47 protein-coding genes and 2 tRNA genes (1 of these 49 only partly in view) are annotated in these 57,671 nt (G+C 57.4%); 30 read left to right on the top strand and 19 right to left on the bottom strand.

Going from position 1 to position 57,671, the window contains the following annotated elements; all coding sequences use genetic code 11:
* The first annotated feature begins 76 nt into the window (after nt 1-76).
* The 8 genes from J5W70_RS08910 (at nt 77) to J5W70_RS08875 (ending at nt 9,464) form a co-directional block, all read left to right on the top strand.
* A complete protein-coding gene (locus J5W70_RS08910; RefSeq protein WP_022396637.1) occupies nt 77-592 on the top strand; it encodes a YlbF/YmcA family competence regulator in 516 nt (171 codons plus the stop codon).
* Between the two features lie 383 nt (nt 593-975).
* Nucleotides 976-1,986, top strand: a complete 1,011-nt coding sequence (dusB, locus tag J5W70_RS08905; RefSeq protein ID WP_022396636.1) for a tRNA dihydrouridine synthase DusB — start codon at nt 976-978, stop codon at nt 1,984-1,986.
* A gap of 211 nt (nt 1,987-2,197) precedes the next feature.
* On the top strand, nt 2,198-3,844 hold the full coding sequence (locus J5W70_RS08900; RefSeq protein ID WP_022396635.1) for a GspE/PulE family protein: 1,647 nt from the start codon (nt 2,198-2,200) through the stop codon (nt 3,842-3,844).
* A 28-nt stretch (nt 3,845-3,872) separates the two neighbouring features.
* Nucleotides 3,873-5,531: a GspE/PulE family protein gene (locus J5W70_RS08895; protein WP_022396634.1), complete on the top strand. Its 1,659-nt coding sequence runs from the start codon at nt 3,873-3,875 to the stop codon at nt 5,529-5,531.
* A 66-nt stretch (nt 5,532-5,597) separates the two neighbouring features.
* Complete coding sequence (locus tag J5W70_RS08890; protein ID WP_022396633.1) at nt 5,598-6,866, top strand: type II secretion system F family protein; 1,269 nt, start codon at nt 5,598-5,600, stop codon at nt 6,864-6,866.
* Nucleotides 6,867-6,885: 19 nt separating this feature from the next.
* Nucleotides 6,886-7,554 (top strand): prepilin-type N-terminal cleavage/methylation domain-containing protein, encoded by a 669-nt coding sequence (locus tag J5W70_RS08885; protein WP_022396632.1) that lies wholly within the window; start codon nt 6,886-6,888, stop codon nt 7,552-7,554.
* A 135-nt stretch (nt 7,555-7,689) separates the two neighbouring features.
* A complete protein-coding gene (locus J5W70_RS08880) occupies nt 7,690-8,634 on the top strand; it encodes a glycosyltransferase family 2 protein (RefSeq protein ID WP_022396631.1) in 945 nt (314 codons plus the stop codon).
* Between the two features lie 8 nt (nt 8,635-8,642).
* Entirely contained in the window at nt 8,643-9,464 is an 822-nt protein-coding gene (locus J5W70_RS08875) for a glycosyltransferase family 2 protein (RefSeq protein WP_022396630.1), read from the top strand.
* A 162-nt stretch (nt 9,465-9,626) separates the two neighbouring features.
* On the opposite strand, the gene J5W70_RS08870 is transcribed toward J5W70_RS08875, so the two are convergent.
* Complete coding sequence (locus J5W70_RS08870; RefSeq protein WP_022396629.1) at nt 9,627-10,082, bottom strand: nucleoside-diphosphate kinase; 456 nt, start codon at nt 10,080-10,082, stop codon at nt 9,627-9,629.
* Between the two features lie 103 nt (nt 10,083-10,185).
* Nucleotides 10,186-10,962: a hypothetical protein gene (locus J5W70_RS08865; RefSeq protein ID WP_146018134.1), complete on the bottom strand. Its 777-nt coding sequence runs from the start codon at nt 10,960-10,962 to the stop codon at nt 10,186-10,188.
* A gap of 105 nt (nt 10,963-11,067) precedes the next feature.
* Between J5W70_RS08865 and J5W70_RS08860 the strand changes: the two genes are divergently transcribed.
* The 3 genes from J5W70_RS08860 to smpB all read left to right on the top strand — a co-directional run bounded on the left by J5W70_RS08860 (nt 11,068) and on the right by smpB (nt 12,504).
* Nucleotides 11,068-11,634 (top strand): pseudouridine synthase, encoded by a 567-nt coding sequence (locus tag J5W70_RS08860; protein WP_022396627.1) that lies wholly within the window; start codon nt 11,068-11,070, stop codon nt 11,632-11,634.
* Between the two features lie 75 nt (nt 11,635-11,709).
* Nucleotides 11,710-11,931, top strand: coding sequence for a DNA-directed RNA polymerase subunit omega (locus J5W70_RS08855; protein WP_022396626.1), 222 nt, complete (start codon nt 11,710-11,712; stop codon nt 11,929-11,931).
* A gap of 114 nt (nt 11,932-12,045) precedes the next feature.
* Entirely contained in the window at nt 12,046-12,504 is a 459-nt protein-coding gene (gene smpB, locus J5W70_RS08850; RefSeq protein WP_022396625.1) for an SsrA-binding protein SmpB, read from the top strand.
* Between the two features lie 115 nt (nt 12,505-12,619).
* On the opposite strand, the gene J5W70_RS08845 is transcribed toward smpB, so the two are convergent.
* Complete coding sequence (locus tag J5W70_RS08845) at nt 12,620-13,183, bottom strand: ribonuclease H-like domain-containing protein (RefSeq protein WP_022396624.1); 564 nt, start codon at nt 13,181-13,183, stop codon at nt 12,620-12,622.
* Nucleotides 13,184-13,262: 79 nt separating this feature from the next.
* On the opposite strand from J5W70_RS08845, the gene J5W70_RS08840 reads away from it, so the two are divergent.
* Nucleotides 13,263-13,727 (top strand): tRNA (cytidine(34)-2'-O)-methyltransferase, encoded by a 465-nt coding sequence (locus tag J5W70_RS08840; RefSeq protein ID WP_022396623.1) that lies wholly within the window; start codon nt 13,263-13,265, stop codon nt 13,725-13,727.
* A 107-nt stretch (nt 13,728-13,834) separates the two neighbouring features.
* On the opposite strand, the gene J5W70_RS08835 is transcribed toward J5W70_RS08840, so the two are convergent.
* The 3 genes from J5W70_RS08835 to tsaB all read right to left on the bottom strand — a co-directional run bounded on the left by J5W70_RS08835 (nt 13,835) and on the right by tsaB (nt 16,424).
* Complete coding sequence (locus J5W70_RS08835; protein WP_022396622.1) at nt 13,835-14,449, bottom strand: DUF2238 domain-containing protein; 615 nt, start codon at nt 14,447-14,449, stop codon at nt 13,835-13,837.
* An 89-nt stretch (nt 14,450-14,538) separates the two neighbouring features.
* Nucleotides 14,539-15,681, bottom strand: coding sequence for a citrate/2-methylcitrate synthase (locus J5W70_RS08830; protein ID WP_022396621.1), 1,143 nt, complete (start codon nt 15,679-15,681; stop codon nt 14,539-14,541).
* Nucleotides 15,682-15,755: 74 nt separating this feature from the next.
* Nucleotides 15,756-16,424: a tRNA (adenosine(37)-N6)-threonylcarbamoyltransferase complex dimerization subunit type 1 TsaB gene (gene tsaB, locus J5W70_RS08825; protein ID WP_022396620.1), complete on the bottom strand. Its 669-nt coding sequence runs from the start codon at nt 16,422-16,424 to the stop codon at nt 15,756-15,758.
* 125 nt (nt 16,425-16,549) lie between these two features.
* Here tsaB and J5W70_RS08820 point away from each other — a divergent pair, with 125 nt between their 5' ends.
* From J5W70_RS08820 to J5W70_RS08810, 3 genes are all read left to right on the top strand, one after another.
* Nucleotides 16,550-17,458, top strand: a complete 909-nt coding sequence (locus J5W70_RS08820; protein WP_215832722.1) for a hypothetical protein — start codon at nt 16,550-16,552, stop codon at nt 17,456-17,458.
* 80 nt (nt 17,459-17,538) lie between these two features.
* Nucleotides 17,539-18,060, top strand: coding sequence for a hypothetical protein (locus J5W70_RS08815; protein ID WP_022396618.1), 522 nt, complete (start codon nt 17,539-17,541; stop codon nt 18,058-18,060).
* 111 nt (nt 18,061-18,171) lie between these two features.
* On the top strand, nt 18,172-18,624 hold the full coding sequence (locus J5W70_RS08810) for a hypothetical protein (RefSeq protein ID WP_102726967.1): 453 nt from the start codon (nt 18,172-18,174) through the stop codon (nt 18,622-18,624).
* 26 nt (nt 18,625-18,650) lie between these two features.
* Here the strand turns inward: J5W70_RS08810 and J5W70_RS08805 are convergent, their stop codons facing one another.
* Both J5W70_RS08805 and J5W70_RS08800 read right to left on the bottom strand, forming a co-directional pair.
* Nucleotides 18,651-19,577: a hypothetical protein gene (locus tag J5W70_RS08805; protein WP_022396616.1), complete on the bottom strand. Its 927-nt coding sequence runs from the start codon at nt 19,575-19,577 to the stop codon at nt 18,651-18,653.
* Nucleotides 19,578-19,590: 13 nt separating this feature from the next.
* The gene (locus J5W70_RS08800) at nt 19,591-20,250 is read right to left on the bottom strand and encodes a hypothetical protein (RefSeq protein ID WP_146018135.1); all 660 of its coding nucleotides are present in this window, start codon (nt 20,248-20,250) and stop codon (nt 19,591-19,593) included.
* A gap of 519 nt (nt 20,251-20,769) precedes the next feature.
* On the opposite strand from J5W70_RS08800, the gene J5W70_RS08795 reads away from it, so the two are divergent.
* The 3 genes from J5W70_RS08795 to J5W70_RS08785 all read left to right on the top strand — a co-directional run bounded on the left by J5W70_RS08795 (nt 20,770) and on the right by J5W70_RS08785 (nt 22,494).
* Nucleotides 20,770-20,940, top strand: a complete 171-nt coding sequence (locus tag J5W70_RS08795; RefSeq protein WP_156340815.1) for a hypothetical protein — start codon at nt 20,770-20,772, stop codon at nt 20,938-20,940.
* 50 nt (nt 20,941-20,990) lie between these two features.
* Entirely contained in the window at nt 20,991-21,644 is a 654-nt protein-coding gene (locus J5W70_RS08790) for a hypothetical protein (protein ID WP_215832721.1), read from the top strand.
* Between the two features lie 67 nt (nt 21,645-21,711).
* The gene (locus tag J5W70_RS08785) at nt 21,712-22,494 is read left to right on the top strand and encodes a hypothetical protein (protein WP_215832720.1); all 783 of its coding nucleotides are present in this window, start codon (nt 21,712-21,714) and stop codon (nt 22,492-22,494) included.
* A 446-nt stretch (nt 22,495-22,940) separates the two neighbouring features.
* On the opposite strand, the gene J5W70_RS08780 is transcribed toward J5W70_RS08785, so the two are convergent.
* Nucleotides 22,941-23,015: transfer RNA gene (locus J5W70_RS08780), tRNA-Arg, on the bottom strand.
* Between the two features lie 222 nt (nt 23,016-23,237).
* Between J5W70_RS08780 and J5W70_RS08775 the strand changes: the two genes are divergently transcribed.
* The 6 genes from J5W70_RS08775 (at nt 23,238) to J5W70_RS08750 (ending at nt 40,692) form a co-directional block, all read left to right on the top strand.
* Entirely contained in the window at nt 23,238-24,812 is a 1,575-nt protein-coding gene (locus J5W70_RS08775; protein WP_215841909.1) for a hypothetical protein, read from the top strand.
* A gap of 30 nt (nt 24,813-24,842) precedes the next feature.
* The gene (locus tag J5W70_RS08770) at nt 24,843-26,030 is read left to right on the top strand and encodes an iron-containing alcohol dehydrogenase (RefSeq protein WP_022396611.1); all 1,188 of its coding nucleotides are present in this window, start codon (nt 24,843-24,845) and stop codon (nt 26,028-26,030) included.
* A 430-nt stretch (nt 26,031-26,460) separates the two neighbouring features.
* On the top strand, nt 26,461-32,907 hold the full coding sequence (locus J5W70_RS08765; RefSeq protein ID WP_022396610.1) for an alpha-2-macroglobulin family protein: 6,447 nt from the start codon (nt 26,461-26,463) through the stop codon (nt 32,905-32,907).
* Between the two features lie 411 nt (nt 32,908-33,318).
* On the top strand, nt 33,319-34,236 hold the full coding sequence (locus J5W70_RS08760) for a DMT family transporter (RefSeq protein WP_022396609.1): 918 nt from the start codon (nt 33,319-33,321) through the stop codon (nt 34,234-34,236).
* 419 nt (nt 34,237-34,655) lie between these two features.
* Nucleotides 34,656-37,529, top strand: coding sequence for a PD-(D/E)XK nuclease family protein (locus J5W70_RS08755; RefSeq protein ID WP_022396608.1), 2,874 nt, complete (start codon nt 34,656-34,658; stop codon nt 37,527-37,529).
* A gap of 19 nt (nt 37,530-37,548) precedes the next feature.
* A complete protein-coding gene (locus tag J5W70_RS08750; protein ID WP_215841908.1) occupies nt 37,549-40,692 on the top strand; it encodes a UvrD-helicase domain-containing protein in 3,144 nt (1,047 codons plus the stop codon).
* 229 nt (nt 40,693-40,921) lie between these two features.
* On the opposite strand, the gene J5W70_RS08745 is transcribed toward J5W70_RS08750, so the two are convergent.
* From J5W70_RS08745 to rseP, 3 genes are all read right to left on the bottom strand, one after another.
* Nucleotides 40,922-41,713: a PEP-CTERM sorting domain-containing protein gene (locus J5W70_RS08745; RefSeq protein WP_022396606.1), complete on the bottom strand. Its 792-nt coding sequence runs from the start codon at nt 41,711-41,713 to the stop codon at nt 40,922-40,924.
* A gap of 333 nt (nt 41,714-42,046) precedes the next feature.
* Complete coding sequence (locus tag J5W70_RS08740) at nt 42,047-43,432, bottom strand: DUF6056 family protein (RefSeq protein ID WP_022396605.1); 1,386 nt, start codon at nt 43,430-43,432, stop codon at nt 42,047-42,049.
* Between the two features lie 34 nt (nt 43,433-43,466).
* Nucleotides 43,467-44,912 carry an RIP metalloprotease RseP gene (rseP, locus tag J5W70_RS08735; RefSeq protein ID WP_022396604.1) on the bottom strand — a complete coding sequence of 482 codons (1,446 nt, stop codon included), beginning with the start codon at nt 44,910-44,912 and terminating at the stop codon, nt 43,467-43,469.
* A gap of 123 nt (nt 44,913-45,035) precedes the next feature.
* On the opposite strand from rseP, the gene J5W70_RS08730 reads away from it, so the two are divergent.
* Nucleotides 45,036-45,833: a thioredoxin-like domain-containing protein gene (locus J5W70_RS08730; protein WP_022396603.1), complete on the top strand. Its 798-nt coding sequence runs from the start codon at nt 45,036-45,038 to the stop codon at nt 45,831-45,833.
* A 129-nt stretch (nt 45,834-45,962) separates the two neighbouring features.
* Here the strand turns inward: J5W70_RS08730 and rplT are convergent, their stop codons facing one another.
* The 4 genes from rplT to J5W70_RS08710 form a co-directional block, all read right to left on the bottom strand.
* A complete protein-coding gene (rplT, locus tag J5W70_RS08725; RefSeq protein ID WP_022396602.1) occupies nt 45,963-46,346 on the bottom strand; it encodes a 50S ribosomal protein L20 in 384 nt (127 codons plus the stop codon).
* A gap of 149 nt (nt 46,347-46,495) precedes the next feature.
* Nucleotides 46,496-46,705: a 50S ribosomal protein L35 gene (gene rpmI, locus J5W70_RS08720; protein ID WP_012420592.1), complete on the bottom strand. Its 210-nt coding sequence runs from the start codon at nt 46,703-46,705 to the stop codon at nt 46,496-46,498.
* A 124-nt stretch (nt 46,706-46,829) separates the two neighbouring features.
* Entirely contained in the window at nt 46,830-48,392 is a 1,563-nt protein-coding gene (locus J5W70_RS08715; RefSeq protein WP_215832718.1) for a hypothetical protein, read from the bottom strand.
* A gap of 583 nt (nt 48,393-48,975) precedes the next feature.
* The gene (locus J5W70_RS08710; protein ID WP_102726953.1) at nt 48,976-51,129 is read right to left on the bottom strand and encodes an excinuclease ABC subunit UvrB; all 2,154 of its coding nucleotides are present in this window, start codon (nt 51,127-51,129) and stop codon (nt 48,976-48,978) included.
* Between the two features lie 86 nt (nt 51,130-51,215).
* Here J5W70_RS08710 and J5W70_RS08705 point away from each other — a divergent pair, with 86 nt between their 5' ends.
* A complete protein-coding gene (locus J5W70_RS08705) occupies nt 51,216-51,596 on the top strand; it encodes a magnesium transporter CorA family protein (protein WP_022396598.1) in 381 nt (126 codons plus the stop codon).
* A gap of 39 nt (nt 51,597-51,635) precedes the next feature.
* Here the strand turns inward: J5W70_RS08705 and J5W70_RS08700 are convergent, their stop codons facing one another.
* A complete protein-coding gene (locus J5W70_RS08700) occupies nt 51,636-52,088 on the bottom strand; it encodes a hypothetical protein (protein WP_022396597.1) in 453 nt (150 codons plus the stop codon).
* 106 nt (nt 52,089-52,194) lie between these two features.
* Here J5W70_RS08700 and J5W70_RS08695 point away from each other — a divergent pair.
* From J5W70_RS08695 to J5W70_RS08680, 4 genes are all read left to right on the top strand, one after another.
* Nucleotides 52,195-52,279 (top strand) — tRNA-Leu (locus J5W70_RS08695).
* Between the two features lie 248 nt (nt 52,280-52,527).
* Entirely contained in the window at nt 52,528-53,751 is a 1,224-nt protein-coding gene (locus J5W70_RS08690; protein ID WP_215832717.1) for a protein kinase domain-containing protein, read from the top strand.
* A gap of 12 nt (nt 53,752-53,763) precedes the next feature.
* Nucleotides 53,764-54,558: a vWA domain-containing protein gene (locus J5W70_RS08685; protein ID WP_215832716.1), complete on the top strand. Its 795-nt coding sequence runs from the start codon at nt 53,764-53,766 to the stop codon at nt 54,556-54,558.
* Nucleotides 54,559-54,850: 292 nt separating this feature from the next.
* Nucleotides 54,851-55,915 (top strand): virulence RhuM family protein, encoded by a 1,065-nt coding sequence (locus J5W70_RS08680; protein WP_102730913.1) that lies wholly within the window; start codon nt 54,851-54,853, stop codon nt 55,913-55,915.
* Nucleotides 55,916-56,046: 131 nt separating this feature from the next.
* Here J5W70_RS08680 and J5W70_RS08675 read toward each other — a convergent pair whose 3' ends face one another.
* On the bottom strand, nt 56,047-57,645 hold the full coding sequence (locus J5W70_RS08675) for a serine/threonine protein kinase (protein WP_180973739.1): 1,599 nt from the start codon (nt 57,643-57,645) through the stop codon (nt 56,047-56,049).
* Nucleotides 57,638-57,671 carry the 3' portion of a hypothetical protein gene (locus tag J5W70_RS08670; protein ID WP_102730251.1) on the bottom strand. Its footprint extends 323 nt past the window's final position, so 34 of the gene's 357 nt are visible here — the last part of the coding sequence; the start codon falls outside the window, past its right edge — the gene reads right to left on this strand; it ends in the stop codon at nt 57,638-57,640. Before J5W70_RS08670 ends, J5W70_RS08675 begins: the two co-directional genes overlap by 8 nt.

Here is a 57,671-nt window from a genome sequence, read left to right as displayed (position 1 = left end):
CCGTGACACGGAAATGTACGCCATGCCTCGCAACCGGGTTGCCCTGTCCGGAAAGGCATGATTAAATGAACCTTATATGAATACCCCCGTTCTCAATGACAACCTGCGCGCCGCCACGGAAGCCCTTTGCAACCTGCTTGCCAAGGAAGACCAGGTTGTGGCCTCCAAGGCAAAAATCGGCCTCTTTTTCCAGAATCCGGAGGCAACCAAGCTTTTTGAAGAAGTAAACGCCTACGGAGAAGAACTGCGCAACAAGCACCTGGCCGGCATGCCCCCCACGGAAGAGGAAATCTCCAAGTTCGATACCCTGCGTGAAAACGTGGTCAAGAACGATGCCGCCCGCGGCTTCCTGGAAGCCCGCCAGACCATCGATGAACTCCTGAACACCATCAATCATTATCTGGGCATGTCCATCGACCTTGGCCGTGCGCCCACTCCGGAAGAAATCGAGGAAGCCCGGCAGCGCGCCATGAGCGCCCAGACTTCCTGCTCCTGTGGCGGCAGCTGCGACAAGGAAAGCTGCGATTGCGACGGCAATTGCGACCACGACCACGATCACAAGGACGGGGGCTGCGGCTGCGGCAACCACTAAAAAAGCGATCTTTCAACCTTTCGTCAAACGGCTTCACTCCCAGGTGAAGCCGTTTTTCATTGACGGCATGCGTCAACGCCGCCCTTCCAGGACATGTACGTATCCAGTCCGGCACACGCCCTGGCCTGAAAACCGTCAGGGGCTTCACAAGCCTTTGCGGCAACCGGAAAAACTGAGCGCCAGCGAACCAATATCAAAAATTGCGGCCCATGACCGCATATTCTCTCAGATGCCGCAGAAGCCTGCGGCGTTCCATAAAGGCTTTTTCAAAAGAGGGCCGCATTTGCACGCCGCCTGCATTTTCCCCACCCCGCTTTCTTCATCAGGACGGGCAAGACGCTTGAACGGGAGATGGGCCCATGTTAGCCTCATTCTAAGGAATCATGACTTTTTCCAACCGCCCAGCTTCCGCTTCCCTGCCGTTTATCAAAACGGATTTCCCGTTGTTCCTGGCTCCGATGGCCGGAGTAACGGACCCCATTTTCCGCACCATCTGCAAGGAACTGGGGGTTGACGTCATGGTGACGGAGTTCGTCTCTGCGGAAGGCATTCTCCAGGCATGGGAGAGAAACCGGAGGTACACGAAGATAGAAGACGCGCACCGCCCCATAGGCATTCAGCTTTTCGGCGCGGACGGGAACCACATGGGAGAGGCCGCCAGAATAATCCTGGACCATGAGAAACCGGATTTCATCGATATCAACTTCGGCTGTCCGGTCCCCAAAGTGGTGGGCAAAAATGGAGGGTCCTCCCTGCTGAAAGACCTTCCCCTGCTGGCCTCCGTGGCCGGAGGCGTGGTGAAAGCCGTGGGCGACCGCATCCCCGTCACGGCCAAAATACGCATTGGCTGGGATTTCCAGAGCCTGTGCGCCATGGACGCGTGCCGCCTGCTGGAGGATGAGGGAATTTCCATGATTACCATTCACGGGCGTACCCGTTCCCAGCAGTATTCCGGCACGGCCAACTGGGACATCATTGACGAATGCGCACGGACCATGTCCGTGCCGGTCATCGGGAACGGGGATATTTCCACCCCGCAGGCGGTAGCGTACGTGAAGGAAAACACAGCCGTCAGCGGCGTCATGATCGGCCGGGCGGCCATGGAGAATCCATGGATTTTCGGAGACGCCAAATATTATCTGCTGCACGGAGCCATGCCTCCGGCCAGGGATCCGCAGGAAAAGACGGACCTGATCCTGCGTCATGCCCGGATGGCCCTGGAGTCCCGCCATTACGGGGACGAACTCCACACCATGCGCCACATGAGGTCCCGCATTCTGGCTTACACGAAGGGGTTTCCGGGAGCCAAGGAAATGCGCTCCCGCCTAGCTCGCGTCTCCAGCATGGCGGAGCTGGAAGACCTGCTTTCCACCCTTCCCCGCCGGCGCTCCTGAGAGCGGGAAAAATCCCGCCCTCCGGGAGATTCCGCAGGCCCGGCAAGCGGCATGGGAGGAAGGCCGTCTTCCCCTTCCCCCTCCGCACCTGAAAAAAAATGCCCTTTTGAGGGAAGCTAAGTTGACTTTACGCCTCGAACCTGTCAGAAATAGGGGAGTATCCTGCCGTCCCGTTTCGGCAGACTTCCAACCATAGACTCCAGAGATCGACGTGTACTCCAACGAATCATATCTCATCGAACTTCTTACGCAGGCCGGCTATCTGAATGAAGAGATTCTTCAATACGCGCGCAGTCAAAAATCTCCCACCCAGGACCTGGTCGATTTCCTGATCCAGGCCAATTATCTTACAGAAGACGTCATCGCGCAAGTGGCGGCTTCCACATCCCTGCTGCCCGTCGTGGACCTGGGCTCCATGCACATTCCCCAGGAGGTGCGCGAACTCATCACGCCGGAGCTCGCCAGGCGCTTCCGGGCCATCCCCATTTCCGACGACGGCTTTTCCGTCAACATCGCCATTGACGACCCGCTGAATCTGGAAACCATGGACAGCCTGCCCCAACTGATGGGACGCGACGTGATTTTCAGCGTCGCCACCCACAGCGCGGTGGAAAGCCGCCTGAAAGAATTTTACCGTGACCTGACCGTTCCGGCAGACGCCGCCGGCCTGGATGGGGACGACGGAGACGCGCCCATCATCCGCCTGGTGCAGCAGATGCTGACGGACGCCTTCAAGATGCGGGCGTCCGACATTCACATTGAGCCCATGGAAAACCGGCTCCGCATCCGCTACCGCGTGGACGGCAAGCTGGTGGAGGTGGCCACTCATCCCAAGAAGCTGCTCAGCCCCATCATCGCGCGCCTCAAAGTGATGAGCACCACCATGAGCATCGCGGAAAAGCGCATGCCCCAGGACGGCCGAATCCAGATGAACATCGGCGGCAAGCAGATTGACCTCCGCGTGTCTTCCGTGCCCAGCAACCATGGGGAAAGCATCGTCATGCGTATTCTGGACAAGTCAGCCCTGGTGCTGGGCCTCCCCCAGCTCGGGTTCTTCTCGGATGACGAAGCCGTGTTCGACCGCCTCATCACTCTTCCGGACGGCATCATCCTGGTAACGGGCCCCACCGGTTCCGGTAAGACCACCACCCTTTACGCGTGCTTGAACCACATCAACCGCCCGGATAAAAAGATCATCACGGTGGAAGACCCCGTGGAATACGAACTTTCCGGCATCAACCAGGTGATGGTAAAGGCGGACATCGGCATGACCTTTGCCGCCGCCCTGCGCGCCATGCTCCGCCAGGCCCCCAACATCATCATGATCGGGGAAATTCGAGACATGGAGACGGCCAGCATCGCCATCAACGCCTCCCTGACGGGTCACCTGGTATTTTCCACCCTCCACACCAATGACGCCCCCAGCGCCGTGGCCCGTCTGGCGGACATCGGCATCAAACGCTTCCTGATCGCCTCTTCTGTCCGGGCCATCATGGCCCAGCGTCTTGTCCGCAAGCTGTGCGACCGCTGCAAGGTGGACGGCGTGCTGACGGAAAAGCAGGCGCATACGCTGAACATTGACATGTCCCGTCTCACTCCGGGCCAGATCAAGGCCCCCCACGGCTGCGACTTCTGCCGCGGCGGCGGGTTCAAGGGCCGGATGGGCCTGTTTGAAATTTTCGAGATCGACGACGAAGTGCGACGCATGATCAACGAGAACCTGACCTCCCCCCAGCTGCGCCAGCGCGCCCGGGAACTGGGCATGAGAACCCTGAGAGAGGACGGCGTGCGCAAGGTGCTGGCCGGCCTCACCTCTCCGGAAGAAGTGCTGAACGTCACCATGGGAGACGCCAACTGATTTTCCCCCGCAATTCATTCTGATTATTATGGACACCAATCTTACACTGGAACTTTTTATCGGCCGGGGAATGATCGACAAATCCCTGGCGAAGGACATCAAGGAGGAAATGACCGTCTCCGGCAAGGAGCTGCCGGAAGTGCTGGCAGACTTCGGCATCATCGGCAGCAAGGACGATATCTGGCAGATGATCGCCAGCGACCTGGGGACGGAATTCATTACGCTGGACAACTTCCAGCCGGACCCGAACGTGCAGAACATGATGCCGGCCACGCTCGTGCGCCTGCACGGCGCCCTGCCCGTGCGGCACGGCCCGGAAGGCCTGTACGTCTGCCTGGTGGACCCCCTGAATCCGCAGACGGTGGAGGACCTGCGCTTCGCCCTCGGCCAAGACATCCACGTCCTCATCGCTCCGGATTACCAGATTTCCGAACGCATCAACGAACTGTACGGCGGGGAATCCGCCGCCATGACGGACCTGATGCAGGAGCTCAACAACATGCAGGTCAACAATGAAACGGAAGATTCCGCCGCCGCGCCCGTCATTCGCTTTGTGGACCTGGTCATCACGCAGGCCATTAAGGAAAAAGCATCCGACATTCACTTTGAACCCTTTGAAAAGGAATTCAAAATCCGCTACCGCGTGGACGGCTCCCTTTATGAAATGCAGCCGCCGCCCGTTCACCTGTCCGTCCCGGTTATTTCCCGCGTCAAGGTCATGGCGAACATGAACATCGCGGAACGCCGCGTTCCGCAGGACGGCCGAATCGTCAAGCAGATAGGGAACCGGGCGGTGGACATGCGTGTTTCCTCCCTGCCCACCCAGTACGGTGAATCCGTGGTGCTCCGCGTGCTGGACCGCTCTTCCGTCAACCTGAACCTGGACAACCTGGGGCTCCCCCCGCATATTCATGAATATATTCTGGATACGGTCCACAAACCCAACGGCATTTTCATCGTCACCGGTCCCACCGGCGCCGGCAAGACCACCACGCTGTATGCCGCCCTGCGGGAAATCAATACCATTGATTCCAAGGTGCTGACGGCGGAGGACCCCGTGGAATACGACATCGACGGCATTATCCAGATCCCGATCAATGAAGCTATTGGCCTGGATTTCCCGATGGTGCTCCGCGCCTTCCTGCGACAGGACCCGGACCGCATTCTGGTGGGGGAAATGCGAGACATGGCGACCGCCCAGATCGCCATCCAGGCATCCCTGACGGGCCACCTGGTGCTCTCCACCCTGCACACGAACGACTCCGCCGGCGCCATTACGCGACTGGTGGACATGGGCTGCGAACCTTTCCTGGTGGCAGCCTCCCTGGAAGGGGTGCTGGCCCAGCGCCTGGTGCGCACCATCTGCCCGGACTGCCGCACGCCGTATGAACCCTCCTCCACCATCCTCTCCCAGCTTGGCGTGTCTCCCTATGAACTGGGAGACAAGCATTTCTTCACGGGCCGCGGTTGCGACAAATGCTCCAACTCCGGCTACAAGGGCCGCAAGGGGATCTACGAGCTTCTGGATATCAACGATACCCTGCGGGACATGATTACGGACCGCGCGCCCTCCGTGGTGCTGAAGCAGAAGGCCATTGAAATGGGCATGTCCACCCTGCGTGAAGACGGCCTGAGAAACATTTACGACGGCAATACCACCATTGAAGAAGTGCTGAAGTATACTTAATGGACAGCCGGATACCGCACCCACCATTTCAACCACCAAGCAGAAAACACTTAAAACACCACATATATGCCTAAATATCAATATACAGCACTTGACCATAAAGGCGACCAGAAAACGGGTACCCTGGAGGCCAATTCCGAAGCGGAGGCCATGGAATCCATCCGGGCGCATGGCCTGTACCCCACCCAGATCGTAGAAGCGGGAAAAGGCAAGATTCAGCAAACGCCCGCCGCCAAGAAGAAGGCCAAGGGAGGCAAGAAGCAAAAAGGCAGGCTGGGCGGCAGAATCAAGGCCAAGGCCCTGATGATTTTCACCCGCCAGCTCGCCACCCTGATTGACGCAGGGCTTCCCCTGCTCCAGAGCTTGAACGTGCTGGCCAAGCAGGAGGCGAACCCCAACCTGCGCGTGACCATTGAAGCCCTGGGCGATTCCGTGCAGGGCGGCTCCACCTTCTCCGAAGCCCTGGCCCAGCATCCCAAAATCTTTGACCGCCTGTTCGTGAACATGGTGAAGGCCGGTGAACTCGGCGGTGTGCTGGAAGTCGTGCTGAACCGCCTGGCGGAATACCAGGAAAAGGCGCAGAAACTGAAGAGCAAGGTGATCTCCGCCATGGTGTACCCCTCCATCGTGCTGTTCATTGCGGTGGGCATCGTGATCTTCCTGATGCTGGTCATCGTCCCCAAATTCAAGGCGATGTTCGCGGAACAGAACCAGGAGCTTCCCGCCATTTCCGAATTCGTGTTCGGCATCAGTGACTGGTTCATGGCCGCGCCATTATTCGTGCCCAACGCCGTCATTCTGGCCGCCGTCGTCGCCATCCTGTACGCTATCTTCACGGCCATGAGCAAGACGCCCAACGGCCGCCGCAAGATTGACTCCGCCCTGCTGACCATGCCGGTCATCGGCAACGTGCAGAGCAAGAGCGCCATCGCCCGCTTCGCCCGTACCTTCGGCACGCTGGTGACCTCCGGCGTTCCCATCCTCCAGGCGCTTACCATCACCAAGGATACCGCCGGCAACATGATCGTGGGAGACGCCATCGGCCTCATCCATGATTCCGTGAAGGAAGGTGAATCCGTGGTAACGCCCATGTCTTCCTCCAAGCTCTTCCCGCCCATGGTGATCTCCATGGTGGACGTGGGTGAAGAAACCGGCCAGCTTCCGGACATGCTCCTCAAGATCGCGGACGTGTACGATGATGAAGTGGACAATGCCGTGGGAGCCATGACCTCCATGCTGGAACCCATCATGATCGTATTCCTGGCCGTGGTCGTGGGCGGCATCGTGTTCGCCATGTTCCTGCCCCTACTGCAGGTCATTGAAAAAATGGGTTAACCTCCCTACGCAGAACCAGATGAAGATTCGATCCGCATACAGCCGCCTCCGGGCGGCAAAGGGCTTCACCCTCATGGAAATCCTGGTGGTGATGGTCATCATCGTGGTGCTGGCCACGCTGACCATCTCCATCTACACCTGGCTTGAAACCAGAAAGAACGAGCAGGCCACGGAATCCATCGTCCGCAAGATTGAAATGGGGCTGGAAAGCTACCACAGCGACCATGACCGCTACCCCTACGGTACGGAAGCCCCTTTCAACAATCACGGCGTGGCCGTGGCAAACGGTGAGGAATACAGCTCCAACGTCGTTTACATGGCCCTGTTCGGGGACCACAAGAATGAAGGCGTGCCCGGCAGGGATACCACCATTTACAATGACGAACTGAACCCCGCCACCCAGCCCAAGAGCAACCCGACCGTCCGGGAAGTCCACGTGAAAAGCAAGGACGGGAGGCCGGTCACCCTCTACATTCTGGCGGACCCGTGGGGCTCCCCCTACCGCTACCGCCTGGGCAGCGAGCAGGCCATCCCCACCAAATCCGCCAATGCCAAGAACCTGAAAATGGGCAACGGCCTGAATCCGGATTATGATTTCTGGTCCTTCGGCAAGGACGGGGACAGCGATCTCAAAGACCCGCATGCCCCTGAAAACGAGGACGACATCGGCAACCTGCCGAAGTTCTGATCCTTCCTTTTTCTCCGCGAACGGCCCTTTTTTCCGGCAGCCTTCCTCCCTCTCCGGCGGAGGAAGGCTGCTCTGCGTACAGGGCACTATTTGCTGGCATCCGGACAGGTTCTGGCGTATGATCCGGGCATTGCCATGAAACGCATTTCCCTGATTGTTCCCTGCCTGAATGAAGAACAGGCCATTCCGGCGTTCAAGCAAGAAGTAGACCGGGTTTTCAAGGAACACCTGGCGGCCTATGCCCTGGAACTCATCTTCGTGGATGACGGTTCCACGGACCATACCTTGGAAATGGTCAAGAAACTGGCAGAGCATTCCCCGGAGGTGAAATTCATCTCCTTTTCCCGCAACTTCGGGAAGGAAGCCGCCATCTATGCGGGGCTGGAAGCCGCTACGGGAGATTACGCGGCCGTCATGGACGTGGACCTTCAGGATCCTCCCTCCCTGCTTCCGGAGATGGTGAAAGCCATCGAGGAGGAAGGATACGACTGCGCAGGCACGCGCCGCGTCACCAGGCAGGGGGAACCGCTGCTGCGGTCCTTCTTCGCGCGCGCCTTTTACAAGACGATTCACCGGATATCGGACACGCACATCGTGGACGGGGCCCGGGATTACAAGCTGATGACGCGCCCCGTGCTGGAAGCCCTGCTTTCCCTGAAGGAATACAACCGCTTTTCCAAGGGGCTGTACGAATGGGTGGGCTTCCGCACCAAATGGTTTGAATACGAGAACGTGGAACGGGTAGCCGGAGAAACCAAGTGGTCTTTCTTCAAACTGTTCCTGTATTCCATTGAAGGCATCGTGGCCTTTTCCACCGCTCCCCTGGCGCTGGCTTCCATCATGGGGGTGCTCCTCTCCTTCATTTCCTTCCTTTCCATCATTGTACTGACGATCCGTGAATTGATCTGGCCCCATTCCGCCTACGGCTGGACTTCCATGGTGTGCGTCTTCTGCCTGATGGGAGGCATCGTTCTGCTGTGCCTGGGCATCCTGGGCCAGTACCTGGCCAAGACCTATACGGAAGTTAAAAAGCGCCCCATTTACATTGCCAGGGAACGCTCCATCGCTCCTTCCAACTAGCCCTCCCCATGGATACCGAACCGGATTTCAGCATCGTCACGCCCAGCTATAACTACGCCAGGTACGTGCGGGAGTGCATTGAAAGCGTCAAGAACCAGGAAGGGGCCACCTTTGAACACATCATCCAGGATGCGGGCTCCACGGATGGAACGCTGGACATCCTGAATTCCTATCCGCACCTGAAACTCCATGTGGAAAAGGATTCCGGCATGTCGGAAGGCATCAACCGCGGATTCCGCAAGGCACGCGGCAAGTGGGTCATGTGGCTGAATACGGACGACCGGCTGCTGCCGGGCGCTCTGGCTGCGGTCAAGGCTTTTGCGGATTCCCGGCCGGATGCGGACATCGTGCACGGCGCCTGGAACTTCATCGGCCCGGACGGAGCCCTCCAGCGGCCCATGAAAGCCCTTCCCTACAGCCTGAACATGCACATCTGGTACGGAACCTACCTGGCCTCCACCGCACTGTTCCTGCGCCGGAGCACCACGATTGAAGAAGGGTTTCTGCTGGACGAACGGTTCCGCTACGATATGGACGGGGAATATTACGCGCGCCTGGGCCGTGCCGGAAAAAAGTTTGTCCATTACAACAGGCTGCTGGCGGATTTCCGCTGGCACGGCGACAACCTGAGCGCCCCCAATGTGGAACGCCGGGACATGGACGCCGAATTAAAACGCCAGAAGCAGCACAGCGAAGACGCCGCCATCAAGCGCGTTTACGGCTATTCCTTTTCCAAGCAGAGCTGCAACAACATCCTGGACGGCTTCATGCGGGAGGCCTACCGCATGAAAAAGGCCTTCCTTTACCTGACCACTCCCTGGGAAAAGTAATCCGCTGCTCCCTCTCCTTCCCTCCTCCCCGGAGCCTCCGGCCCGTCCTCCCAATCTCCGGCACTCCCTTCCTTTCCATAAAGGCGCTTCCCGGTACGACAGAGGCCGCAGCCGTTTTACAGCCGCGGCCCGTCACAAACCGGATGGAAAAAGGATAAAACCTTAATTAAGGCTGTCAAACAGCTCTTCTTCCCGGAAGAATCTCACCAGTTCCACGGCGGCGGATTCCCGGCTGTCGGAAGCATGGCAGATGTTCATCATGCTGTCCGTTCCGTAATCGCCGCGGATGGTGCCTTTCTGCGCCTTCTGGGAATTGGTGGGCCCCAGCAGTTCGCGCACGCGTACAATGACGCCGGGCCCCTTCAGGGCGATGGCGATGACCGGAGAGCTGGTCATGAAATCAAGCAGTTTCGGGAAAAGCGGTTCCCCATTGACGACAAGGTCCAGAATATGGGCGTAATGTTCCCGGAGGACCGGCTCGTCAAGCTGAATCATCTTTATGCCGCGCAGGCGAAACCCTTCGGACAAAAAACGTTTCAAAATGGTGCCGGAAAGGTTTTTCCGCACGCAATCGGGTTTCAGCAAAATCAGCGTTGTTTCTTCTTGAGTGTTTGGCATAAAATTAGCGAAGTTTCAGGATGAAGTGAGGGAATTACACCCTAATCCCCGGCAGGTCAAGGATAATTGCGCAACTGGTCTTTTCCGCCGGGAAAGGAATTCGTCACAGGCTTCTCTTATAGGAATCACACCGGTTCCGCCATCCGGCAAGCCAGCGCGCCTCTCCGCGGGCCGGCGGGCTGTTGTCCACGCGACGCTGGAGCACCCTTTTGGCCGCCTCCGCAAACTCAACCGCCGCAGGCTGTCCGGGAGAGGCCGGGCGCATCTCCTCCAGCACCTGCCTGAGCCCCCAACCCTGCCCCCGGTATTGTTCCGCGGGGTTGGTTCCCTCCCCCTTGAAATTCACGTAATCAATCAGGGCATACATGCCGTTGGGCGCCGTCGCCACGGCATTGTAGCGGGCAGCCATTTCCGCCGGACGGCGGGACTGGCTCTTGATGCGCCCCAGGGCAGCCACGGACCTGGCAATAATGAAATCCGCCTGCATTTGCAGAGCCGCCGGGCTGGACAGCCACTGGCGCATCCGTTCAGGAAGGCCGCCCCGTACGTCCGCCGCTTCAAATTCCGCCCTGGTGCGCCACGGGGCCGCGCCGGAAAACCATTCCGGAACGCGTGCTCCCCTCTTACGGCAAAACTGGACAAAGGAGGGAAAGCTTTCCTCAAACCTTTCCGTAATCCCGGCGGGGAACCAGATGAAATGCCCAATGCCCAGGGAGGGGAACGCCTCCCCCCGGTTCCAGGAAACCAGCCCCTTTACTGTTCCGGCGCATTCATTCTGCCAGATTTTCCGCGCGATCTTCGCCTTCACTTCTCCTGCATCCGGAGCCGCCTGAACCCAGCCGGGCACGCAGCACGCCAGCATCAGGATAAAACCTGCCATTTTTCCATGCATGGGGTTACTTTCCTTCCCCGGCGCGGGCAAGTCAAGCCGCTTCAATTTCTCGTGCCAAAGACGGCGCCCCATGCTACGCTTGCCGCGCACGGCATGATTCTGGCGTTTAACAAACCTTACGGGGTCCTTTCCCAATTCACGCAGGAGGCTCCCCACCACCGGACACTGGCCGAATTCGGCTTTCCTGCCGGCGTGTATCCCGTCGGCAGGCTGGACGCGGATTCGGAAGGGCTGCTGCTTTTATCCGATGAGAAAGCCCTGGTGGACCGCCTCCTGAACCCCTCCAACCGGCATCCCAGAACCTACTGGAGCCAGGTGGAAGGCGTTCCGTCCGCCACGGACCTGCTTCCTCTGGAACGCGGCGGCCTCTCCATCCAGGGGTACCGCACGCTGCCCTGCCGGGTGCGCCCCATGCACGGAGAGTCGGACGTACCGCCCCGCAATCCTCCTGTCCGCTACCGCGCAGCCATTCCCACCTCATGGCTGGAATTGACGCTCGTGGAAGGAAAAAACCGCCAGGTGCGGCGCATGACCGCCGCCATCGGGTTTCCCACGCTCCGGCTCCTGCGCGTCCGGATCGGGAGGTTCACCCTGTCCGGCCTGGAACCCGGCGCGTGGAAGGAGCTGGACTCCCGTGAACGAAGGGAGCTCATGCCGTAATATAGGCTTGATTAGGGGGAGGCGCAGCCTGTATATGTCTTTCCGCATCAGGAGATCCTACCTAGACCTTTTTACATGAAAGCCGAACTCGTCGAACAAGCCGCCAAAATCATTCCCGAGCCCCAGATGCTGATCAACGTGGTTTCCCGCCGCGTTGCCCAGCTCAACAATGGCCGCGCTCCCTTGGTCCCCACCACCCCCCACATGGGCAACGCGAACATTGCCCTGACGGAGATCGTTGAAGGCAAGCTCGTCTATCATGCGGAATCCGACAGCCTCCAGGAAGACAGCCAGTAAAAAGCACGTCCCCCTTATTGCCGTTCCGGCCCGGATTTCCGCACGGAACATCCCCTCTTCAACCAGGCCCCCGGCTCTTCCAGCCCGGGGCCTTTTCATCCCTCCCCTCCAGTCATGAGCTCCGACATCTCCACCAACAAGAAAGCCCGCCGGGATTACGAAATCCTGGACACCTACGAATGCGGCATGGAACTCAAGGGAACGGAGGTCAAATCCATCCGCGCCGGCAAGGTGAACATCGCCGATTCCTTCGCCAGGGTGGAAAACGGCCAGATGCTCCTGTACGGCTGCGACATCCAGCCGTGGGAAACTGCCGGAGAGTTCTTTCAGCACCAGTCGCGCCGCCCGCGCCGCCTGCTGCTCCACAAACGGGAAATTTTCAAACTGGAACAGCAGACCTCCCAAAAAGGCTGTTCCCTGGTCGCCCTCAAGCTGTACTGGAAAAACGGCAAGGTAAAACTGGCACTGGGCCTTGGCAAAGGCAAGACCCACCGCGACCAGCGCTATGACCTGAAGGCCCGCGTGGAAATGCGGGAAGCCCAGCGGGAAGTGGCCCGCATCAACCGCCGTTAATCAACGCCGTCCGCTTCTTCCTTTCCGGAGGCCGTTCCCGTTTCCCTGCTCTCCGCTCTGTATTCTGCCGGAGTGAGCGGGAACGCCCTATAGAAAAGCCGCCGCGGGAAAGGGACTATAACTTCCAATCCACGGGCAACTCCACCTGGCCGCCCTTCTTGTCGTCATAACGGATGAAACCGTGCTCCGCCCCGTACCAGTGGACATCCCGCGTCACCTTCACGTCAAAACAGCAATAGCGGGCAATATCCATCAGCAGGTCCGTATTTCCCGTCTGCACGTATTCCGCCCACCACTTGAGGGCCTGGGTGCCCACGGCCGTTTTTGAAGAGCCGATGGAAGCGGCGGCCACGGAATCCAGCTTGACGCGCACGCCGCCGCGCTGTTCGATGTCCTTGCACAAATCGAGGTTGTTCGTGATGTCGATCATATTCCACATCGTATAGCGCTGGAGCACGCCGTAGTCGAAATGCTCGTGGTTGTACCCTACCACCAGGTCGGCCTGGCGAAGCTGCAGGATGAGGTCGTCCACCATCTCCTCGGAATAAATCGTGTACTTGCCGGAAGCCGTGGAATAAGTCACGCCCACGGAAACGCGCATGTCGGCCGTATTGTGCCAGCCGCCCACCTCCGCTGCGGAATGACGGGTTTCCAAGTCAAAATACACGATGTCTCTCATCGGAGGAAACGTACATTATTTGCCACTTTTGGACAAGTCCCACTTGAACGGAAGGCGCGTTTGTGGTGAAAATAGGTTCATGCAGCCCCGTTTCCACATCGTCATGTTCCATCCGGAAATTCCGCATAACACGGGGGCTGCGGGGCGGCTGGCGCTGGCAACGGGATCCAGGCTCCACCTGATCCGGCCACTGGGGTTCAGCCTGGATGAAAAGCACGTGCGGCGCACGGGACTGGACTACTGGGCCAAAGTGGACCTGCATGTCTGGGACAGCCTGGAGGAGTTAAAACAGGCGGCAGATCCCTCCGCGCGGTTCTGGTACCTGAGCACCAAGGCGCGCCGCTCCCACTGGGAGGCGGATTTCCGGGAGGGGGATTACCTGGTCTTCGGCCCGGAATCCCGCGGACTGCCGGAAAGCATGCTGAAGGAACACGCGGGCACCGCCCTGACCATTCCGATGCCCGGAGAAGGCTCCCGCAGCCTGAACCTCTCCACCGCCGTGGCGATTGTCCTCTATGAAGGATTGCGCCAGCTCGGCATCTGACACGGAGACCGGAGCAATCCTTCTTGCCGCCCCAGTCACGACAGGCCACGGGCATGAATGGACTTCCCGGCAACGGCGGCGGTCCAATCGGAAATGGAAGGAGCTCCCTAGCCAGGAGAAGAAGCGGTCTCCGCGCCCTTCCGCCGCCAGGGGCGCACCAGATAAAAGAGAATCAGGGAGGCGACAGCGCCGCAGGTATCGCAGAACATGTCTTTCTGGGCGTCCCATATATCGCCCTGGGAGCCGAGAAAATCATTCGCGTCATTCCCGCCCACAATGACCGCATACTGCCATTCAATGATTTCATACGCCGCGGCTACAGCCATCACGAAAAAGAGGCCGAAAATCCCCGCCAGCACTTTCCCCGCATATTGCTTGCGCACCAGATACTCCGCTACGGGAAACGCATAAAACCCCACCGTAAAATGGGCCACCCGGTCAAACGGGTTCCGGAGGGCTCCCACCAGCTCCCGGAACCACTCGAAAGGCACTTCCGCAAACGTGTAATGCGCCCCCACCGTATGGCAGGCCAGCCAGAAAAACATCAGCGTGTAGGACCAGTTGCTGAAACGGAATCTCCGGAACCCGGCCGCCAGGAGGACGACCGCCAGCGCCACGGGAATCACCTCCGCCACCCAGACGGAACGGGAAGAAGGGGAAATGCCAAGGGCAATGAACAGCACGGCGAATACCGCCAGCAGGTAGAAGGGATAATTTTTCATGAGGGAGAGAGGAGAAGCAGAAAAGCGCGGGAGCCGACACAGGAAAGGCGCCGGAGATTACCTCCGGCGCCTTTTCCGTTAAAAAACTTTTACCGCATGTCAATGGTAGGCACCGGAATGCGGTCCTTGGGGCCCGTATAAAGGGTCAGGGGCCTGTACAGCGTATTGTCCTCCATCTGTTCCAGCACCTGGGCCACCCAGCCGCAGCAGCGGGCAATGGAGAAAATAGCGGTGAACAGCCTGGTGGGAATGCCAATGCTGTAATAAACCGTGGCGGAATAAAAATCCACATTGGCATTCAGCCCCTTGCGTTCCCGGACAAGTTTGGCGATGCGTTCCGACATGCGGATCCACTTGGGTTCCCCGATCCGGGAGGAAAGGCGGATGGCCATGCGGCGCAGATGCGGAGCGCGGGGATCCAGCACACGGTACACGCGGTGGCCCATGCCCATGATCTTTTCCTTCCGCGCCAGTTTGTCCTCAATGTAGGAATCCACCTTGTCCTCCGTACCTATTTCCTTGAGCATCTCAATCACGCCTTCATTGGCGCCGCCGTGAAGCGGCCCTTTCAACGTGCCGATGGCCGCCGTGATGGCGGAATACATGTCTGAAAGAGTGGCGATGCAGACGCGCGCCGCAAAGGTGGAGGCATTCATGCCATGGTCGGCATGCAGGATGTAGGCCACGTCCAGAATGTGCGCTTCATCCCGGTTCGGCTCCTCTCCTTTCAGCAGCCACAGGAAATGTTCCGCCTCATTCAGATCCTCCCGCACGGGGGGAAGGTCCAGCCCCTGGCACAGACGGTAATAGTACGCCACCATCACGGGCACCTTGGCGATGAGGCTGAGGCCTATCTCTTTCAACTGGCCGGAATCCTTCGTCCGGTCGTCATACATGCCGAGCATGGAAACCGCCGTCCGGAGGGCGGACATGGGCCGGGCGGACTTGGTGGCCGTTTTAAAGAAATCCAGAATGGGCTGGGGAAGGTCGCGGTCGGAACGGAGGCGCTTCTTGATGCCCTCCAGCTCATCCCGGTTGGGCAGCCGCTTGTTGAGAAGCAGGTAAATCACTTCTTCAAAACAGCACATCTCCACCAGGTCATCAATATCGTAGCCCAGATACAGCAGACGCCCTTCCTCACCGCGCACATCACTCAAGGCAGATTCATTAGCTATGATTCCTTTTAAACCTTTGGGATATGTGTGTCGTGCGGAAAAAGTGTCATTGCTCATGTTTTAAAAAATGCTACTAGTGATGAAGATTACCGATTAAAAGTCTAACAATCTTCCAGAAAGTCAAACCTTAATTACGCCTTCACGGCCCACGCGGGGCGTTTGGCGCAGGTGATGTGGGGCGCCCTTACATACAGCGGTTCCGCCGGACCTTCCAAAAGTTCCTCCCTGCGGCCCGCGGCCAGGGACTGCCATGCGACTCCCAGAGCCTCTGCATGCGGGTACACGGGAACGCCCCCCGTCATTTCCCGGGCTGCCAGAGTTTCCGCCGTTTCCGTGGAATAAACGGGCACGCCATTTTCCAGGCATTCCGCCATGCGGGCGCGGGCCTGCTCTGCGGGCAGCACTTCCGGAGCGGCCGCCAGAATGCCGTTTTCCAGCCTTCCCCAGGTCCAGCCGCCGCGCCGGGCGTCGGACATCACGCAGGCCTTCCCGTCGTGAATGCCCAGTCCGTTCCAGGAGGAAAACGCCGCCACGCGGGAACCGTGCACCAGGGAAAGGCCGTCCGCCACGGCAAGAGCCACGCGGATTCCCCCGTAGGCGCCGGGCCCGGAACCGACCACAATTTCCTTTAAACACCGTCCTTCCAGGGCATCCAGCGCCTGGCGCACCGCCTCAAAGATGGCGGAGGAATGGTTGCGTTCAGCTCTCCATTCCACCCGGCACAGCAGTTCCTTTCCGCCCCATGCCGCGGCGGAAGACTGCGCGCAGGAAGTTTCCAGAACCAGCAGAGCATCTTGCATGCGGTGGATTATACAGGAAGTTCCGGCGCGCATAAAACATTTTTTCCCCCGCTTTCCGGAAGCAACAAATTTGGTTCGCATTTATGCGGAAGTCCCCTTATGCTGGCCTTGCACTTCACCACCGCATGCCCAAGGCACCCAGACACACACCGCCGCGCCAGGACTGGCGCCGGTATGCAGAAACCGCCCGGAAGCCGCGCTCCACGGCAAGCCTTGGCGACATGATGAGGCAATGCAACCGTGACGCCTGGGACAAGACCTACCGCGCCCAGGTCACCTCCGAATGCTGGGAGGACGAATGCCAGGAATTCACCTTCATGGACCTTCCGCGCAAAACCCGGTTCGTCAGGCACGCCGTAGCCACCCTTCTTCTGCTCCCGCTGGCCCTGATTACGGCCATGTCCCTGTGCGACCAGCTCGCCCACGCTTCCGGCAGTCTCAACATCCTCTTCTCCATCCCCATATGGTACGCCCTGATGGGGGCGGCCGTGTGGGTGGTGCTGGGCAGCAGCAGGCTGTTCACCTCATCCCTGCTGTACCTGTACGTGCTGGGCCATGAACTGACTCACGTGCTGGCGGTCTTTTGCAGCCGCGGCTCCATCCATGCCTTCAAGGCGGATCTGGATGGGGGATACATCCAGACGGATAAAAACAACCTCTTCATCTCCCTTTCTCCCTATTTTCTGCCTCTTTGGGCCATGCTGTGGGGGCTGGTCTGGGGGATGGCGTACCTCTTCTGGCCCACGGTCACCTGCCAGGCCCTTCTTTACTCCGGCCTGGGCTTCTGGTGGTGCTTCCACCTGTTCTGGACGGCATGGATCATCCCCAAGGACCAGCCGGACCTGGCGGACAACGGAACCTTCTTCTCCCTAATCCTTGTTTACTTTGCCAACCTGCTTCTCTTCCTGGTGCTGCTGCGCCTGTTCAACGCCGTAAGCCTGCACCGCTTTTTGACGGACTGCGTCCACAATGCGGAAAGGCTGTGGGACGCCCTCAGGGACCTCCTCATGCTGGCGGCCGGCTTGTTCCTGTGAAAAATATTCTTTTCCTTACCGGCAAGGATGAACGGCAGAAGGTGAAAAGGAATCCAACCTTTCAGCAAAAAGGAGATTCCATGCAAGCCACACACTTCATTACCCTGACCATGGCCGCCGTTTCCCTGATGGGCTGCAACCCCAAGGAAACCGTGAATGCCCTCACCTCCGATCAAAACGTCACCCAGCAGATGGCCGTGAGATTCGCGGAAAACATGGTAGGCCTCCCGCGGGCACTCGTCGTCTCGGATGCCAGAAAAGCGGCGCCAGGCGATAAAGTCACCGTCAAGGGAGCCGTACTGGGGGATGAACCCGTTTTCTCAAAAAATATTGCCTCCTTCACCATCGGGGATCCGGCCCAGCTCCTGGCCAACATGAAGGAGCGCGGAGTGTGGTCCACCGGAACGGTGCCGGTGGAAATACGGAAAAACAACACGATGACCGTTCAATTTGTGGATGACCAGGGCCAGCCCATCAAACACTCCGCCAAAGGTGTGAACGGGCTGAAGGAACGTGACGCCGTCATCATTACCGGAACCATTGATCCTCATTCCACTCCTGAAAATCCGGTGCTGAACATTGAAAGCATCGTGATTGAATAGCAACCCTTCTGTGCCAAACCCTGATTCATGTCAAACGGTTCGGGCGTCTTGCGCCTGAACCGTTTTTCGTATCAGGATGCGCGCATGGGATTTGATCCAGCATCTTTGGGAATGATAACACTGGCCGCCACTTCGGCGGCAGCGGGCGCGGCCTCCGCGTCCGCCCAGAAAAAAAGTGCAGAAGCCACCAGGCAGGCGGCGGATGCAAACGCCGCCACCCTCAGGAACGAGGCGGACCTCCAGAAACAGACGGGCGTGGAAAATGCCAAACGCATGCAGCAGGACGCCACACGGCAAATGGGCGACGCCCGCCTGGACGCCGCCCAGTCCTCCCTGCTCCGGGATGGTTCCGTGCCGGTCAGGGAACAGGCCCTGGCGACGCGCCTGCAAACCCGGATTCAGGATGAAGCGGCGGCAGCCATGAGGAATGCCCAGTCCCTGTACAACCGGGCGAACATGGAACAGTACATGGGCCGCGCCAATGCAAGAGCCCAGAAAACCGCCGCGGCAGGCACCCTGCTCTCCGGATTCGCCCAGGGAGGCAACGCCCTTCTCAAATGGTGAGGCAATCGGCGATAGCTGGAGACCAATCAGCGGGAACCGGAATCTGCCTGAGGAACCTCCGCAGGCGCCGGAAGGACTTCCGGCACCACGCCGCCTATCCCTATTTTGATATTCACGGGAACCGGCCTGATGCGGGAGGCCCCCTGGTACAGGGCGGCCACTTCTACAAACCGGGGCGATTTCCTGAACAGGAAGGACTTCCCCCTGTATTCATTATAAGAATGGTCGCAGGTAGGGACAGGCTTCAATCTTGCGCCTTTCACATCGTGAAACACAAAATCCTCCGCCCGGAACATCTTCTCCGAATACACCTCGGAATACACCATGAACTTCCATTCCTCCCCCGGTTCGTTCGCCGGCGCATGACGGCTACGCCCCGTCTGCCTGGTCACTTTCAGCGTCACCGTCTCCAGCTTGGACATGTCGGCTACCTCCACCCGGTTATTCTCCAGGGCTCTCCGCACGGCAATAGGGTCCGGCACCGGAATGGAAACTCCGCTCTCCTTCAATTCCACCATCCCGAAATCCAGAGACTCCAGCCCCTGGCACAAAGGGAGAAAAAGAGTGCCGCTCACCTGAATCCAGCGGGCTCCCGGAGAAGGAACATCCTTTAAATTAAGGCTCACGTTTACCCGCCTCAAGCTCTTGTCCTCAATAACCCCTTCCCATAGACGGACGGAGCGCACCCTCAGACGCACGCCATTGGAATCGACAGCCGTCAATTCCTGTTCCGGCTGTTCCGGAGCCAGCATTTCAGAACCGGGAAACACGCAATACAGCACGATGCCTGTCTTGGTGAAATTAAAAGGCTCCCCCCTCACCAGTCCCATGGAAGACAGCCCGATGACGGGGCCCTTCAAGCTGGTGCCGGAATAAGAAGCGCTCTTGATGGGAACATCCGCCGCCATCAGCGTTCCCGCACACCAGCAGGCGATTGTGACAAACCATTTCATCTGCTTATTCGGACTAACAGCCGGGAATGGCAGCCCCTCCCAGGCCGATCTTCATATCTACGGGCACCTTGCGGAACATGCGCTTATTCCAATAGGAAACCACCACGCGCAAGGAGCGGCAGCGGGCGGAAACACGGTAATCCTTCCCCCACATGCGCATCTTCCTGCCCCGGCTGTTCAAATCGCCGCGGCCTTTCAGGGGAAGCCCGTTTTCCTCCCTGACACTCATGGAATTGAAATAAAAATCACTCCTTCCCTCCACCTTCAGATTCCAGCGGTTAAAGTTTTTTTCCAGCGTAAGGGCCACCTTGTCCTTCCGCGGCTTTTCAAGAGGCAATTCCACCCTGGTTCCTTCCTCCAGCAGAGGCAGGACTACAGCGGGCAGCTCCACCAGGTCATCAGCAAAAGCGCACAAAAGAAATCCCCGGAGGCGCACCCACTCCGCACCGGGATCAGGGCGCTGGATAGCGACGGCAAACCAGACGGGATCACCGTGTCCCACGCCGGACGCCTTGGTTGCATCGGCGGAAACCCTGTAAATCTTCAGGCTTCTTCCCGTTGAATCCGTGCAGACAAGCTCTTCCGGGGCCTCTTCATAAAAAACGGGGCCCCCAAGCTGATCTTCATAAACGCATGACATCCCCAGCAGCAACTGGGGAATAATTTTGGTCACAGGATCTTCCACCAGAATTCTCAGGAAGGACAAATGCAGCGCCGCATCCCGGAGCAACGGAACATTCGTTGAAGCAACAGCGGGATGGATAGCTGAACACACGAGAAAGAGACACGCGGAAAAACACTTCATGGAGGTAGCGACGGGGGCAATCTAACAAACACTAACGTCTGCGCAAGGAAAAAGGAACGCTTTGAAAACAAGCTGGACATAGCGACCACTCAGTATTCCTGCTTTCCCGCCGCTCTCCGTGGTTTTCCTTTCCTCCATCCACTATTCATAAAAAAACATGGTAAAATGGAAATCTGCTCAAATAACAAGGAAATAAAATTACTTTAAAAAATATAGCCAAATCCAGAATTGCTATATATTCACATCATATAAGTGCTGAAAGCCCTCCCCATTTCAAGAGAGTGTAAATCCCGGATAGAGTCCAACCTTGTCAAGTTGACTTCGCGCGTTCCAGCTCTATAAGTCATTTTATCCATTCTAACCTTTAAGATCTTTTAATCCAACGCCATGAGAACAGAGAAATATTTTATGATTGCCTTCGCCTGTGCCCTTATGAACGTCATAGACGTTCATGCAGAAAACAGGATGCTGGAAATCACATCCCAAACAGAAAACCCATCAGCTGATTGTATCATTAAAAAATTGAATAAAAAAAGGATAAGGGGCGAAAAGAAATAGGCATAGGAGAAATTGTAACACTGACACTAACACGCAAAGGAGGCAAGCCATTGAATAAGAATACGAAGGTTACCTGGACTAAGAAGGGAAAAGGAGCAACGTTAAATGGACGCGGAACCACTGCAACCTTGATGGCTGACTTGATCATGGAAAATAATAATGTTACCGTCAAAGCAGAAGCTGAGGATTTTCCTCCGGCAGAAATTACTTTTAACCTTAAAAAACCTACTCGTTTAACAGGAAAAAAAGGAGAAGAATACAGCAATCAATCAAATATTGGGTTCGGCATTACTGGGTACATTATCATTACTGTACATCCAACGTCCGTTAGCTTTTCCAACTGTGGCATTATAGAGAAAGATGGGGGTACCGTCCTTGACCCAAAAGAACCTCCGCCATTTAAACTTAACGACCATGATCCCGGCAATAAGGGAGATCCTCCTAATTTGCGCAATGAATTAGATGACCACGTAACTTTGGTTATGTTATTTAACACCATTGCCAAATTAAACGGAACGTGCAAATGGACATGGTTATGCAATTATGAAGCAACTCAAATTAAGAAGCGTATTGAACAAATCCAACAGACATTTACCGTCACACGGACAAATGATCCTGAATTCCCGAAACAGAAAAACTGTTCCGGAACCGTTACAAAATTCAAAGTCCCTTTTTCGGTAAAGGCTATAGAACAAATATTATAAATTTTTATATAAAATGATAAATCTATTAATCTCAATTGGAATCTTCATTTTTTCCATCTATCCTACTATGGCAAAAATACAATTATTTGATGCCAGCCTCGTCAAACCTGATTCTCTTGAGGTTTTAAAAAACGCTCAGACATCAGCATCAACATTAAAAAAACTTCTTGATAAAGGTCAATCAGAAGAATTTTTCAAGGAAGCAGCCATGGAGCTCGAACGCATCAGGAAGTCTACAGAAGAAAATGAATTTCCAAGTGAAGAAATTCGTAACAATATCCCTTGGATTCTTTATTTTATCGCCAATACACCTCTTCTTACCATAGATTCAGCCGATCAGGCAAGGCGCACTATAAACAGCCGCGACGCAGATCTTTATCTTAAGGAGGAAGCCCTGGAAATGCTCGCCATTTCCACTTATCGCGACCTTTTTCCCGATGATAAAGTATCAAGAGAATTGATGGCATCCTACGGGGCTGCCATTATGTGTGACTTCCTCAACGGCACTAAATCAAAATCCTACTCGGACGAACCGGTATTCGTTTCTGATAAAGAAGCAAAAGCCATGCTGAAGAAAAACATTGAAATCATAGAAAACGCATTTTCTAAAATTGCTCAAATCCAAAAAAAAGGAACAGGACCGGAAACAGAAAAAAAGATAAATGACGTCTCCAAAGACATGAACAAACGGATTCATGACAACGACCAGCAATTCAAGGATTACACTGTTGTAAGCAACACGCAAACTTCCCGAAACCTTCTGCTAAAGAACATTATTGAACGCTCGGAGAAGAATTTCATGATTCTTCTTACTAATTTATTTCCCGGCAAAAAAAACAGAGATTCGTAAATATATCAAGATGGCAGGATATTCCGACCAAGAGATTCATCAATTTATCGATCGCACCTTGAAAAAAGATTGAAAGGCCAAATTGCTTGATAGAACACTTGGCACTCGAAACTAAAATCAATCCGGAGTTAGTGTCAAATTACTTGCCTTAATCAATTCATTACAAAAGCTTTCGTTTTTTCGGATGGGCCACCATTGAGAATGGCGGGTATTCTCTCCGTTTTTACCTGCTGTTCCCTACAACACACAACGCAACAAGCCAAGCATGGTTTCTCTTCTTCCACTCAGCCATCATGATGGAGAAATTGCGGGCATGTCTTGTGAAAAGTACAAAATGTACCCTTGAATGTAGCTCGACCCAGAAGATCAGAGATGCATTAGGGGAATGCAATAAATAAAAATCCTTGCATTTTCAATACTTACGCAAGGTATTAGAAGGATTTAGGTGGCGTCCCCGGCAGGAATCGAACCTGCATCTAGTCTTTAGGAGAGACCCGTTCTATCCATTGAACTACGGGGACCGGACATTGTCCGTGCAGGACAATAAACGGGAAGGTTTCCCCGCTCAAGCAAAAAGCAGGGCAATTACTCCATGAACCTTGATTTTGAAGCATTTTTTTCCTAGAACCGTTTTCGTGAGTTTTTTCCCAACTGCTTGTTTTCTCTCTGTTCTCTGCGTTTCCCTGACCGGATACGGCCATTGTCATGACAGCCTGCCGGACGCAAGGCCGGCCATACGCGCCATGTACCGGCCCGCCCCAACCCCGGATCAAACAGGATTGGGCCCGGAGGAGGTAAAGTATTACCCTCTCCGCCTTTACTGGGAATGGGAACGGTATACTCCCCGGGTCCTGTCTCTGCTTTTGCCGGAAGCGGCCCGGAATTATGAAATGGCCGCTGTGGATTGTCCCTCCTGGGAGCCGGAACGCGCAGTCGCCCTCATAGGAAACGAACTCCACTGGGCGGTAGCGGCAGAAGGCAACAAAACAGATTATTTTATCAACAGCGCTCCCCTGTGGAAGAGCTGGTGGGCCTCCCTTCTTGAAAAATATCTTCCGGATTATTTTCCGGAAGAAACATTCCCTGCATGGCTACACCCCTCTGCCGCTCTGCTGAATGCATGGAAGGATCAAAAAATCCGCCGTCTGCATTGGCAGGAGTACAGCAGGAATTACGTTCGCCGCGGCGTTGCCATCCTGCCGCATGCTCTGGCGCAGGAACTCAAAACCACCTGGAAGAAGTGCATGGAAACCGCCGTGCTGGACATTCCTGCGGAGATGTTCGGGTGCTGTGACCAAGGATATTCCTTTTACTCCGCGGCTCCCGGACTGATTGCCACGGAATTGCATTATTACCGCGGCCGTTTACCCCTGAAACGCCAGATGTTCCACATTTTCCATCTTCTTGTTGACGCAGCGAGCATGGATAATTTTACGCCTGAGACCCAGCTCATGATTCATGAGTTATGCGCCGACACCCGCAGAATTGCCGGGGAAATGAAGAAAGTTCCCCCGCGCGGTTTTTACTGGCGAGAGTTGGACGCAAAATTTTATTCTTCCTGTCCTGACTCGGCAAATAACTTTTGGGAAGGGAAAAAGCCCTCTTTGCGCCAGGGCAAGTCTGCTGAAGCATTCCTTCGGAAAGAGTGTATGACGCTGCCTCTTTCAACAAATCCGGTCTGGAAGGATCTGTTCCCCAATGCTCCGGAACACGCCACGGCCTGGATGAAAATTTATTCGGACGGCCAGTGCGGGGGCGCCTATATCCACCAGGGATTTCTCCACACAGCCACCACGTATCTGGGACGGCATTCCCGCTTTCTGTACGATTTCAGCCGGATGGACCATCCGCCCGCCATGACGCCCTATGATTTGTGGTGGAACGGGGAAGAAATGAGAGTCCGGCGTTCCTTTTTGAAACTGGAACCTGCTGCGGAACAGGAATTGAAGACCTATCTCCATTTGCTTTCCCGCTTCCGGGGCGGCAAGAATCATCACGGAGCCTTCTCTGGCATGCTGTTCAGTACGGACCTGGGCTGCAAAGACCTGATTCTGCAAGCTCTGAAAGAAGAATTCATGGAAGATGAGGATTCCTGCCCCCCCTATTCAGTCATCCGTGCTGGACCACGTTTATTCGTTCTGGACTTCGGGAGACGTCAATTATCTTCAGGAAGGCTCCGGCCAATTGAATCAGCTCCGGAAAAACAGGGAGGAATTGGAACGGTATATGAAAAAACATCCTCCGGAACAATAAATCCGCCCTTCCGGAAGCGGAACGGGGCGCACAAAAGCCTTGAGCCGGGGATGGAAGAGCCGTAGCGTTAAAGGTACCGTCACCGCATCCCCGCCATGCTCAATTTCGTTTACGATAACAAGACCACGCTCATTTTCGGAAAAGGAACCCAGCATGAAGCGGGCGCCCTTCTCAAGCCGTTCGGCAAAAAAGTCCTCCTCCACTACGGAGGCGGCAGCATCAGGCGTTCCGGCCTTTACGACGCCGTCACGGCTTCCCTGAAAGCCGCCGGCGTGGAGTATGAGGAATTGGGCGGCGTCCAGCCGAACCCCACGCTTCCCCTGGTGTATGAGGGCATCCGCCTCTGCCGGGAACACGGCCTGGGCCTCGTGCTGGCTGTGGGAGGCGGCAGCGTGATTGATTCCGCCAAGGCGATTGCGCTGGGCGTTCCCCATGAAGGGGACGTATGGGACCTGTATCTTTCCAAACAACAGCCGCAGGCGGACCCGCTGCCCGTCGCCACCGTGCTGACCATTCCCGCCGCAGGCAGCGAGAGCAGCCCGAACACGGTCATCACCAATGAAGAAACCAGGCGGAAGCTGGGGTACGGTTCTCCCAAATTGCGCCCCGTGTTCAGCATCATCAACCCGGAATTGTTTTTCACGCTCCCGCACCACCAGATGGCCAACGGCGTCAGCGACATGATGAGCCACATTTTTGAGCGCTATTTCACCAGAACCCTGCATACGGACCTTTCCGACGGCCTTTGCGAAACCACCCTGCGCACCATCATGAGAAACGCCCGCATCCTGAACGGGAACCTGCACGATTACGACGCCTGGGCGGAGATTGCGTTTTCCGGCAACCTCGCCCATAACAACCTGCTGGGCGTGGGCCGTGAACAGGACTGGGGCTGCCACGCCATGGAGCACGAACTGAGCGCCCTGTATCACGTGGACCACGGCGCGGGCCTGGCCGTCGTCACCCCGGCATGGATGAAGTATGTTTCCCCCAAACACCAAGGAATGTTCGCGCAGTTCGCCGTGAAGGTGATGGGCGTGGAGGGTTCCTTCCGGGAGCCGGAGGCCCTCATCCGGGAAGGCATTTCCCGTCTGGAACGTTTTTACCGGGAATTGGGGCTTCCGACGACCATGGAAGAGTTGAACATCAAGTCCGGGGATTTTCCCCTGATGGCGGAACAGGCCATCAGCGTGCGCGGCCCCATCGGGGGGCTGGAAAAACTGGACGCCCGGGACGTCCAGGCCATTTACCGCCTGGCATGCGAAGGCCCGCTGCCCGATTGACGGCATCCCCGTTCCTTCCTCCCTCCTGCATTCCGGGACGGCCAGCCATGCAGGCCGTCTTTCCCTCCCGCAGAGACATGAACATGCATGCGGTTCGGCTCCCTCATCCGGCAGAGCTGATCCGGGACGAGGGGACGGCAGTGGAATATAAATATACCCAGGCAGTCCCTTTCCCTGGGAAGAAGAGAAGACGGCGGTTGCTTATCCTCCGGAGGGGAACCTGAGGAAGCCGCCCTGAAAGCTCAAAAAGGACGCCGCGGCAGATGATCCGCACCGGAATACAGGCCGGAACGTAAAAGAATTCCGGTTTGCTCGTTGACAGTCAATCTTTCCAACGCTTCTGGCCATTGAACGGCATTAAGACAATCTCCCGCATGTTGTAACCTACTTGTAACTTGCCAAATATTTTACATGGAAGTAGTCTGGTTGAATGAACAGAATCTTTTCCCTGCTTTTTCTGGCGGGAGGCTTGCTGGCTTCCGGAATGCCGTGCCCGGCAGCCGCTTCCACTCCACCGCAGCGTCAGGACGGCCCGTCCGCCCATGCCGATGACAAGGGAGGACTTCCGGAAGATTCCACTTCTTCATCCCAAAAAGGCGCCAAGGATGCGGACAAGGCAACTTCCATCTCCCAGCAGAGGAAGCAGTCCGTTGAGGCTATTGAAAAGCTTTTGAAAAAGAGGTTGTTCAAGAATGCGGCCGAACAGGCTTTAAAACAGCTTGACGAATACGACGACCAGTACAGCGGAGCGGACCTTCTTCTTTATTACCAGGCTTTGACCCGTCTCAATGCCCTGGACGATTCCACGAATCTGGATACCATTCTGCAAGAGCAGATGAAACGCCACGGCGGCAATCCCTATTTCCTGATGGACGCTGCCCATCTGTACCAGAACGCCAGCCATACGTTTAAACTGGTGGACGGCGCCTACATCCGCAGCGCCGAGCCATGGGACGGGGAATATTCCGGGGAAGCAAGGGACCGGGTGGAAGCCCTGCGGTGCCTTTCCAAGGCCATGCAACTGGCGGAGAAGGAAAAGAACATGAAGCTTCTGGGACAACTGCGCTTCATGACGGCTCAGGCGTTGCTGGTGAAAGGCAGCCGCTACAGTTCCCTTTCCCCCTTCCAGGCTTACGCCGCCCTGGGGAACCTCACCAGCCTGAAGGAACTGCCGGGGTACGTCGCCAGGGAGGAAGCCCCCCCGTTCCGGAACGTCGCCACCGTGCCCGTCACGGTCAATGCCAAAACGGGGAAGCCGGAAGTCGTCTTTTACCATGCCTCTTCCTCCTGGGAGACGGCTAAAAACGACGGGGAACGCATGCGCTGGCTGCTGGACGCCGCCATTCAGGCGAACCCGGAACTAGCCAACCAGGTCAACTATTTCACCGCCTCCTGGTGCCACCGGCTGTTCTCCTATTCCAATACGGCTCCGGACCAGGAGTTCGTGTACGGCCCCGGCAACGCGGGCATGGTGGCGGGCATCAACCCGGAGGAATTGAAAACGAACCAGACCGTCGTTAAAACCGACCGGACGGGCAACGGAAAATTCCTGCTCACCACCCTTCCTCCGGATTACGATTTCATCCGGATCGCCGCTGCGGTCCGAGTAACTCCGGAGCCGGATTATTACGTTAACGCCGGCAATCTGGCAGCCAATGAGTTCCTGGCCCGCAACCAGAGGCCCGCTGCCGCGGAGCTTTTAGGCAAAATCCTTCAGACCTGGAACGCACAATCCTGGAATCAAACGGACAAGGAGGATTTCCTGCACGTTGCGGACAACCTGAAGAAGCGCATTGCCTCCATCACGGAACCCAACGGAATGTTTGATGCGGATAAAAGAACGCTGCTGGCGGGGGAACCGGTGACGGTCGCCTTCTCCTACCGCAACGCCGCCCAGGCCAGCGTGACGGCCCGCTCCGTGGATATGAAGCGGTGGCAGGAGGAACGCATGGACAAGGTGCAGACCTCCAGCACGCTGGGCAACGCGTACAGGAAAAAGTATTCCAGCCTGGGGACCCTCCTTTTCAATCTGCTACATGAGCCGTCCTACGCCCGCTATCTGGGTGAAGAAATCAAAGGGGAAAAGGTAGCTCTGGCTCCCGGGGAACGGCACCTGAACCGCATCGCTCAGATTCCCGTGCCCACCCGCAAGCCCGGCTGGTACCTGCTTACCGTCACGCTGGATAACGGCTACCGGTTCCACCGCTTCCTCACTCTGTCAGACATGGTATTGGTGCGCCGTTCCGTGCCGGAAGGCAACCTATGGTTCCTGGCGGATGCCGGAACGGGAATGCCCGTGGAAGGGGGCAGCCTGCGCCTCCTTCGCTACCAGGAGGATAAAACGCTCCAAAAACACCAAGTGAAGGGAACCACGGACAAGGACGGAGCCATGATAGAAACAATCCCTCCCCGCGGTTCCCGCACTCCTTCTTACAACATGTTCCTGGGCATCGCTTCCAAAGGGGACAGCTATGTGCTGGCGGGAGTATCGGATTACGGCTGGGAATCCGGCAATTATCTCATGGATACGGCAAACAAGGCCTCCGACCCCTATTCCTGCTTCTTCCTGGAAAGCCAGCCCGTATACCGCCCCGGACAGACGGCGCGGTTCAAGGGCGTCCTCTTCCGTCCGGACATCGCAAATCCCGGAACGAAGGACTGCGCCGGAAAAAAGCTGACGCTGACCATTACTTCCCCAACCGGGGATGAGAGCGTTTTTCCGCCAAAAACCGTCACGACGGATTCTACCGGCTGTTTTGAACTGGAACTGCTCATTCCTGCGGAAGCTCCGCTGGGCCAGTATGGAGCCAAGCTGAAGCTGCATGATTCCGCGGACCCGGATTTCCGGCTGTATGCCCCTCTCTTCCGTATGGAAGAGTACAAGAAGCCGGAATTCTCCGTCAGGATGGACGCCCCCTCCAGACCCATCCGCCTGGGCCGGCCCATTCCCGTCTCCATTCAGGCGGACTATTACGCGGGCGGTCCCGTAAGCGAGGGGAAGGCCACCATTACGATCACCCGGACACTGGGAGCGGATGTCTGGACGCCCTACTGGAAATGGAGCTGGCTGTACGACAGGTCTTTCAGCCCGTACTACATTCCCTTTTCTCCGGATGCACCCCTGACCGTCCTGGAAAAGACGGTGCCGCTGGATAAGGACGGAAAAGCGTCCGTGGAGCTTTCCACGGCGCAGGACGCCCGGGATTTCGCATCCCAGAATATCACCTACCGCGTCTCCGCCAGCGTGACGGATGCCTCCCTGCGGGAAGTTTCCGCTTCCGGGCAGGTCATCGCCACCTTCCGCCCGTTCAACATCTTCACCGCCCTGAACCGCGGCTACGCCCCCACCGGAACGCCGGTGCAGGCCTCCATCACCGCGGCCACGGCGGACGGCGCCAAGATTGCTCACGCCAAGGGAACCTCCGTTTTGCAGCATATCCGCGCGGACGGCAGCCGGGAGGCTCTGGAAACCTGGAATATCACCACCGGAAAGGAAGGGGAAGCCACCCTGTCCTTCCAGACCAGGGAATCCGGCCTGTATGCCCTTTCCTCTACCCTGGAGGACGAACACGGCAACAGGGTGGAAGAGTCTTTCCAGTTCCTTTCCTACGGCAAGGGCAAACAGAATCCTTTTAAAATCAATCCCCTTTCCATCACTCCGGACAAGAAGGAATACGCACCGGGAGATACGGCCAAACTGCTCCTCGCCTCTGATTATCCGGACGCCCGCGTCTGGACCTTCCTGCGCAATTCCTGGAAAGACGAGTCCCGCAGCCTGGTCCCTCTGGACCGGCAAACCGCCCTGGTGGAATGCCCCCTGACCCGGGAAGACATGCCCAACATGGGCGTGAACGCCTTCACCGTCAGAAACGGGGAACTTCACACGGCTTCCGCCGAACTGCTGATTCCGCCAGCCAGCCAGATTCTGGCTCCTTCCGTAACACCGGGCAAATCCCAATACCAGCCCGGTGAAGAAGGGCGAGTAACGGTTCAGGTCAAAGGGCCGGACGGCAAACCCGTCAGGAACGGCATCGTTACCCTGGCCGTCTATGACAAGGCTCTGGAATATATCGCACGCCCCAATATTACGGACATCGCCAAGACCGTCTGGGGGAGCCTGAACGAAACCGGCTTTCTCAGCCTGAAAAAAATGACGGCCGCCGGAACGCAGCAGGACCGCGGCCCGGACCAGCCCTACTTCCAATCCCTGCTCTACAGTGACTACGGCTATCTGTTGCGGAGGGAAAAAGGAGCCGTCAACGGCTTTGCTACCGCAGGAGTCAGATCCGGTAATTATGCTATCAGCGGAAAAGCCGCAAGCCGCGTATTGGCTGAAGGAGCGGCAGTCCCCGCCGCCGCACCGGTTCCGGCCATGCAGCAGATGGCTTCGGATGAAGAAAGCGCAGAAAGTGATTCCTTTGCAGCCGGACAGGGAGACGCAGACGTGCAGGAGAACAGTTCCCCGCACATTCAACTGCGCACCAATTTTGCGGACTGCATCAAGTGGTGCGGCACGCTCAGGACGGATGAGGAAGGGAACGTTACCGTTCCTGTGGAGATGCCGGACAACCTGACCACCTGGAAAGCCGCCGCCTGGGCCATCACCCCCGGATTGCAGGTAGGGCAGGCTTCCGCGGAATTCCTGACCACGAAGGACTTCATGGTCAGCATGCAGGCCCCGCGCTTCTTTGTGGAAAAAGACGTAGTGATGCTCAGCGCCCTGGTCCGCAACCGGACGGACAAGGCCGTCCGCGCCCGCGTTTCCATTTCCCTGAAAGACGGTTGCCTGGAACTTCTCCCGGCTGACGCTCTGGCCGTAAAGGGGCTCGCCGCAGATACGGACAATTCCGCCGTGCGGGAAGTGGACGTTCCCGCCCAGGGGCAGGCAGTCGTCAACTGGTGGACCGCCGCCATCAGGGAGGGAACCGCCGCCGTCGCCATGGAGGCGGCGTCCGGCTCCACCGGAGACGCCATGCAGATGAACTTCCCCGTGCTGGTGCACGGCATGAAGCAGCTCCATGCGGGGAGCGCCGTGGTGCTTCCCGGAGAACGGGAGCAGAAACTCTCCATTTCCCTGCCGCAGCAGCGGCGCAGGGAGGAAAGCGAGCTGGTCGTCAAGGTTTCCCCCAGCATCGCCCTCAGCATGGTGGAAGCCCTGCCCTACCTGGCGGAATACCCCTATGGCTGCGTGGAACAGACGCTCAACCGCTTCCTGCCCGCTCTCGTCGTGACGGACGCGCTCAAGCAGCTCGGCCTGAATCCCGGCGCGGCGCTGAAAAGCCACCGCAATCTGAATCCCCAGGCCATCAAGAACAAGGCCTTCCATGACAGCGTCATGAAGAAGCTGGAACGCAACCCCGTTTATGATGAAGCCGCGCTGAAGAAGATGGCCGCCAAGGGAATCTCCTCCCTCCGGGAGAAGCAGCTCTCCAACGGTTCCTGGGGATGGTTCGGAGGAGCCAGCGAGGGAGACCCCGTCATGACGGCCCATGTGGCGCACGGCTTGAAGATTGCTTCAAACACGGTCAATGTCCCGGATGGGATGCTTTCCGGAGCCGTCCGCTGGCTGAAAAACTATCAGGAAAGCCAGGCCGCTCTTCTTGAGAAAGGAGACGAATACCGGAAACTGGAAAAACTGCCGGACGGCCCGAAGAAGAAGGAAGCCATCCGCAAGCTGGGGGATTACCGCCTGACGGCCTCCGCCACGGACACCCTTGTTTATTCCGTTCTGGCGGAATGCGGCGTCAAAAACCTGCCCATGGAACGCTACCTGTTCCGCGACAGGCTGGAACTTCCCGTCATCAGCCAGGTTCAACTGGCGGAAATCCTGCTGGACGCCCACCGCATGGACGACTTCAAGAAGGTAATGCCCATCATTTCCCAGTTCCTCCAGCAGGACGACTCCCTGCAAACCGCATGGCTGCGCCTTCCCAATGAAGGCTACTGGTGGCGGTGGTACGGCAGCGGCGTAGCCACGCAGGCCGCCTACCTGAAACTGATGGCCAAGAGCGACCCCGGCAATCCCGTCACGGCGCGCCTGGCCAAATGGCTGCTCAACAACCGCGCCAACGGTTCCTACTGGGACTCCACCAAGGATACGGCGGATTGTCTGGAAGCCCTGTCCGCCTACCTTCTCCAGACCAGGGAAGGCATGGAGGACATGGAAGCGGAAATCCTTTACGACGGCGTTCCGGTCAAAACGATCGCCAGTACGAAGGAGACCCTGTTCACCTTTGACAACGCCTTCCGCATGAGCGGGAAAGACCTGGCGGACGGCAGCCACGTCATCACCATCCGCAGGAAGAAGGGCAGCGGAAACATTTATGCCAATTCCACCCTCAGCTACTTCTCCCTGGAAGACCCCATTCCCGCCGCGGGGAATGCCGTCACCGTGGAACGCTCCTACTACCGCATCCGGAAGGAAACGGTGAAGGACGACTCCGTGAAGGACACCCAGACGGATGCCGGAGAGCTCGTCTCCCAGGGCAAGGACCTGACCCGCCGCACGCTGTTGAAAGACGGAGACGTCATTGCCAGCGGCGACATCATTGAAGTGGTGATGACCGTGAAAACGAAGAACGACGTGGAATACCTCATGCTCCTGGACCCCAAGCCCGCGGGATGCGAATCACAGGAAACCACCAGCGGCTACGCCTGGATGGGGACCGTATCTGGCTACAAGGAAATAGGGGATGAAGAAATACGCGTCTTCCTTTCCTCCCTGCCCATGGGACAATACCAGATCAGCCACCGCCTGCGCGCGGAACGCCCGGGACGCTTCAGCGCCCTGCCGGCCGTCATTGAGGCCATGTACGCGCCGGAACTCCGCGGCAACAGCAAGGAACACAAAATCGGCATCTCCATGCCTGCCGAATAGAAGCCCGGCCACCCGCAGGGACCCCGATTAAAAACGCCTGCATCAGCGCCCCCGTAAAGGAACAGGACTTCAGCCAGGGTCTTCTTATTCCTGTTCCGCCTCAAATCCTGCCGCATGGAGTTGAGGCGGAAAGCGGGCAATACCGCCACTCCGGCCCCATAGGAGCCGATGCAATTTTGGACGAACGGCGGGTCAATCATTTTCCCGTTAAAATCAAATGAAGACGGAAACCGGACCTGTCCGGCGTCAGGGGGAAAAAACCGGAGAGCCATACCTTCCCAATTCCCCGGATGAGCATGCCCCTCTCCCCGCCTGGCCGTTCTCTCCGGGGCTGCGGTTCCGCGCTAAAAACTCTTGCAATCCGTCCGCGGAAGCGGAGAATGCGTTGCCCGCTGCGCAGCGGGCCGTACCATGGAATCCGGAACCCTGAAGGGACACATCGCGATGGGAGCGGCGGCCGTTATCTGGGGCCTCATGTCTCCGGTCAGCAAACTGGTCATGCAGCCGGGGGAAGTCAGCTCCGCTTCCCTGGCTACCTTCCGCCTGCTGGGAGCGGCCATCCTGTTCTGGCTGGCCTCCGCCTTCGTGCCCGGGGAAACCATTGCAAGGAAGGACCGGCTGACCCTGTTTTACGCCTCCCTGTTCGGCATCATTTTCAACCAGATGGCCTTCACGGTGGGCGTGGGATTCACCTCTCCGGCGGATGCGGCCATCATCACCACCATTACGCCGGTACTGACCATGATTCTGGCGGCCTTCGTCCTCCGGGAAATGATCACGGGGAAAAAAATCATCGGGGTCTGCGCCAGCGCCATCGGAGCCATTCTGCTGGTTTCCGGCAGCGGAGGGCGTGCGGCGGCCCTGCCGGGAGACAACAACCTGCTGGGGGACATCCTTTGCCTGGCCTCCCAGTGCAGCGTAGCCGTTTACTTCGTCTTCTTTAAAAACCTGATCGGCAGATACTCGCCCGTCACCCTGATGAAATGGATGTTCACCTACGCCGCCATCGCCTGCCTGCCCTTCACCTTCCGGGACGTGGTTTCCATCCGTTATTCCGCACTTCCCCTGCAGACGTGGCTGGGCATTGCCTACGTGGTGGCATTCGCTACCTTTGTAAGCTACATCTGCCTGTCCTTCGCACAGCAGCGGCTGAAACCCACCGCGGTCAGCATGTACAACTACTGCCAGCCGGTGATTGCCTCTTCCGTAGCGGTGCTGTGGGGCATGGACCGCTTCGGCTGGATGAAAACCCTTTCCGTCCTGCTGGTCTTCACGGGCGTGCTTCTGGTCACCAGAACCGGAAAAAAGACCGCCGTTCAGGAACCGTAAATAATCGGGAACTTCAGAAAACGGCCTTCTACAGCCACGCAGGAATGAACACACTTGTTTAGGGAGGCGGGGCATTCCCGAAAAACCCACTTGGTGAACTCCCTTCTGGGAAGAAGGTCCTCCCGGTCCCTACGGACGCCGGGCGGAACACAGCAAGAGAAAAATTCCCCTCCACGAAGGGGCGGAAAAGCTCCCGTCCAAAAACCGGAAGCCTTCCTTCCCAGGCAAAAATCCGCGGATACAAAAAAAGGCATCCCTCCCTCAAAGCTAAAACGCCACTAAAGCCCCTGACACTCCGTGATCTCCCATCCCCCTCCCGGCAGCCCTGAAAAAATAGATGGGAAAATACGCCCCGGCAAGGTATAATACGCCCGTAGTCTCCGCCTTTTCCCCTTTCCGGGGAGTCCTGCTTCCCTGCCATGAACCGACTCTTTCTATCCTGGGACAAACCGGCCTGCCGGGCTGTAGCGGAGCGGCTGCTTTCCCTGGGAAACGACTTCCACCGGAATCTGGTGCTGGTCCCCACACGGGAATCCGGCAGGCAATTGAGGGAATACCTTGCCTCCATTTCCAGCGCACAGGCCATCTTCGCCCCCCAGGTTATTCCGGCGGACCAGTTCCCCCGGCTGGAGGAAAAGGAGGAAACGGCTTCCGTCCTGGAAGAGCTGGCCGGCTGGCTCCAGGCGCTGGGAACCTCTCCCCACCGTCTTTATCCGCGCCTGTTCCCCCGGCACATGCCGGAGGATTTTTCCAGCATGCTGGAAATGGCGGGCAGCCTGCAAAGCCTTAAACACGCCATGGCGAACCAGGGCATTTCCTGCGGCATGGCCCAGGATTCCTGCGCGGGCCGTGACGAACGCTGGACGGACATGGACAGGTTGTCAGAGTACTGCACGCAACAGTTGAAAGGCTGGCAGCTTGCGGACAGAACCGCCATGGAGGCGGAAGCACCGCCGCATCTGCTCCATTCCCTGCGGGAAACAGGAGGGCACGTCATCCTGGCCTGCGTAGCGGACGTTCCGCGCCCCCTGCGCCAGGCCCTCCAGCATGCGGAACGCAGCGGCGTGCCCGTCCAGATATGGATACACGCGCCGGAAGAGGAAGCCGGTTCCTTTGACTCCTGGGGATGCCCCCTTCCGGAAGTCTGGACCCAGTGCCCCATCCATATCAGCGACGCCCAGATCAGGATCACGGCCAACCCTGCCCGGCTGGCCGGGGAAACGTGCCGCATGATCGCCCGCACAGCGGAGGGAGCAACGCCGGACGTCGCCCTGGGCGTTTGTGATCCGGACATGAACGTAGCCCTGGATGCCGCCCTGCGGGAATACGGCTGGGGCCTCCACAATCCGGAAGGGAAACCCTTTGCCGGAACCGGCGTCATGGACCTGCTCCGCCACCTGCGGCAGGCGCTGGAAGAAAAGGGCGCGGCCCGGCCCGTCTTCTGCCTGGCGCGTTCCTCCCTGCTCTGCGCCTCCCTGGGAATAGGCAACCAGCAGTACTGCTGCGCCGCGCTGGATAAAATCCAGCAGAAGTTCCTTCCGGAATCGGAAGATTACCTGCTTTCCAGACTGAAGGAATTTTATCCGGCCGCCCTCCCTTCCATCCAGGCCATTCTGGCCTGGCGGAACCGGATGGCGGAACCCGGCACGCTGGGGGAAAGGCTGATGGAATGGTTCCCGGCCCTGGCGAACGCCTACGGTCCGGAAACGGAAGCCATGGAAATGCTCCATTCCTGCCTTTCCGGCCTCATACGCCTTCAGCAACGCTCTACCGCCTTCTCCAGACCGGAGACGGCCCTCCAGCTCCTGATGAAATGCCTTCAGCCGCTGCGCGTCAAAAACAGAAGGAAGGCCCACGCGGTACTGGATTCCCTGGGCTGGATGGAAGTCCACTTCCGCCCGGAGAAACACCTTATTCTGACGGGATTGAACGAGGGGACCGTACCGGAAGGCGGCGTTTCCGACCAGTTCATGCCGGAGGAACTGAGGGAAGCCCTGGGCATCGATTCCTTCAACCGGAAAAAAGCCCGGGACAGCTTCCTGCTGACCGCCCTGCTCCATTCACGGGAACGGGAGGGCAGCCTCACCATCATTCTCTCCCGGACCAGCAGCAAAAACGATCCGCTGACGCCTTCCTCCCTGCTCATGCGCTGCCCGGACGCGGAACTGCCGCACCGCGTGGAACAGCTTTTCCGGGAAATCAGCGATCCGCCCGCACCCCTCCCCTACCAGCGCGGAAGCTGGTACCTTCAGCCCGCAGAAGGCTGGAAGGCCGCCACGGACATCGGCGCGATGGCGCCCGGCTACAAAAACCCGTGGAAGGAAAAAGGGCTGGCCTTCTCCCCCTCCGTCCTCAAAAGGTTCCTGGCGTGCCCCATGCGCTTCTGGATGAGGGAGGCCCTGCACATGAATGAGGAGGAGTTCCTGCCGGACAAGGAGGACATGGCCGTCAACGAACTGGGCACCATGCTGCACGATGTGCTGGAATGCTTCTGCCGGGAACACGCCGCCCTGAAAGACGGCATGGAAGCCGCCGCCCTTCAGGACGCCATCACGGAAATACTGGAACAAACCTTCCGGAAACAATACGGCCCCACCCCCCTCATGCCCCTGCTGCTGCAAAAACGCTCCATGGAGCAGAGGCTTTCCGTTTACGCCGTCCAGCATTTGCAGGACCTTCAGGAAGGCTGGTCCTGCATCGCCTTTGAACACCAGGTGGAAGACTGGTCCCTGGGCGGCTTCCCCATGAAATTCCGCATTGACCGCATCGACCGCCATGCGGACGGGCGCATACGGGTCATTGACTACAAAACGGGAGCAGCCGCATCCTGTGAAAGAAAGCATCTGGAAACGATCGGGCGCCCGGACGCCCTGTCCCTGCTTTCCCCGGCCCTGCGGCCCTACACCAAACGCCAGAAAAACGGAAGGCTGGCGCACGCGCGCTGGAAAGACCTGCAACTGCCCGTTTACGTGCTGTGGGCCGCGGAAGCCTATGGCGGCCACCCTTCGGCGGCGTATTACGCCCTTCCCGCCAATCCGCTGGACATCGGCATCTCCGCCTGGGACACGCTTCACGACCCCATGCCCGGCTATGAGGAATGCGCGCTGGACAGCGCGCGCGCCTGGACGGTGGAGCTGATGAAGCTCCTTCATGAGGGCCGCGGGCTCATCACCGCGGAGGAACTGGGCTGGAACCCTCCCTCCTACGACGTGTTCAAGGACCTGATGGCCTCCCGGCGTGAAAGCCTGCAGGACCTGCTGGGCCTCAACCTCACCCCCCACCTGCCTTTCTGAGATGTTCTCCCTGACCAACATGCTGATCTCCGCATCCGCCGGAACGGGAAAAACCTACCAGCTTTCCCTGCGCTTCCTGGGGCTGCTGGCTCTGAACCACGGCAGCCACCCCGAACGGCTCATCGCCATCACCTTCACCCGGAAGGCGGCAGGGGAATTCAAGGACCGCATCCTGACGGACCTGGCTGCGGGGGCTACGGACGAGGAGGGGGCGCAACGCCTGAAAGAACAGCTCTGGACGGTCATCAAGGGAACGCCGGGGGAACCCGGCATCTGGCCCGGAGCAACGGAGGCATGGAAGGCGGAAAACCTGCACCGGGAGCGTTTCCGGCATCTGCTGCACATCCTGGTGCAGAACCTGGCGCGCCTCAACCTCTGCACCATTGACAGCCTTTTTGCCCAGATTGCCTCCACCAGCACCTTTGAGCTGGGCGTCAGCGGCTTCAGCATGATTGACACCACGGCGGAGAAGCTGGCGCGCCGCGAAGCCCTGCTTTCCCTGTACCGGGAATGCTCCGTGAACAGGGAGCGGAGGCGGAATTTTGAAGACGCCTTCCTCTCCGGAGCGGACTCCGATGCGGAAGCCGCGGATGCGGAGGATTCCATGATGCGGCGTCTCAACACCTACCACGAACTTTTCCTGGACGAACCGGACGCCGGAACATGGGGAAACCCCGTCGCGCTGGGCTTCACGCCGGAAGAACTGCCCCCCCCCGTTCCCCTGGAACAATTTGACGCCGTCCTGCATGCCGTGGCTTTCCAGGCACAGCAGGCGCCCGCTCCGGAAGGGAAAAACGGCTCCAAAAGCAAAGAACTGTTCCTGCGCTTCCTGAACGGTTTCTCCCAATACGCCAGGCTGGGCCGCGTGCGCTTCCGCACGGACGGAGGTTCTTCCTGGAACATCACCGTGGAAGAGGCGCGGGAAAAATTCAAGGACTTCTGGTCCCCTCCGCTGGAAGAACTCATCCAGAGCTGGCTGCGCATGGAGGTCCTGCAGGCGCTGCGCCGCACCCGCGCCACGCACGGACTGATGCTCCTTTTTGAAGGCAAATATTCCTCCCTGGTCCGCAACAAGGGAAGGTTCCTGTTTCACGACGTCACGCGCATGCTGGGCGGGGGAGCCGTTACGCCGGAGCTCAAGAGAGACCTGCAATACCGCATGTACTGCCGCTATGACCACTGGATGCTGGATGAATTCCAGGACACGTCCCAGTCCCAGTGGCGCGTCATCAAGCCTTTTCTGGACGACCTGACGGAATCCAAGGCCGGGAGCGAAGGCAGCATCTTCGTGGTGGGGGACATCAAGCAGAGCGTGTACCAGTGGCGCGGCGGGGATCCGGAGCTTTTCCGCTCCGTTTCCACCCAGCTTCAACTGGAAGAACGCGGCATGTCCACCTCCTACCGTTCCGTCCAGCCCGTGCTGGACCTGGTGAACGACATCTGCGACTACGCCCGGACGGCGCCGGACTGCGAACCCGCCGCCCTGGAACAATGGGGGGAATATCCGGAGCACCGGTGCGCCCCCCATCTGGAAGGCCGGTCCGGCGTCTCCCAAATCTGGCAGACGCCCAAGGCGGAAGCCTCCACCGCCAACGACCTGGTGTGCCAGGCGGCAGCCGACATCCTAGAACGTACCGGAGCCCTGCGCCGCGGCCTGGAAACCGCCATTCTGGTCAGCACGAAAAACCAGGCGCTAGCCATCAAGACCTGGCTGACGGACCACGGCGTTCCCGCGGAGGTATGCGACGACGTTCCGGTGGGCGTGGATTCCCCCCTGGGAAAAAACCTGCTGTACTTCTTCCGCTGGCTGCTCATGCCGGGAGACCCCTTTGCCGCAGGCCTGCTCATCCATTCCCCCCTCCGGCCCCTCGTCACTCCGGAACGGCCTGAAGGCATGGACTGGAAGGCCTGGCGCCTCCTGCTGGAACGGGACGGCTACGCCGCCGTCATGGAAGAACTGGAGCGGAGGCTGGCCCGGACGGGAACGGAACTGACCGAATTCCACCGGGACCGCCTGGCCGTCTGGAAGAATGAGGCGGAACAGGTGGACGAGAAGGGCGTTTCCCTGGATGAATGGATCAGGCACATGGAAGACGTGACCCGCCGGGAGGATCCTGCCGGGGGCATCGTCCGAATCATGACCATCCACAAATCCAAGGGCCTGGGATTCGACATCGTTATCCTGCCCCAGATCGGCAGGGACGCCCCCTTTGCGGACGGAAGGCACCTGACCCACTTTGTCAAAAAGAACCGGGAGGGCAACATAGAAGGAATCGTGCTGGTCCCTTCCAGGCATGTTTACACGAACGTTCCGCAGCTCCAGGAGCTTTACCGGGAATGGCGCGCCCAGCAGCAGTTTGACGGCTTCTGCAAGCTGTACGTGGCGCTCACCCGCGCCAAGCGGGCCACGTACGTCATTCTCCCCTACCGGGAAGAAAAAGGTGAAATGACCGCGGATTCCATGTGGAAGGTCGTCCGTTCCGCAGCTCGGTCCTGTGAAAAAGGAACGGAAGACACGCTTCCGGAATCCGGGGCGGAATGCCTGTATTCCTGCGGCCATGGCGGGTGGTACGGAGAATTCACGGAATCCGTACGGGAACGGGCGAAGGAAGACACGCCGGAATGGCCCCTCCAACGACCGATGGTCAGGGAGCGGCTTTCCCCCTCCGGCCTGCCGGCGGCAGAAGACGCGGCCCACGAAGGAAGATATGCCGACGATGCGGAATCCGCCGCATTCGGTTCAGCCGTTCACGCCGTCTTTGAACGGATTACCCGCTGGGATGAATCGGACAAGCCGGAATGGGCTCTTCATCCCGCCACGGAGGCGGAGCGCACGGTGGCCGCCTGCATGGAGATTCCCTCCATCCGCGAACTCTTCACCCCTCCCGGAACGGCACGCATCATGAAGGAACAGCGCATTGAAGCCATTGACGGGAACAGTTGGATCTCCGGCGTGATTGACAGGCTGCTCCTTCATGACGGAAGCGCCTGCATCGTGGACTTCAAGACGGACCATGCGGACTCTCCGGAGCAATTGCGGGAACGCCACTCCAACCAGTTGAACGCCTACGCCCGCATCGTGTCCAGAATCACCGGAATACCGCCGGAACGAATCGCGTGCATCATTGTTTCCACCCACTTGAAGGAAACCATCCGCATTTAAAGGAATTTTTTTCCTGAAGGACCGGCAGTTGTCTTTCCCCGCATTTTCCTTGCCGTTCCTCCCTGCGTTCCTGTGTTAACGACGGATAATGCCCCTATGGAAAAAACCGTTGCCGCGGCTGGAAAACATGCCGCCCCGAAGGCGCGGAAAGGGAAAGGCCGTTAAATAAAAAAGCCGTCCCGCGCGGACGCGGAACAGCTTTGAATAGAAACGGTTGGAACCTTCCTGGTCAGGCGCGGCGGCGGCGCAGGCACAGAGCGGCCAGGCCCAGCAGGCTCAAAGTAGCCGTAGCAGGTTCCGGAACCTGGGTCAGGGAAAGGTAATTGAGGGCCGTACGGCCAAAATTGCTGGAACCGTCCCCCTGAATCGTGAGAGTAAGCGTCCCGTCTTCCCCCACCACGATGTGCTCCACCGTGGAATAAAGGCCCTTGTTGGCGGAAGGATTGGAGCCGTCTGCGGCATTCCCCGGAGCCAGAACGCCGGAACTGTCGCCCGTCGTCGTGGAAAGCTCGTTCCAATCACCGCTGGCGTTTGTGCCAAAGTTTGTCCAGGTCGCGTTGGAAGCGTCGGCGCCTCCGATCGTCCACGTCTGTCCGGCAAAGACGTCCTTACCCGTGAAACCGCCGAAAAGGGACAAGGTATATTCCCCGGCGGCAAGACCGCTGAAAGTCACGGTAAAAGAACCGGAACCGGTCGCCGTCTGCGTTAAAAGGCCGTCTCGGAAGCTGTCTCCCAGGGAGAAAGGCATGCTGCCGCCAAAAGCGTTCTTCCACCCGTTTTCTTCGCCCGGCGTCTTGGTCGTGGTATGGCCGTCATCCCCCACAGGGTATCCGGCCGTGCTCCATCCCAAAGTGACGTCGCCCGGCATCGTGCCCAGGGCTGCGGAGGAATGGTCGTAATTCATATTGAGGGCTCCGTCTGTCGCGGCGTCATCGCGCCCGAAGTCAATTTGCACAGTCGCCGCCTGCACTGCCAGCAGGGAACTTGAAATCAGAGCCAGAGAAAACAAGGACTTCTTCATGGTGACACAAAGTAAACCGGATCAATAATCCGATGATTGCATAAATTCTTTAATTAATATTAAATCTATTTATATTAAATACATTATATATATTTATGTCTTGATATGAATCACTTAATACATGGAAAACAAAAAAGATATATTATTTAATTTTTAGTGTTTTCCATTGACATCGGATTATTGATCCGCAAGAGCATTCCTGTTCCACCGGCATTCGAGTAAAGAAAAGATGGCCGAAGGGCGGTTTATAAAAACAGCCGGACTTTTACCGCGCCGCCGTTTCCACCGGAATACGGCCGCGCCGGGAAAACAGCTATTCGCCAAAAAAGACGGTCAATGTTCAGGCACAGCCACCCGGATGCTTTCTATTCCCAGATAACGGGCAATGGAACGGTTGATGAATTCATCCGGGTCTCCGCTGCTCATGCGCCACATCACGGAAACATAGGGAGCCAGAGGCACGGGCTCATAAGGAGGGACCGCAATGTTTCTCTCCCCCTTTTCCAGTTCATGGCGGATGAACATTTTCCGTTCCTCGCACTGGCGGTGGATGCGCGGGAAGGCATCCAGATACCCGGAGCATACCCACAGGGCCAGCCCGGCCGCCGCAAGCAGCACGCAGGAAGGAATCCAACGCCTCTGCGCGGCGTCCATCCATACCCCGTACAGCCCCAGGATGCCCGTCATCATCAGCACCGTGGCGGAAAACATGGCATGCCACGCGGGAATCACGCGCACAAAAAAGCTGATTGCCATGGCATGAGCCACCAGAATGAACAGAAGGGAAACGCACATGCGGCGGAGAGAAGCCCCCTTCCAAGTCTTCCAACCTCTTCTCCACGTCAGCAGGATCAGGGCCACGGCGACGGCTGCCAGCAGGATTTTAGGAAGCGGCATGAACTCGTAAAAAGCATTCATCAGTTCCGGAATGGCGCCGAAACGCTCCGCCCAGGAATGAAGGACGGCGGCGCCACCCGCCGTCTCCGAATGAAGACGCACGCCGTTTCCCGGAGCCAGCAGAAGACAAGCGCCGCCCAGGGCATGAAAACCCCAGCCGACGAAGAACCAGCGGGGAAGAACCAGGCTCTTCCAGCGCGCATACAGCCAGTACAGGAACAGCATGCCCAGGGAAGCGGGAATCTGGTTCTCATTGGTCATCCCGGCGGCAAAAGCCGCCACGCCTATCCAGAGCCAGGAAAAGGGCCTGTCCTTAATCCGGGAGGTCCCGGCCCATAAGCCGCGGTACAGGCACAGGAAGCCCAGCCAGACGGCGGCTGACCACGCATAGTTTGTCCCTCCAGACAGCCAGAACATCGTGATGCCCGGCCTGGATGAAGACGTGAGCAGAAGAAGGGCGCCCGCGGAAAACAGCAGAACATCCCGCCAGTGCCCGGAATTCACCCTCCTTCCCCGCGCCAGGTAAAACATCATCAGGGCCAGGGAAAGAATCACGAAGGGATTGACGGCCAGGAAAAGCCACTTCCCCGCCGTGGCCGTAAAGACAGCCAGGAATTCCCCCAGGCGGGGATTCCAGTTCATGTACGACCACCAGCACCGTTCCAGCACGGGCTGGAAGGCAAGACGGTGGCCAGCCCCGAATACGGAATGCATGAAGCTGTCCCCGGTGAAGGGGGTCCACCAGGTGAGCAGTATGGCGTACACGAGAAGCGCCAGCACCACCGCCCGGAACAGGAAACGCGCCGCCAGTGACTGCTTCATGGAATCAAGCCGTATCAAGGGTCGCCGCCCGCGTTTAATCCGTCACGGCCTTGAATACCGGGGTGGGCAGCTTGTCCGGCTTCTTGCCAAAGAAATCCCCCACGTCCTTGAATGTCACGAACAGGAAGAAGCCCATCAGCAGGAAGACGAAGCCGAACTGCACGAATTCCAGCACTTTCACGTTCAGGGGACGGCGGAAAACCAGCTCAATGGTGTTCATCACCACGTGGCCGCCGTCCACCACAGGAAGAGGCAGGATGTTCAGGATAGCCAGGTTCACGTTCAGCACCACGGAGAACCACAGGGCCAGCTTCCAGCCTTCCTCCAGGGAGAACATCTTGTAAAACTGGTTGGCAATTCCCACAGGGCCGGAGAGGTGCTCCACGCCCACGCTGCTGCCGGGGGCCGCCACCTTCGCCAGGGTATCTCCCATCCATTTCAAACTCTGCTTGATCTGCGCCCACGGAGTAGGATGCACGGTTACGTCACGGCCCACGGAGCTGAGGTCCCAGGTTACGCCCAGAATGGGCTGGGCGCCCTTGAGCAGGGAGCCGTTCGCGCCGTTGTGCCAGTTCTCCGGCAGCCTGCCCTGGATGTTCACCTGCCTCGCGGCGCCATCCTTGCCCGTCACGTCCAGCAGAAGCGGTTCATTCTTCTTCAACAGCCCATCCAGCGCCGCAGGGCTCCAGATGCGTTCCCCGTTGGCAGCCGTCACCACGTCGCCCGGCTTCAATCCGGCCTGGTCGGCAGGAGAATTGGGAAGCACTTCCCCGATGACGCAGGGCATCGCCTGCATCAGCCCTACCTGGCGCATGCCGGAGCGCTGCCACCAGGACGTTTCCGGAATCCGGAACCCGCAGGAAATTTCCATCTCTCCTTCATGCCCAGGCCTCTGCACCGTAAAAACTACCTGGTCATGCTCACCCAGCATAATCAGTTCCCGGACGCCTTCCATATTGCCCGCCCACTTGTCCACCGGGCGGCCGTCCACCTTCACAATCCTGTCGCCGGGCAGAATGCCGGACTGGGCCGCAGGGCTGTCCGGAGCAACAAAGCCGACCGTAGTCACCCCCATCTCCACATCAGGCTTGCCCACCATCCAGACGGCCACGGCAAAAAACACGGCCAGCAGGAAAGAGGCGATGGGGCCGGCGGCGGCCACGATGATCTTGTCCAAGGGGGTAACGGGCTTCAAATCCTTGGGAAGCTCCGCTCTCCCTTCAATAGCCTCCATCGGAGCCATTTGCGGTAGGGAAACGAAGCCGCCGGCCGGAATCCAGCCCACCCCCCATTGCACGCCGTTAACGGTCTTTTTCCAGATGGGGCGTCCAAACCAGATTTGGAACCTGTCCACGTACAGGCCGCGCCAGCGGGCGGCGAAAAAGTGACCCAGTTCATGAATGAAAATCATGAAGTTAAACAACATCACCACACCGAAGATAATGGCAATGGTGGTAAGAACGGAAAGAATGCTATCCATGGTAGTGCTTTGTGGATCAGGCTATCATGACGCATCCCGGCGGACAAGCTTCAAGGATGTCCTAATGACAGAGGGAACATTTAAATTCTGGACATGCGGCAGAAAACACCATAACAACAAAAGATGATTGTCTCCAAGTTTCTCATGACGGGCATTCCGGCAGCCGCATTGATAGCCTGTACGCCCTTTCTTCACGCCGCGCCTCAGGAAGAAGCGGACATCCCCTCCATGACCCGGACCTGGACGAACAAGGAGACGGGCGCCACCTTCCAGGCCAGGCTGGCCGGCTTGAACAGCGTCAACGCGATCATGCAGAACGTCTTCACGAAAAAGAAAATCCCCTTTCCCCTCAAAAAACTTTCCAGGGAGGACCTGGACTGGATTGACTTCCACAAGGAGCTGGTCGGCAAGACGGATGCGGAGCTGGCTAAAATGGTCATCCCGAAAGGAGTCCTGGGCAAACAGCTGAAAGGGCTGACCTACCGGGAAAAGGACGGCAAGTTCGTCAAAATGGACGGCAAATGGAACGCCAGGTATTTTATCCTGTATTATTCCGCGAGCTGGTGCGGCCCGTGCAGGGCCTCCCTTCCGCGCAACCTGGAGGTGTACCGGGATAAAATCGCTCCCCGCAAGGATCTGGAAGTAGTCCTGTGCAGCATGGACCATGCGCTGGAAGGCGCCCAGAAATGGGCCGTTTCCAATAAGATGCCGTGGCCGGTCTTCCTGTTCGGCTACCTGGACAACCTTTCCAAGGAAAGCCCTCTGATCCGCAAGAATTATCCCGGTCCCATCCCCTCCCTGGTGCTGGTGGACGCTAACGGAAACAAAATCGCTTCCGGCAGCATGGATGGACTGGTGCGGAAGGTGGAGGAGCTGGCCAGCGCGGAAAAGGAAAAGGAGGCAACGGCCGAATCCGAATAAACGAATCCTCCCCTGGCGGGATTTCACGTTTTTTTCCGCACCCGGACATGAAGACGCAAAACAGCCCCGGAAGGCTAACCTCCGGGGCTGTTTGTTAATGTTTACTGAACAGATGGACTCTGCTGCGTCTTAGGCGCGGAGAGCGGCACCATCCTTGGCTTCAATGGCTTTCTTCGCTTGGGCGAAGATGGCGTCAAAAGCCTTTTCGTCGGAGACGGCCAGGTCGGCAAGAACCTTGCGGTCCAGATCGACGTTGGCGGCTTTCAGGCCTTCCATAAAGCGGGAATAGGTCAGACCGCGGTCGCGGACGGCAGCGGAAATACGGGCGATCCAGAGACGGCGGAATTGTCCCTTGCGTCTCTTGCGGTCGCGGTATTCATACTGCCAAGCCTTGTAAACAGCATCCTTGGCGTAGCGGAAGAGTTTGCTGCGGAAACCGCGGAAACCCTTGGCACGCAAGAGAATGCGCTTACGGCGCTTGCGAGAGGCCGGTCCATTAGTGGCACGTGGCATAGCTTATTTCTATTTCTATCTTGAACAGACTGTTCTTCCTCACCTCCCTGCAGTCTCGCCTGTTCTTATCTTCTCATTGGAAGAAGGCTGCATGAAGGCCCCCCGTTCAGCGGGGGGAAAGCTCGGCGTTGGTCGAGCGTTTCCGCGGTTTAGGCGAAAGGCAGGTTCTGCTTGACTGCCCAGACTTGCGTTTCGTCCACCAGAGCCACCTTGCCAAGCTGACGCTTGCGCTTGCTGGATTTCTTCTGGAGGATGTGGCGCTTACCCTGTTTACGGCGCAGTACCTTGCCCGTGCCGGTAACCTTGAAACGCTTGGCGACTGCCTTGCGAGTTTTATTGATACCACCTTTGCGGGTCATGGTGGAAGGAGTATAGGCGCCAATCCGCTCTTGGCAAGTGGAAAATGACCCCGAAACATTTTTCCGGTTAAAATGGCACGCTTCCCCACCTGCCCGGTCCCCCTCCCGGACCAGTGCGGCACGCTCAAATTCCGGAGGAAAGGCGGCCTTCCTTTTTCTCTCCCTCCTTCGGGACATCCGCTCTTTTGGCGCAGGAGATGGAATAAAGCAGCAGGACGGGGAACAGCAATTCCAGAGGCAGCATATAGCGGACTTCATACGTAGTCGCCGCCGCGCCAATGGCCAGAACCACTCCGTAAAATGGCACAAAAGGGATCAGATACGCCTTTTTCTTCATCATTCCGTAAACGAGGAAGCTGAGCACGCAGCCGTAAAACAGGGAAAGCTGCGGCATATCCCTGACATTGCCCGCAGGCAGGTTCCAAACCATCTGGCTGTTCAGAAGAAGAATCTTCCCCGCCAGCAGGGGATTGTCCGCAGAAACGGAGAAAAACAGATTCCTGACAAGTTCCCCTTTGCCGGACAAGGTCCACGCAAACCCATACTTCATTCCCGTCTCCCAGGACTCAAACAGGCCCGTGTGGAGATACTTCTGCCCGTACCCGGCTGACACTGCGGGATGCAGGGAATCTTCATAAAGGCGGTACTGCCTCATGATGACGTCCCTAGGCATGATTTCCCGTTCAATCAGCTCCATGTCTCCGTCACTCACCTTCCCGCCCTCTGCAACAATATCACAGACCACATGAGCCATCTTGGCATACTTGGTGCCGGACGCGCCGCTTTCCGCATCCATCAGAAAGGGAAGGACGAGAAAAGCGAACAGCCAGCAGCAAATTCCCCCTATCACGGGAATCCCCAGGCGGCGGAATTCCGCACGGTGATGGAACATATGGACGGACAGGGCCGCGACAGTAAGAAAAAACGGAACGGCTCCGTCATAGCGCAGGCTCCCGGTTCCGGCCAGCCCAAGACCGATCAGCCACAGGGCGGAGGTGCGTTTTTCCAATAACCAGGAGCATAATCCCACCGTAAGCGCCATCAGGAAAATGGAATAGGGAACGTCCTTGATCACCGTCGTCACCATCTCAAACTGGAACAGGCACAGCAAGACGGCTCCCAGCACGATCAGCGCCCGCATCCGTTCGCGCGCCGCCCAGGAAACGATCATGAAGCAAACGGACAACAGCAGCCCCAGTTGAACCAGAACGATGGCCTGAAATTCCGGCCAGACGCTTAAAACACCCTTGCACAGCAGGGTGTGGGCCAGCGTATGCATCAAATTATACTGTCCGCTGACGATCTGGGGATACTGGCGATATTGGAAATCAAAGGAACACTGTGAACCCGCATGCCACCACCACGCCAGCACGGCGATGGAAATAACGGCCATGACGCCCCATTTCCCCCAGGGGCTCCACTCCGTTTCATGGCGCGCGCCATACCATACCACGCCATTCAACGCCTGTACGGACAGGCATAAAGCCATTAAAAAAATTCCATACTGGACAATAGAGGATGCGGCGCCCTCCCAGGTTCCGAAACACAGGCCATCCGCACGGAACACGAGACCCAGGGGGAAAAGAATGACACTGCAAATTCCGCAGGCAGCCACCACCTTCTTCCACGGCAGCATGCAGTCATCCGCACGCCAGCGCCATAAAACAAGCAGAGAAGCTAGAATCACGAAGAAAAAGAATACGCCAAACATCATTCCGTCACAGTCAATGAACCCAGTGCCGCTCCGGCGCCTGGACGGATAAACTAACGGATTGCTAATCCGGGGTCAAGGCCTGTTTTTTATAACAAGGGACTTATGCTGAATAGCCATGTCCTTATTGAGAAACGTTCCCTTGTGGTGAACCTTTCCGTAATTGCATGACCGGCCTTTGGAGCGGCGCAAGCCTTTGCAGCCGTTGAAAAGCAGGTGTCTCGCTACGATTCCCTGACTTTCAGGGAAAAAAGTTTTCTGCCGTTCCTGTTGATGTCCGGATGCCGCAAGGCTTGCGGCGCTCCCTGTGGCATGGAGTCCATTCCGTGCTAATCCGTAACGGATTAGCAATTCGTTTTTTGAAATGCGGCAACCTCCCATGCCTTCTCCGTAAAAGGATTCCCCGTTTTTGGCAGCGATTGCCACGGAACATTTCTCCCGGGAAAAACGCTTGAAATTCAATCATCGGCACGACGATCCCGGGAAAATGGCATCATTGCCTCCGTCCCGGTCTGGAACATCCGGGCTTTCCCGTTCCGGAGGGGAAAAGAGGCATTCTTCAAGGAATGCCCTGCTCTTTTTTACCGCCTTCGCGCATTTGCCTGATTTCATCCCGGATCAGGGCGGCGCGTTCAAATTCCAGATGGGAGGCCGCCTCCTTCATTTCCGCCTCCAGCCTGGCAATGCGCTCTTCCAGCCCGTACCCGGCCTCGTCCTCCGCTACGCGGAAGGACTCTTCATCTTCTTCCGCATACAACTTTAACTGCCCCTGTTCGGACCGGCTCACCGTCTGGGGAACAATGCCGTGCTCCAGATTGTACTTCTCCTGAATGCTCCGGCGGTAATCCGTCAGCTCAATCAGCCGCTTGATGGAATCCGTCATTACATCCGCAAACAGGACGCACTCCCCGTTCAAATGGCGCGCGGCGCGGCCCGCCGTCTGCACCAGGGACGTTTCATTGCGCAGGAAACCTTCCTTGTCCGCATCCAGAATGCACACCAGGGAGACTTCCGGCAAATCCAGCCCCTCCCTGAGCAGGTTGATGCCCACCAGAACGTCTATCCTCCGGGCACGCAGGGCGCGCAGAATCTCCACGCGCTCAATCGCGTCCACATCCGCATGAATGTAGGAAACCTTCAGCCCCACCCCCTTCAGGTACTCCGTCAGGTCTTCCGCCGTCTTCTTGGTCAGCGTCGTGACCAGCACGCGTTCATTCTTGGCAACGCGCTCGTTGCACAGGGCAATCGTCTCGTCAATCTGCCCTTTCAGGGGACGGATGGTGATCTTCGGCTCCAGCAGGCCGGTGGGACGGATAATCTGCTCCACAATCAGGGGTGTGGAACGCTTCGTGGGATCAAACTTCTCCACCGGTTCCGTAGACGGGCTGGGAGTGACGCGGATATCCTTGGGGGAAGTGAACAGAATCCCCTTGAAGCCTTCCGGCGCCTTTTCCCCGGACCTGGCGGCGCGGCGCACGGGAATATAAGTCTTGTTGTCCGCACGGCAGTTCACCAGCTCAAACGGCCCCGGCGTAGCGGAGGCGTACACGATCTGGTTCTGCCTCTCCATGAACTCATGGAATTTCAGGGGCCTGTTGTCCAGCGCGCTGGGCAGGCGGAAGCCGTGCTCCACCAGAATATTCTTGCGGCTGCGGTCCCCCTCGTACATGCCGCCCAGCTGGGGCACGGCCACATGGCTTTCATCAATCAGGGTCAGGGAATCCTTGGGGAAGAAATCCAGCAGCGTGGAGGGGGAACTGCCCGGCAGGCGGCCGGAAAGATGGCGGGAATAATTCTCAATCCCCTTGCAGAAGCCCAGTTCTTCAATCAGCTCCAGATCGTAATCCGTACGCAGTTTCAGGCGCTGCGCTTCCAAAAGACGCCCATGCTTTTCAAACCATCCCACGCGGTCCTCCAGCTCCGCCCGGATGGCCTTAAGCGCCGCGGCCCGTTTTTCCGGAGCGGCCACGTACTGCTTGGCCGGGAAAAAGGTGTAACTCCCCAGCCGTTCCCGCACGCGGCCGGAGGTGGAATCAATCAGGGAAACCCGTTCCACCTCATCTCCGAAAAACTCCACGCGGATCGCCTCCCCTTCCGAATAGGCGGGAAACACCTCCACCACCTCCCCGCGCACGCGGAACGTGCCGCGGGTAAAATCAAAATCCTGCCGCTCAAACAGGCGTTCCACCAGCTGCCGGAGAAACACGTCCCGGTCCATGATGTCTCCCTCACGAATGCGCAGGGTCAGGTTACGGTAATCTTCCGGGGTGGACAGGCCGTAAATGCAGGAGACGGACGCCACCACAATCACGTCCCGGCGCGTCATCAGGGAATTCATGGCGTTCAGGCTCAGGCGGTCCAGCTCGTCATTGATGGCGGAATCCTTTTCGATATAAGTGTCGGAACTGGCGATGTACGCCTCCGGCTGGTAATAGTCGAAATAGGAAACGTAGTAATCCACCGCGTTATTCGGGAAAAAGCTTTTCAGCTCCGAGTGAAGCTGCGCGGCGAGCGTCTTGTTGTGGGAAATCACCAGCGTGGGCCTGTTCATCCGGGCGATCAGATTCGCCATCGTGAACGTCTTGCCGCTCCCGGTCACCCCCAGCAGGCCCTGGTGCTTGTTGCCCGCTTCCAGAGACTTGAGCAGCTTGCCGATGGCCTGCTCCTGGTCCCCAGAGGGCTTGAAGGAGGAATTTAATTCAAAAGACGACATACGCGAGGAAGCCAGTATAATCCCCCCGCCCCGCCGGGCTAGGACAATGTTTGACAATTCCCCCCTGCTGACCCAGTATATGCGGCATGTACATTCCCACGCAGGAAGAACGGTATGCAAAAAAAGGGTTCGTCTCCCTCATCCTGTGCGTCGTGGTCCCCTCCTGCCTGTACGTCTCCCTTCTATCCAAGCAACTGATGATGGTGCGCGGACATGAATGGGAAGCCATCATGAAAATCTTCCTGGCGTTCACCTATCCGCTGGCGGCGCTCTTTGCCATGACGGGCATTCCGTTCTTCTGGTGGTCCGTGGGCATCTCCCTGGCGGTCCACGCGGGAATCGTCATCTGGCTGAAGACGGCTCCCCGCCTGTCGCCCAAAAAGGCCATCTGCATCGCCCTGTGCGTGGGAATGCTGGATTTCCTGTTTGTGAAAATATTCCCCTTTCCGGCGCAAATCATGGGCTGAACTGCCCTGCGGAACGCCCGGAATGTTCCGTCCTCCGGTTCAGGACTGCTTTTTAGCCAGGGCAATAATCTGCCTCTTGATCTCGCGCGCCGCTTTTTTGGAATCCGCCTGGTAGGCCTCATACGTAAAGCACTGCGCCCCGGAGCCGTCGCTGGCAGTCAGCACCAGCTTGGGACAAAACTTGCCCTTTTCCAGGGCCTCCTTCACGGGAGCGGCCACCGTGGACTTGCCTCCCTTCACCGGGAGATAAACCAGCACGCACCGTTTTCCCACGGCTTCAAGAAACCCCTCCGTCACGCCGGCGGCCAGCGGGCAGGTGGTGGCCGTGTTTGTATAAAGATAGGCCACGGGCTTCTTTTGCTCCTGCGCCGTTTTCAGCGCCTCTTCCATCCGGTCCGTGGTGAAAGTGCTTTTGGGCAGCCTGACATCCGCCCGTGAATGGGGAGACGCGGCCAGAAGACAGACACTCAACAGGGTAATTAACAGTTTCATAGGCCGCCACCATACGGGCAGCCCTGGGGCATGTCAAAGACAAAGCCCCTCCTGTTTAATCTTGAACGCCAGGTCACGGTATGGCAGAGTGCGCCCACGATTCGTCGCGCCTGTGGCGAAATTGGTAGACGCGCCAGACTTAGGATCTGGTGTTGAAAAACGTGCAGGTTCGATTCCTGTCAGGCGCACCATCAATAACCCTCTTTAAGTAAACAACTTGAAGAGGGTTTCTTTTTTGTGCTGAAATAGGCGCGAATTCTATAAAACGGCCCCAATCTGTGTACAAAGTGTGTACACTTTCAACCCGTTTTTAGCCTTATTTTACAAGGTATTTCTGTCATAAGAATCACACAATGAACGGCTCATTTGGCTGCCTTGTAAAACGGAAATCTTGCGAGTTATATATAATTGATACAATATCAACATATTGTGTTAATTTATGTCTATCTACACACTCCACCATCAGGAGAGGCGGCTGGATGAAACGCTCTGCGGCAATGGCAGGAAGTACTCGACCGGGGATGTTTTGTTCTCAGACCGTGGGAAACGAATCGTTCTGGGAAAACCCATTGCGGAAGGAGGTGAAGGTTCCGTCTTCACTTCCCATGCCGCATCGGCATCACCACTCGTAGCCAAGCTCTACCATCCGAACCAACGGATGCGTTGGCGTGAGCAGAAGCTTCGGCTGATATGTTCCCGGCCTATTCGTTCCCCGTGCGTGGCGTGGCCGCGTGAGATCCTGTACGACGAACTGCGGCGCTTTGTCGGCGTACTGATGCCCCGGGCGGACGGTGTTCCGCTCGGGGCGTTCGCGTTTCATGCGGAGCTGCTGAAAAAACAATTCCCCTCATGGACCCGTTACGATCTGACCAGGCTATGCCTGAACTTGTCGGCATCCGTCCACACGCTGCACCGTTACGGTGTTGTTCTGGGCGATCTGCATCCCGGCAATGTGCTGGTTTCTACTGATGGCTCCGTCCATTGGACTGATGCCGACAGTTTTCAGATCGAAGACTATCCCTGTTCTGTCGGCACGGAACGGTTCCTGGCTCCGGAGCTCCACGGCAACTTGGGAGACTTTCTCCGTACCTGCAATCACGATACCTACGCCCTGTCCGTCCTGCTCTTCATGACATTGACGCTCGGCCTGTCTCCCTTCGCCCGTCAAGGGGGAGAAGGAGACATGCGGGAAGCCGCCAGGAAGGGTGCACTGCCATACCCGTTTGCTTCGTACAGACCTCCAGCGGGATTCTACCCGCCCGATACCCCCGGACGTTATGTCTGGTCGTATCTCCCCCGCAAGCTCCGCGACGCACTCGGTCACAATCTTACCTGTGTCCAGCGTCACGATTTGCGTCCACGCGCCATGCCGGGGTATCTGGCGCGTTGTTTGCTGCAATACCTCAGGGATATGGAGCCGGGAGGCGGAAGGGATCATCCCATGTACCGGGATCTTCTGTACGACCGTCCCTGCCCACCCCGAAGTCTGCTGGTACAGATGACATCCAACATCTGTGCGGACTGCGGGATTCGTTTCCGGGAGGCTCCTGACGATGTCGCCCGGCGTTTACGGCAATCTCATACTCGCCCCCTGTGCAGGCTCTGCATACGGCGTCGTAGCGCATTGAATCAGGCCTCCCGAAATACAACCATCAACCATTAACTCGAATAAACCATGTCTATATCATCATCAATACTCCCAACCAGACAGGAACAACTCGCCGCCATGTGCGAGTTCGGCAACAACACCAACGCCCGGCTTCCCGTTCTCTTTCTGCTGGATGCCAGCAGCAGTATGAACGGCATTGTCCGGGGCGACAACCAACACATCCTCCGTCAGGAGTATTCTGACGGGATCAACTGGAATATCGTCACGGGAGACAATATCGTCACCCGGATGGATGAACTTAATGCCGGCCTTCAACGGTTCATCAGCGAGATTCTGGCCGATCCTCTGGCGAAGCTGGCCGCTGACGTAGCAGTGATCACATTCGCCCGTACGGTAGCAACAGTAAAGGAGTTCGGTCCGATCCGGGAATCTGACACAGGCCTGAAGATCTCCACGTCACAGGAGAATGAAACGCTCCTGGGTGAAGCCGTCGAATTGGCTCTAGCTGAACTCGACAGCCGCAAGCGTACCTACCGGGCACACGGGGTGGAATTCTACCAGCCCTGGCTTGTCGTGATGACGGACGGGGTTCCGACCAGCGCCCGGCACCGGGAGCTGGAAGAACGATTGAAGGAACTCTCAACTTCTCGTAAGCTGAGCGCGTTCGTCTTCGGTATTGGACGCGTTGACTTGTCGGAGCTTTCCAGCATCAGCCCGGGGCGTGCTCCCATGCAGGTCAATGAGCAGAAGTTCCCGGAACTATTCGCATGGCTGAGCCGGAGTGCCCGCATGGTCAGCATGTCCGTGCCGGGCGACGGGGTATCGTTGACTCCGCTCCCGGAAGATGTGTGGCAGGTATAGAGTAGGTGAAATCAGAAAGTCTTCCGAATGGAGGGCTTTCTTTTAGATAGCCCACAACATGAATGGTGTTATCTCCACTATTTCAAGTTTATGCATTTTTCTAAAATAACGGTCAGAGCTGTTTCAAGAAATCTTCCCATCGGAATGATGCCTCTTGATGAAAGTCGTCGGACGATGTGAGCTTTGAGCTTTGCATGCATGCCGGTTTTGCTATACTCCATTGGGCTTGTTGTTCCAGAATGACTGCTGTTATTCGGGTTGCAATATGGATTGATCGAAAAGAAGACAAGGTATGACCCATCTGCCGACAGAAGATGAAACCCCGGTTCCCGGAGAGTTGTTATTGTATACTTCTCCGGATGGCAAAATCCGTCTGGATCTTCGCATCCATGATGAGACGTTGTGGATGACTCAGCAGATGATGGCTGAACTGTTCCAGACAAGTAAACAGAACATCGGGCAGCATGTTGCGAATATCCTGCAAGAAGGTGAGCTTCAAGAGGATGGAACTGTAAAGAATTTCTTTACAGTTCGATTCGAAGGGGAACGACAGGTGAAACGTTCTGTTATCTTCTACAACCTCGATATGATCATTTCTGTCGGTTACCGGGTGAATAGCATACGGGGCACTCAATTTCGCATATGGGCGACCCAGCGCCTGAAGGAATACATGATCAAGGGGTTTGCCATTGATGACGAACGCTTGAAGAACCCGCCGATTCCCGGAACGACACCGTTGCCGGACTATTTTGATGAATTGCTCGAGCGTATTCGGGACATTCGTGCCAGCGAACGGCGCATGTACCTGCGCATCAAGGATGTTTTTGCCATGGCGGCTGACTATGTGCCGTCCGGAAAGGAAACGACGGAGTTTTTCAGCTCGATTCAGAACAAACTGCACTATGCCATTACCGGACACAGTGCTGCGGAATTGATGATGATGCGGGCAGACGCATCAGCGCCCAACATGGGGTTGACCAGCTGGGTTGGAGACCGAATCCATGTCAGTGATGTTACGGTCGCAAAGAACTACCTTAACGAGGAAGAAATCAGCGATTTCAATCGTTTGACCTCCCTGTGCCTGGACTTTGTCGAGGATCAGGCAAAGAACCGCCGTGAGATATTCCTGCATGAGTGGGAAGACAAGCTTAACGAACTGCTTCGTCTCATGGGAAGGCGTGTACTGAAAGGCAAGGGGCAGCGGTCAAAGAAGCAGGCCCAGACGCATGTTCGGGGGCAATACCGGCTCTATGAGGAACGCCGCAGGCTGGAGGCGGAACATCAGGCGGAACAGGATTATGTGAAAGAACTGGAGCAGAATATCAAAAGGCTGGAGAACAAGAAAGGCCGCAAGTAATTTTCAATTCCAGGCCGTTAAAAGCTTGGGGATGTGTGGTGTGTTTTTTCCGAAAGAACGCGTCAGCATTCTATTCCCACACTTTTTGATCCTCTGTCACCTATTATTGACAATGGATTCTTGATGCATCGTCATTCTTGAGAAACAGGTAATTCCTGTGCCCGTTTCTGTGCCATGTTCATCAGGAAGCTCATTTGATCCGTGGAGTCCTTACTGATAACATCATTCAATTCCCAGAAAAACGCTGCCACTAGCGCATCATTGCATTCTTTCTGAATCCTGTCTTCCATGGCAGGGAGCAATAGTTCTTCCTCCCTGGTTCCAACCGGATAGGCGGCAATGACATTATCAGTGATATTTGACAGGGGCAAGATGACTTCGTTGAGATACCCCTTATTCAGTTCATCACAGGTTGTCCCCCATTTTTTCATCAATGCATCATATCTCTTCCCGATGATGTCGAGGTAATCCATGGCGTCATTGTAGGTCGCAAGGGACAATATCTCCTTTTCCAGCTCCTGTTTCAATTCATCCATCTCCTTGAGGCACTGGCGTTGCACTGTCTCGACTTTTCGTTCGTATTCCTTCGCCTTGCCAAGGTAGTCATCCAGTTTGTAGTAGGTTCGGATTTTTCTGTACAGGGCGTCCTTGAATTCCTGAGATGGCCTGGCGGCCCATTGACCGCCCGTATTGAACGCGGATGGAGAAGTATCAGTCCGGGACGATTGTTGCCATAGCCATACGCCGGCAAGTGCGAGAATGATGACGGCAACAGTGACTGCGTAGGAAACGGATTTTCCGGAAGCTCCCGTTTTCCGTAATCCTCCGGCCTTCCCCTGTTGCAGCCATTCCTTCCACTGACCGGCTGTCTGGCAACGCTCTTCAGGACTGAGCCGCAGGTTCCTGTCAATGGATGCCAGCAATTCCCGGGGCCATGGCTGGGAAAGAGCCATGCCCGAGAGCGGGACGACCTCATCCCGCATCAGCCTCCTGTCGGCCGGTTCGACGGAAATTCCCGAGATCAACTCGTACCAGGTAGCGGCCAACGCATAGAAATCCGTCCATGGGCCGATTGCTCCTTTCCCGGTGATTTGTTCCGGGGAGGCGTAGGCGTACGAGAATTCTCCCTGAGTAATCGTACAGGTCACTTCCGGCTTGTTGAGCGCCGCCCCGAAGTCGATCAGCACAGGCAACCCCCGTTCGTCAAAGAGGATGTTGCCGGGCTTGATGTCGCGGTGGTAGATCCCCTTGCCATGCAGATAGTCCAGACCACCCAGCAGGAGCAGAAGCCACTCGGCGGCTTGCTCCAGGGTTATAGTGCTCTTCCCGGAAGCGGCTTCGTCCATACGTTCCCGCAGCGAACCGCCTTCCAGCCACGGCATCACATAGAAGATGCTGCCATGGGACTCGAAGACGTCGTAGACCCGGACGATGCGTTCATGGTTCAGGGAAGCCAGCGTTTGCGCTTCCTTGCGGAGTGAATCCATAGCCGTCCGGTAAGCCTGCCGGGACGTATGAGGCAACGGGATGATCTCTCCCGTATCCGAATCCCGGCTGCACAACCCCAGGGGGAAACATTCCTTGAGAACAATGTTGCGCCTGAGCTGGCTGTCCCAGGCGATGTAGGTGATGCCGAAGCCTCCCTGGTCCAGCGCCTTGAGCAACTTGTAATTGCCCAGCAGAGATCCCGGAGGCAATGCGAAGCCGGAGGCGTCCATACAATCAGGCAAGCGGGGGATTGCCGAGCCTCGGCACT

The sequence above is a fragment of the Akkermansia massiliensis genome (assembly GCF_018847375.1).
GTDB classification, from domain to species: domain Bacteria; phylum Verrucomicrobiota; class Verrucomicrobiia; order Verrucomicrobiales; family Akkermansiaceae; genus Akkermansia; species Akkermansia massiliensis.
This window is presented reverse-complemented; position numbering and strand designations above follow the sequence as displayed.

Coding starts and splice junctions, on each gene's coding strand:
- J5W70_RS08910 (WP_022396637.1), top strand. CDS start 77: ATGAATACCCCCGTTCTCAATGACAACCTGCGCGCCGCCACGGAAGCC.
- dusB (WP_022396636.1), top strand. CDS start 976: ATGACTTTTTCCAACCGCCCAGCTTCCGCTTCCCTGCCGTTTATCAAA.
- J5W70_RS08895 (WP_022396634.1), top strand. CDS start 3,873: ATGGACACCAATCTTACACTGGAACTTTTTATCGGCCGGGGAATGATC.
- J5W70_RS08890 (WP_022396633.1), top strand. CDS start 5,598: ATGCCTAAATATCAATATACAGCACTTGACCATAAAGGCGACCAGAAA.
- J5W70_RS08885 (WP_022396632.1), top strand. CDS start 6,886: ATGAAGATTCGATCCGCATACAGCCGCCTCCGGGCGGCAAAGGGCTTC.
- J5W70_RS08880 (WP_022396631.1), top strand. CDS start 7,690: ATGAAACGCATTTCCCTGATTGTTCCCTGCCTGAATGAAGAACAGGCC.
- J5W70_RS08875 (WP_022396630.1), top strand. CDS start 8,643: ATGGATACCGAACCGGATTTCAGCATCGTCACGCCCAGCTATAACTAC.
- J5W70_RS08870 (WP_022396629.1), bottom strand. CDS start 10,082: ATGCCAAACACTCAAGAAGAAACAACGCTGATTTTGCTGAAACCCGAT.
- J5W70_RS08865 (WP_146018134.1), bottom strand. CDS start 10,962: ATGGCAGGTTTTATCCTGATGCTGGCGTGCTGCGTGCCCGGCTGGGTT.
- J5W70_RS08860 (WP_022396627.1), top strand. CDS start 11,068: ATGATTCTGGCGTTTAACAAACCTTACGGGGTCCTTTCCCAATTCACG.
- J5W70_RS08855 (WP_022396626.1), top strand. CDS start 11,710: ATGAAAGCCGAACTCGTCGAACAAGCCGCCAAAATCATTCCCGAGCCC.
- smpB (WP_022396625.1), top strand. CDS start 12,046: ATGAGCTCCGACATCTCCACCAACAAGAAAGCCCGCCGGGATTACGAA.
- J5W70_RS08845 (WP_022396624.1), bottom strand. CDS start 13,183: ATGAGAGACATCGTGTATTTTGACTTGGAAACCCGTCATTCCGCAGCG.
- J5W70_RS08840 (WP_022396623.1), top strand. CDS start 13,263: ATGCAGCCCCGTTTCCACATCGTCATGTTCCATCCGGAAATTCCGCAT.
- J5W70_RS08835 (WP_022396622.1), bottom strand. CDS start 14,449: ATGAAAAATTATCCCTTCTACCTGCTGGCGGTATTCGCCGTGCTGTTC.
- J5W70_RS08830 (WP_022396621.1), bottom strand. CDS start 15,681: ATGAGCAATGACACTTTTTCCGCACGACACACATATCCCAAAGGTTTA.
- tsaB (WP_022396620.1), bottom strand. CDS start 16,424: ATGCAAGATGCTCTGCTGGTTCTGGAAACTTCCTGCGCGCAGTCTTCC.
- J5W70_RS08820 (WP_215832722.1), top strand. CDS start 16,550: ATGCCCAAGGCACCCAGACACACACCGCCGCGCCAGGACTGGCGCCGG.
- J5W70_RS08815 (WP_022396618.1), top strand. CDS start 17,539: ATGCAAGCCACACACTTCATTACCCTGACCATGGCCGCCGTTTCCCTG.
- J5W70_RS08810 (WP_102726967.1), top strand. CDS start 18,172: ATGATAACACTGGCCGCCACTTCGGCGGCAGCGGGCGCGGCCTCCGCG.
- J5W70_RS08805 (WP_022396616.1), bottom strand. CDS start 19,577: ATGAAATGGTTTGTCACAATCGCCTGCTGGTGTGCGGGAACGCTGATG.
- J5W70_RS08795 (WP_156340815.1), top strand. CDS start 20,770: ATGAGAACAGAGAAATATTTTATGATTGCCTTCGCCTGTGCCCTTATG.
- J5W70_RS08785 (WP_215832720.1), top strand. CDS start 21,712: ATGGCAAAAATACAATTATTTGATGCCAGCCTCGTCAAACCTGATTCT.
- J5W70_RS08775 (WP_215841909.1), top strand. CDS start 23,238: ATGTACCGGCCCGCCCCAACCCCGGATCAAACAGGATTGGGCCCGGAG.
- J5W70_RS08770 (WP_022396611.1), top strand. CDS start 24,843: ATGCTCAATTTCGTTTACGATAACAAGACCACGCTCATTTTCGGAAAA.
- J5W70_RS08765 (WP_022396610.1), top strand. CDS start 26,461: ATGAACAGAATCTTTTCCCTGCTTTTTCTGGCGGGAGGCTTGCTGGCT.
- J5W70_RS08760 (WP_022396609.1), top strand. CDS start 33,319: ATGGAATCCGGAACCCTGAAGGGACACATCGCGATGGGAGCGGCGGCC.
- J5W70_RS08755 (WP_022396608.1), top strand. CDS start 34,656: ATGAACCGACTCTTTCTATCCTGGGACAAACCGGCCTGCCGGGCTGTA.
- J5W70_RS08750 (WP_215841908.1), top strand. CDS start 37,549: ATGCTGATCTCCGCATCCGCCGGAACGGGAAAAACCTACCAGCTTTCC.
- J5W70_RS08745 (WP_022396606.1), bottom strand. CDS start 41,713: ATGAAGAAGTCCTTGTTTTCTCTGGCTCTGATTTCAAGTTCCCTGCTG.
- J5W70_RS08740 (WP_022396605.1), bottom strand. CDS start 43,432: ATGAAGCAGTCACTGGCGGCGCGTTTCCTGTTCCGGGCGGTGGTGCTG.
- rseP (WP_022396604.1), bottom strand. CDS start 44,912: ATGGATAGCATTCTTTCCGTTCTTACCACCATTGCCATTATCTTCGGT.
- J5W70_RS08730 (WP_022396603.1), top strand. CDS start 45,036: ATGATTGTCTCCAAGTTTCTCATGACGGGCATTCCGGCAGCCGCATTG.
- rplT (WP_022396602.1), bottom strand. CDS start 46,346: ATGCCACGTGCCACTAATGGACCGGCCTCTCGCAAGCGCCGTAAGCGC.
- rpmI (WP_012420592.1), bottom strand. CDS start 46,705: ATGACCCGCAAAGGTGGTATCAATAAAACTCGCAAGGCAGTCGCCAAG.
- J5W70_RS08710 (WP_102726953.1), bottom strand. CDS start 51,129: ATGTCGTCTTTTGAATTAAATTCCTCCTTCAAGCCCTCTGGGGACCAG.
- J5W70_RS08705 (WP_022396598.1), top strand. CDS start 51,216: ATGTACATTCCCACGCAGGAAGAACGGTATGCAAAAAAAGGGTTCGTC.
- J5W70_RS08700 (WP_022396597.1), bottom strand. CDS start 52,088: ATGAAACTGTTAATTACCCTGTTGAGTGTCTGTCTTCTGGCCGCGTCT.
- J5W70_RS08690 (WP_215832717.1), top strand. CDS start 52,528: ATGTCTATCTACACACTCCACCATCAGGAGAGGCGGCTGGATGAAACG.
- J5W70_RS08685 (WP_215832716.1), top strand. CDS start 53,764: ATGTCTATATCATCATCAATACTCCCAACCAGACAGGAACAACTCGCC.
- J5W70_RS08680 (WP_102730913.1), top strand. CDS start 54,851: ATGACCCATCTGCCGACAGAAGATGAAACCCCGGTTCCCGGAGAGTTG.